At 49.8% G+C, this 56,827-nt stretch carries 59 protein-coding genes, 2 pseudogenes and 1 riboswitch (1 of these 62 cut by a window edge); of the genes and pseudogenes, 48 read left to right on the forward strand and 13 right to left on the reverse strand.

Annotation, left to right across the window (positions count from 1 at the left end; all coding sequences use genetic code 11):
- The 8 genes from ABIC15_RS06785 to ABIC15_RS06820 all read left to right on the forward strand — a co-directional run.
- Positions 1-438, forward strand: the 3' portion of a protein-coding gene (locus ABIC15_RS06785) for a hypothetical protein (RefSeq protein ID WP_114596152.1). 270 nt of this gene lie to the left of the window's left edge; only the last 438 of its 708 coding nucleotides appear in the window; the start codon falls outside the window, past its left edge; the stop codon is at positions 436-438.
- Positions 439-510: 72 nt separating this feature from the next.
- On the forward strand, positions 511-2,754 hold the full coding sequence (locus ABIC15_RS06790) for an AAA family ATPase (protein WP_354020174.1): 2,244 nt from the start codon (positions 511-513) through the stop codon (positions 2,752-2,754).
- Between the two features lie 12 nt (positions 2,755-2,766).
- The gene (locus tag ABIC15_RS06795) at positions 2,767-3,201 is read left to right on the forward strand and encodes an acyl-CoA thioesterase (protein ID WP_012370047.1); all 435 of its coding nucleotides are present in this window, start codon (positions 2,767-2,769) and stop codon (positions 3,199-3,201) included.
- A 95-nt stretch (positions 3,202-3,296) separates the two neighbouring features.
- Positions 3,297-4,352 carry a M15 family metallopeptidase gene (locus ABIC15_RS06800; protein WP_354020175.1) on the forward strand — a complete coding sequence of 352 codons (1,056 nt, stop codon included), beginning with the start codon at positions 3,297-3,299 and terminating at the stop codon, positions 4,350-4,352.
- A gap of 17 nt (positions 4,353-4,369) precedes the next feature.
- Entirely contained in the window at positions 4,370-4,990 is a 621-nt protein-coding gene (gene plsY, locus ABIC15_RS06805) for a glycerol-3-phosphate 1-O-acyltransferase PlsY (protein WP_012370049.1), read from the forward strand.
- Positions 4,991-5,192: 202 nt separating this feature from the next.
- Positions 5,193-5,957, forward strand: coding sequence for a DeoR/GlpR family DNA-binding transcription regulator (locus ABIC15_RS06810; RefSeq protein WP_012370050.1), 765 nt, complete (start codon positions 5,193-5,195; stop codon positions 5,955-5,957).
- A gap of 25 nt (positions 5,958-5,982) precedes the next feature.
- A complete protein-coding gene (locus ABIC15_RS06815; protein WP_214765156.1) occupies positions 5,983-6,648 on the forward strand; it encodes a copper homeostasis protein CutC in 666 nt (221 codons plus the stop codon).
- 387 nt (positions 6,649-7,035) lie between these two features.
- On the forward strand, positions 7,036-7,674 hold the full coding sequence (locus ABIC15_RS06820) for a DUF975 family protein (RefSeq protein WP_214765123.1): 639 nt from the start codon (positions 7,036-7,038) through the stop codon (positions 7,672-7,674).
- Positions 7,675-7,729: 55 nt separating this feature from the next.
- Here the strand turns inward: ABIC15_RS06820 and ABIC15_RS06825 are convergent, their stop codons facing one another.
- Both ABIC15_RS06825 and ABIC15_RS06830 read right to left on the reverse strand, forming a co-directional pair.
- Entirely contained in the window at positions 7,730-8,611 is an 882-nt protein-coding gene (locus ABIC15_RS06825) for an NAD(P)-dependent oxidoreductase (protein ID WP_354020178.1), read from the reverse strand.
- Complete coding sequence (locus ABIC15_RS06830) at positions 8,608-10,356, reverse strand: ABC transporter ATP-binding protein (protein WP_214848450.1); 1,749 nt, start codon at positions 10,354-10,356, stop codon at positions 8,608-8,610. Before ABIC15_RS06830 ends, ABIC15_RS06825 begins: the two co-directional genes overlap by 4 nt.
- Positions 10,357-10,487: 131 nt before the next feature.
- Here ABIC15_RS06830 and ABIC15_RS06835 point away from each other — a divergent pair, with 131 nt between their 5' ends.
- From ABIC15_RS06835 to ABIC15_RS06850, 4 genes are all read left to right on the forward strand, one after another.
- Positions 10,488-10,928: a YaiI/YqxD family protein gene (locus ABIC15_RS06835; RefSeq protein ID WP_114596142.1), complete on the forward strand. Its 441-nt coding sequence runs from the start codon at positions 10,488-10,490 to the stop codon at positions 10,926-10,928.
- Between the two features lie 78 nt (positions 10,929-11,006).
- The gene (locus ABIC15_RS06840; protein WP_233494555.1) at positions 11,007-12,650 is read left to right on the forward strand and encodes a sensor histidine kinase; all 1,644 of its coding nucleotides are present in this window, start codon (positions 11,007-11,009) and stop codon (positions 12,648-12,650) included.
- A gap of 21 nt (positions 12,651-12,671) precedes the next feature.
- Positions 12,672-14,426 carry a putative bifunctional diguanylate cyclase/phosphodiesterase gene (locus ABIC15_RS06845; RefSeq protein ID WP_353048706.1) on the forward strand — a complete coding sequence of 585 codons (1,755 nt, stop codon included), beginning with the start codon at positions 12,672-12,674 and terminating at the stop codon, positions 14,424-14,426.
- Between the two features lie 53 nt (positions 14,427-14,479).
- Positions 14,480-14,776 carry a hypothetical protein gene (locus ABIC15_RS06850; RefSeq protein WP_114596141.1) on the forward strand — a complete coding sequence of 99 codons (297 nt, stop codon included), beginning with the start codon at positions 14,480-14,482 and terminating at the stop codon, positions 14,774-14,776.
- A 323-nt stretch (positions 14,777-15,099) separates the two neighbouring features.
- On the opposite strand, the gene ABIC15_RS06855 is transcribed toward ABIC15_RS06850, so the two are convergent.
- Together ABIC15_RS06855 and ABIC15_RS06860 are read right to left on the reverse strand one after the other, a co-directional pair.
- A complete protein-coding gene (locus ABIC15_RS06855) occupies positions 15,100-16,074 on the reverse strand; it encodes a DUF4003 family protein (RefSeq protein WP_214765117.1) in 975 nt (324 codons plus the stop codon).
- Positions 16,075-16,130: 56 nt separating this feature from the next.
- The gene (locus tag ABIC15_RS06860; protein ID WP_214765115.1) at positions 16,131-16,652 is read right to left on the reverse strand and encodes a DUF1836 domain-containing protein; all 522 of its coding nucleotides are present in this window, start codon (positions 16,650-16,652) and stop codon (positions 16,131-16,133) included.
- Between the two features lie 114 nt (positions 16,653-16,766).
- Here ABIC15_RS06860 and trhA point away from each other — a divergent pair, with 114 nt between their 5' ends.
- The 4 genes from trhA to ABIC15_RS06880 all read left to right on the forward strand — a co-directional run bounded on the left by trhA (position 16,767) and on the right by ABIC15_RS06880 (position 20,305).
- Positions 16,767-17,414 carry a PAQR family membrane homeostasis protein TrhA gene (gene trhA / locus ABIC15_RS06865; protein ID WP_214765112.1) on the forward strand — a complete coding sequence of 216 codons (648 nt, stop codon included), beginning with the start codon at positions 16,767-16,769 and terminating at the stop codon, positions 17,412-17,414.
- A gap of 130 nt (positions 17,415-17,544) precedes the next feature.
- On the forward strand, positions 17,545-19,272 hold the full coding sequence (locus ABIC15_RS06870) for a M3 family oligoendopeptidase (RefSeq protein WP_354020181.1): 1,728 nt from the start codon (positions 17,545-17,547) through the stop codon (positions 19,270-19,272).
- 46 nt (positions 19,273-19,318) lie between these two features.
- Positions 19,319-20,017 (forward strand): ribose-5-phosphate isomerase RpiA, encoded by a 699-nt coding sequence (gene rpiA / locus ABIC15_RS06875; RefSeq protein WP_114596136.1) that lies wholly within the window; start codon positions 19,319-19,321, stop codon positions 20,015-20,017.
- A 30-nt stretch (positions 20,018-20,047) separates the two neighbouring features.
- Positions 20,048-20,305, forward strand: a complete 258-nt coding sequence (locus tag ABIC15_RS06880; RefSeq protein WP_114596135.1) for a hypothetical protein — start codon at positions 20,048-20,050, stop codon at positions 20,303-20,305.
- Positions 20,306-20,346: 41 nt separating this feature from the next.
- Here ABIC15_RS06880 and ABIC15_RS06885 read toward each other — a convergent pair whose 3' ends face one another.
- The 3 genes from ABIC15_RS06885 to ABIC15_RS06895 are packed head-to-tail and all read right to left on the reverse strand — an operon-like array spanning position 20,347 to position 22,118.
- Positions 20,347-20,751, reverse strand: a complete 405-nt coding sequence (locus tag ABIC15_RS06885; protein WP_026828679.1) for a DUF350 domain-containing protein — start codon at positions 20,749-20,751, stop codon at positions 20,347-20,349.
- A 12-nt stretch (positions 20,752-20,763) separates the two neighbouring features.
- Positions 20,764-20,940 carry a hypothetical protein gene (locus ABIC15_RS06890; protein ID WP_165871658.1) on the reverse strand — a complete coding sequence of 59 codons (177 nt, stop codon included), beginning with the start codon at positions 20,938-20,940 and terminating at the stop codon, positions 20,764-20,766.
- A 56-nt stretch (positions 20,941-20,996) separates the two neighbouring features.
- Positions 20,997-22,118 (reverse strand): GGDEF domain-containing protein, encoded by a 1,122-nt coding sequence (locus ABIC15_RS06895; RefSeq protein ID WP_214848457.1) that lies wholly within the window; start codon positions 22,116-22,118, stop codon positions 20,997-20,999.
- A gap of 253 nt (positions 22,119-22,371) precedes the next feature.
- Between ABIC15_RS06895 and ABIC15_RS15295 the strand changes: the two are divergent.
- From ABIC15_RS15295 to ABIC15_RS06935, 9 genes and pseudogenes are all read left to right on the forward strand, one after another.
- Positions 22,372-23,017 (forward strand): annotated as a pseudogene (locus tag ABIC15_RS15295) (GntP family permease); the annotation flags it as partial.
- 86 nt (positions 23,018-23,103) lie between these two features.
- Positions 23,104-23,811 (forward strand): annotated as a pseudogene (locus tag ABIC15_RS15300) (GntP family permease); the annotation flags it as partial.
- A gap of 34 nt (positions 23,812-23,845) precedes the next feature.
- Positions 23,846-24,547, forward strand: coding sequence for a CoA transferase subunit A (locus ABIC15_RS06905; RefSeq protein ID WP_214765091.1), 702 nt, complete (start codon positions 23,846-23,848; stop codon positions 24,545-24,547).
- 12 nt (positions 24,548-24,559) lie between these two features.
- Positions 24,560-25,222 carry a 3-oxoacid CoA-transferase subunit B gene (locus ABIC15_RS06910; RefSeq protein ID WP_354020186.1) on the forward strand — a complete coding sequence of 221 codons (663 nt, stop codon included), beginning with the start codon at positions 24,560-24,562 and terminating at the stop codon, positions 25,220-25,222.
- A 5-nt stretch (positions 25,223-25,227) separates the two neighbouring features.
- Positions 25,228-26,004 carry a 3-hydroxybutyrate dehydrogenase gene (locus tag ABIC15_RS06915; protein ID WP_026828674.1) on the forward strand — a complete coding sequence of 259 codons (777 nt, stop codon included), beginning with the start codon at positions 25,228-25,230 and terminating at the stop codon, positions 26,002-26,004.
- A 13-nt stretch (positions 26,005-26,017) separates the two neighbouring features.
- Positions 26,018-27,208 carry an acetyl-CoA C-acetyltransferase gene (locus ABIC15_RS06920; RefSeq protein ID WP_354020188.1) on the forward strand — a complete coding sequence of 397 codons (1,191 nt, stop codon included), beginning with the start codon at positions 26,018-26,020 and terminating at the stop codon, positions 27,206-27,208.
- Between the two features lie 171 nt (positions 27,209-27,379).
- Complete coding sequence (locus ABIC15_RS06925; RefSeq protein ID WP_354020189.1) at positions 27,380-28,126, forward strand: methionine ABC transporter ATP-binding protein; 747 nt, start codon at positions 27,380-27,382, stop codon at positions 28,124-28,126.
- Complete coding sequence (locus ABIC15_RS06930; RefSeq protein ID WP_318930153.1) at positions 28,119-28,781, forward strand: methionine ABC transporter permease; 663 nt, start codon at positions 28,119-28,121, stop codon at positions 28,779-28,781. The genes ABIC15_RS06925 and ABIC15_RS06930 overlap by 8 nt, the downstream gene beginning before the upstream one ends.
- 19 nt (positions 28,782-28,800) lie before the next feature.
- A complete protein-coding gene (locus ABIC15_RS06935) occupies positions 28,801-29,619 on the forward strand; it encodes a MetQ/NlpA family ABC transporter substrate-binding protein (RefSeq protein WP_354020191.1) in 819 nt (272 codons plus the stop codon).
- Positions 29,620-29,714: 95 nt separating this feature from the next.
- Here ABIC15_RS06935 and ABIC15_RS06940 read toward each other — a convergent pair whose 3' ends face one another.
- The gene (locus tag ABIC15_RS06940) at positions 29,715-30,659 is read right to left on the reverse strand and encodes a DUF2268 domain-containing putative Zn-dependent protease (protein ID WP_167315840.1); all 945 of its coding nucleotides are present in this window, start codon (positions 30,657-30,659) and stop codon (positions 29,715-29,717) included.
- Between the two features lie 295 nt (positions 30,660-30,954).
- Between ABIC15_RS06940 and brnQ the strand changes: the two genes are divergently transcribed.
- Both brnQ and ABIC15_RS06950 read left to right on the forward strand, forming a co-directional pair.
- The gene (brnQ, locus tag ABIC15_RS06945; protein WP_354020193.1) at positions 30,955-32,295 is read left to right on the forward strand and encodes a branched-chain amino acid transport system II carrier protein; all 1,341 of its coding nucleotides are present in this window, start codon (positions 30,955-30,957) and stop codon (positions 32,293-32,295) included.
- A gap of 138 nt (positions 32,296-32,433) precedes the next feature.
- Positions 32,434-33,543: a glycerol dehydrogenase gene (locus tag ABIC15_RS06950; RefSeq protein ID WP_012370081.1), complete on the forward strand. Its 1,110-nt coding sequence runs from the start codon at positions 32,434-32,436 to the stop codon at positions 33,541-33,543.
- 83 nt (positions 33,544-33,626) lie between these two features.
- Here ABIC15_RS06950 and ABIC15_RS06955 read toward each other — a convergent pair whose 3' ends face one another.
- The 3 genes from ABIC15_RS06955 to ABIC15_RS06965 form a co-directional block, all read right to left on the reverse strand.
- Entirely contained in the window at positions 33,627-34,556 is a 930-nt protein-coding gene (locus ABIC15_RS06955) for a cation diffusion facilitator family transporter (protein ID WP_012370082.1), read from the reverse strand.
- A gap of 183 nt (positions 34,557-34,739) precedes the next feature.
- Positions 34,740-35,669, reverse strand: coding sequence for a peptidoglycan DD-metalloendopeptidase family protein (locus ABIC15_RS06960; protein ID WP_012370084.1), 930 nt, complete (start codon positions 35,667-35,669; stop codon positions 34,740-34,742).
- 387 nt (positions 35,670-36,056) lie between these two features.
- Entirely contained in the window at positions 36,057-36,791 is a 735-nt protein-coding gene (locus ABIC15_RS06965) for a peptidoglycan DD-metalloendopeptidase family protein (RefSeq protein WP_354020196.1), read from the reverse strand.
- Positions 36,792-37,125: 334 nt separating this feature from the next.
- Between ABIC15_RS06965 and ABIC15_RS06970 the strand changes: the two genes are divergently transcribed.
- The 8 genes from ABIC15_RS06970 to ABIC15_RS07005 all read left to right on the forward strand — a co-directional run bounded on the left by ABIC15_RS06970 (position 37,126) and on the right by ABIC15_RS07005 (position 42,336).
- The gene (locus tag ABIC15_RS06970) at positions 37,126-37,587 is read left to right on the forward strand and encodes an NUDIX hydrolase (protein ID WP_041261554.1); all 462 of its coding nucleotides are present in this window, start codon (positions 37,126-37,128) and stop codon (positions 37,585-37,587) included.
- A 148-nt stretch (positions 37,588-37,735) separates the two neighbouring features.
- Positions 37,736-38,611: an SDR family oxidoreductase gene (locus ABIC15_RS06975; RefSeq protein WP_012370087.1), complete on the forward strand. Its 876-nt coding sequence runs from the start codon at positions 37,736-37,738 to the stop codon at positions 38,609-38,611.
- A gap of 13 nt (positions 38,612-38,624) precedes the next feature.
- Entirely contained in the window at positions 38,625-38,813 is a 189-nt protein-coding gene (locus ABIC15_RS06980) for a hypothetical protein (protein WP_012370088.1), read from the forward strand.
- 133 nt (positions 38,814-38,946) lie between these two features.
- Positions 38,947-39,237, forward strand: a complete 291-nt coding sequence (locus tag ABIC15_RS06985; RefSeq protein WP_012370089.1) for a hypothetical protein — start codon at positions 38,947-38,949, stop codon at positions 39,235-39,237.
- Positions 39,238-39,383: 146 nt separating this feature from the next.
- On the forward strand, positions 39,384-39,764 hold the full coding sequence (locus ABIC15_RS06990) for a GntR family transcriptional regulator (protein ID WP_012370090.1): 381 nt from the start codon (positions 39,384-39,386) through the stop codon (positions 39,762-39,764).
- On the forward strand, positions 39,757-40,437 hold the full coding sequence (locus ABIC15_RS06995; protein ID WP_012370091.1) for an ATP-binding cassette domain-containing protein: 681 nt from the start codon (positions 39,757-39,759) through the stop codon (positions 40,435-40,437). The genes ABIC15_RS06990 and ABIC15_RS06995 overlap by 8 nt, the downstream gene beginning before the upstream one ends.
- Positions 40,434-41,246, forward strand: coding sequence for a hypothetical protein (locus tag ABIC15_RS07000; RefSeq protein WP_012370092.1), 813 nt, complete (start codon positions 40,434-40,436; stop codon positions 41,244-41,246). The genes ABIC15_RS06995 and ABIC15_RS07000 overlap by 4 nt, the downstream gene beginning before the upstream one ends.
- A 10-nt stretch (positions 41,247-41,256) precedes the next feature.
- On the forward strand, positions 41,257-42,336 hold the full coding sequence (locus ABIC15_RS07005; RefSeq protein ID WP_012370093.1) for a hypothetical protein: 1,080 nt from the start codon (positions 41,257-41,259) through the stop codon (positions 42,334-42,336).
- Between the two features lie 75 nt (positions 42,337-42,411).
- On the opposite strand, the gene ABIC15_RS07010 is transcribed toward ABIC15_RS07005, so the two are convergent.
- Positions 42,412-42,909: a C40 family peptidase gene (locus ABIC15_RS07010; RefSeq protein ID WP_012370094.1), complete on the reverse strand. Its 498-nt coding sequence runs from the start codon at positions 42,907-42,909 to the stop codon at positions 42,412-42,414.
- A 186-nt stretch (positions 42,910-43,095) separates the two neighbouring features.
- Complete coding sequence (locus tag ABIC15_RS07015) at positions 43,096-44,286, reverse strand: MFS transporter (protein ID WP_354020200.1); 1,191 nt, start codon at positions 44,284-44,286, stop codon at positions 43,096-43,098.
- Positions 44,287-44,490: 204 nt separating this feature from the next.
- Here ABIC15_RS07015 and ABIC15_RS07020 point away from each other — a divergent pair, with 204 nt between their 5' ends.
- From ABIC15_RS07020 to ABIC15_RS07080, 13 genes are all read left to right on the forward strand, one after another.
- Positions 44,491-44,916 (forward strand): OsmC family protein, encoded by a 426-nt coding sequence (locus ABIC15_RS07020; RefSeq protein WP_012370096.1) that lies wholly within the window; start codon positions 44,491-44,493, stop codon positions 44,914-44,916.
- 5 nt (positions 44,917-44,921) lie between these two features.
- Complete coding sequence (gene nagZ, locus ABIC15_RS07025; RefSeq protein WP_354020331.1) at positions 44,922-46,151, forward strand: beta-N-acetylhexosaminidase; 1,230 nt, start codon at positions 44,922-44,924, stop codon at positions 46,149-46,151.
- Positions 46,152-46,210: 59 nt separating this feature from the next.
- Positions 46,211-46,313, forward strand: a riboswitch (TPP riboswitch).
- Positions 46,314-46,403: 90 nt separating this feature from the next.
- The gene (gene tenI / locus ABIC15_RS07030) at positions 46,404-47,000 is read left to right on the forward strand and encodes a thiazole tautomerase TenI (protein WP_012370098.1); all 597 of its coding nucleotides are present in this window, start codon (positions 46,404-46,406) and stop codon (positions 46,998-47,000) included.
- Positions 46,997-47,989, forward strand: a complete 993-nt coding sequence (locus ABIC15_RS07035) for an NAD(P)/FAD-dependent oxidoreductase (RefSeq protein ID WP_354020202.1) — start codon at positions 46,997-46,999, stop codon at positions 47,987-47,989. Before tenI ends, ABIC15_RS07035 begins: the two co-directional genes overlap by 4 nt.
- Positions 47,986-48,189, forward strand: a complete 204-nt coding sequence (thiS, locus tag ABIC15_RS07040) for a sulfur carrier protein ThiS (RefSeq protein WP_012370100.1) — start codon at positions 47,986-47,988, stop codon at positions 48,187-48,189. Before ABIC15_RS07035 ends, thiS begins: the two co-directional genes overlap by 4 nt.
- Positions 48,190-48,192: 3 nt before the next feature.
- Entirely contained in the window at positions 48,193-48,960 is a 768-nt protein-coding gene (locus ABIC15_RS07045; RefSeq protein WP_354020205.1) for a thiazole synthase, read from the forward strand.
- Entirely contained in the window at positions 48,957-49,985 is a 1,029-nt protein-coding gene (locus ABIC15_RS07050; protein WP_354020206.1) for a thiazole biosynthesis adenylyltransferase ThiF, read from the forward strand. The genes ABIC15_RS07045 and ABIC15_RS07050 overlap by 4 nt, the downstream gene beginning before the upstream one ends.
- 109 nt (positions 49,986-50,094) lie before the next feature.
- Complete coding sequence (locus ABIC15_RS07055; protein ID WP_354020208.1) at positions 50,095-50,484, forward strand: hypothetical protein; 390 nt, start codon at positions 50,095-50,097, stop codon at positions 50,482-50,484.
- Between the two features lie 82 nt (positions 50,485-50,566).
- A complete protein-coding gene (locus ABIC15_RS07060) occupies positions 50,567-50,773 on the forward strand; it encodes a helix-hairpin-helix domain-containing protein (RefSeq protein WP_354020210.1) in 207 nt (68 codons plus the stop codon).
- Positions 50,774-50,921: 148 nt separating this feature from the next.
- Positions 50,922-52,043, forward strand: a complete 1,122-nt coding sequence (locus tag ABIC15_RS07065; protein ID WP_354020212.1) for an exonuclease SbcCD subunit D — start codon at positions 50,922-50,924, stop codon at positions 52,041-52,043.
- On the forward strand, positions 52,025-55,033 hold the full coding sequence (locus tag ABIC15_RS07070) for an AAA family ATPase (protein WP_354020213.1): 3,009 nt from the start codon (positions 52,025-52,027) through the stop codon (positions 55,031-55,033). Before ABIC15_RS07065 ends, ABIC15_RS07070 begins: the two co-directional genes overlap by 19 nt.
- Positions 55,034-55,043: 10 nt before the next feature.
- Positions 55,044-55,835, forward strand: a complete 792-nt coding sequence (locus ABIC15_RS07075; protein WP_354020215.1) for an AAC(3) family N-acetyltransferase — start codon at positions 55,044-55,046, stop codon at positions 55,833-55,835.
- Positions 55,836-55,893: 58 nt separating this feature from the next.
- Positions 55,894-56,631: a Bax inhibitor-1/YccA family protein gene (locus tag ABIC15_RS07080; protein ID WP_012370108.1), complete on the forward strand. Its 738-nt coding sequence runs from the start codon at positions 55,894-55,896 to the stop codon at positions 56,629-56,631.
- Positions 56,632-56,827 lie beyond the last annotated feature (196 nt).

Consider the following 56,827-nt stretch of genomic DNA (forward strand, 5'->3'; position numbering starts at 1 on the left):
ACGATGGCGATTTGGGACGGGAAGATGTTCCGCGAATACGATGCCGACGGAAAATTGTTGAATGAGACGAAAGCGTCGAAGAGTGTCAGCGCACCGCGTCCGTTCTTGTCACGCGGCTTTAACGAACAAATCATCAAGTTCATCGAAAATGGTGACTTTGGTCAAGTCGAAGGCGAAGCCGATATCGCCGGAAATGCGGCTGACGTTTACGTCAAAAAAGAGCCGGCAAGCACAGTCCCGAAAGAATGGATCAAACAGTATCCATCGTTCTTCGATAAGGACGACAATGCGGAAGAAGCGACCTACTATGTCGCGTCCGACCGGTCGAAAGTACTTGGAGCCGAGTCACGTAACAATGGAAAACTTTTTTATTCGGTCAAGATGAAAAAAATCGAGACACTGGATACATTCGATCCAAACTGGTTAAAAGCTAAATGAGGACAGACCGACTGGAGCGTCACACCGTGACGACCACAGTCGGTTTTTTCGAGAAGCGGGAGGAATCAAGACATGGAGACATTCTCAAAAGAGGAGATGTTCAAACAAATTGCAGCTTGGGAAGAGGGGGCGAAAGTCGAAGAGGTCCTCGCCTTACGTTATGCCCAAAGCAGCCGACTATTACAGGAAACGGAAGCGTTAGTCCGGATTTTAGCTTTACTCGTCGAACACCGTTACATCATGACCGGACGAATCGATGCCCTGGCCGAAAGCTGGATGCAGGAAATCCGTCAACACGACCGGCTGCCGGAGCGGCTCGAACAGTTGCTGATCGAACAGCAGCTCCAGAGCAGTTACCAATTGCTCGTCGCCAACACTTTTCCGACGATCCGCGAGACGGACAATGCCAATGCGAAACGGTCAGCGACAAAGGAACTGATCCAACAAGCGGGGCAAATCCTGCACGAGACGGAACAGGTCGTCGAACAGACGGAACGGTTGCGCCGGCTGGATGCTGCGCGCTGGTCGGAATTGTTTGAAGCCGGAAAAGCCTTATTGTTGTCGAGTGCGACGCTTGAGCAGATTGCGACGGAATTTCTCGACAGTCTGCAGGAACGGTTTTATTCGCGTGATGCCTTCCGGGAGATGACGGAACTGAAAGCGACGGCACTGCAAGATTTACGCCGGGTTGTTGCGTTACTTCCGGCAGAAATCAAACAGGTCGAACGGTCGGCGCTCGAGGAACTCGATGCGATGATCGGACTGGAAGACATTAAGTTGCGTGTCCATCAGATGTATCGGTTCTTGAAGTATCAGCAAAAACGGACGTCGGACGGGTACCGCTCGAGCGATCAACCATCCCTCCACATGATCTTCATGGGGAATCCAGGGACCGGTAAAACGACGCTTGCCCGGTTGATGGCGAAAATCTATCACGAACTCGGTCTGCTGGAGCGGCCGGAAGTCGTCGAGACGGACCGCTCGTCGCTCGTCGGAGCGTTTGTCGGTCAAACGGAAGAACAGGTCATGAGTAAAGTCCGGGAAGCGGTCGGAGGTGTCCTGTTCATCGACGAGGCCTACGCCTTAAAACGGGCCGGTCAAAGCGGCAATGATTACGGCCAAGCCGCAATCGATACGCTTGTCGCTGCGATGACGAGCGGCGAATACGCCGGTCGGTTTGCCGTCGTGCTAGCCGGTTATCCGGAAGAAATGCGTGATTTTCTGAAAGCGAATCCCGGTTTGCGGAGCCGTTTCCCGGAATCGAATCATTACCTGCTTGCGGACTATACGGATACGGAACTGCTTGAAATCGGCCGTTCGATTGCGACCGTCAACGATTATGTCCTGACGGAGCAGGCGGAGCGGGCATTGCTGTCCCGGCTCGAACGGGAACGGGTCGACGCGAGTTTCGGGAACGGACGCGCCGTCCGCAATATCGTCCTCGATGCCATCTTCAAAAAAGGGGCGAGTCTCGGGGAAAGTGCCAGTCACGAAGATTTTGCGCTGCTCGAACAAGCAGATTTTGAACTTGTCGCTTCAGACGATAATACGGTCGAAGAACGACTCGAACAGCTTGTCGGATTACAGCCGCTGAAAGCGGAAATTAAACAGATCCAAGCCCTGTTGTCGATGCAGAAGCGCCGCCAGGAGGCAGGCTTTAAAGTCCTGCCGGTCGAACTGCATGCCGTCTTCAGCGGGAACAGCGGAACCGGAAAAACGACGGTCGCAGCTCTCTATGCGGATGTTCTCCGTCAATGCGGTTACTTGAAGCGGGGCCACTTAAAAGTCGTCAGCCGGGCTGATCTCGTGTCCGGATATGTCGGACAAACGGCCCAACAGACGCGGGACGTGATCCGGGATGCGCTCGGCGGCGTCTTGTTCATCGACGAAGCCTATGCGCTGAACGGCGGCGCCAACGACTTTGGCAAGGAAGCGATCGATACGCTGGTCGATGAGATGACGAAACATGCCGATAATCTCGTCGTTGTCCTCGCCGGTTACGAACAGCCGATGCAGGCCTTGCTTGCCAGCAATCCCGGACTGAAGTCGCGTTTTAAACGGGAGTTCCATTTCCCGAACTATGCGAAGGAGGAACTGATTGAGATCATCATCAATTATGCCGCCCAGTACGGGTATCAATTGACGGATGAAGCGAAACAGACGCTTGAGCAGATGATTGAAACGGTTCCGAACGGCAATGCCCGTGCCGCGATTACGATCGTCGAACGGGCCATTGCGAAGCAATCCGTCCGATTAATTGACAAACTTAGCTTAACCGGTTCAGAATGGTCCTATCTTGAAAAAGAGGATTTTTAAGGGGGAAGCTACATGTACACGATTGAAATACCAGTCCGTTACGCTGAAACCGATATGATGGGCATCGTCTATCATTCGAATTATCTCGTTTATTTTGAGATTGCACGGACGGAACTGATCAAGTCACTCGGACTTGATTACAAGGAAATGGAAGAAGCCGGATATGTCTCGCCGGTCACGAATGTGAATCTCGATTACAAACGGTCATTGACGTACGGTGACGTAGCACAGGTGTCCGTCTGGGTTGATCATTATGACGGTCTGCGGACGATTTACGGCTATGAAGTCAAGAATGCCGACGGTCAACTGGCGGTCGCAGGAAAAACGTCGCATGTCGTCGTCAAAAAAGAAAACTTCCGTCCGATCCGTTTACCAAAAGTCTTTCCGAACTGGCACGCGATTTACGAACAAATGCGTACCGAGGATGCTGCACTCATCTCAAATTAAGCCTCCGCCCTCAGCAGGATTTCTTGCGTGAGGGCTTTTCTAATCAGTCGATTAGAGGTAACATAGAATAGCACCAAGGAAGCGGGGAATTAAAAATGAAAAAAATCGTAGCAGTCAGCACATTGGCGCTCCTCCTTGCAGGATGTAACCCTGGGGATCAGGAAGCGCAAGACAACTCAAAAACCGAACAGGCGAATAAAAGCGCAGACGAAAAGGCCACTTCAGATTCTGAAAAAAGTGATGCCGAAGTAGCGAAAGAAAAAGAAGCAAAAGAAGCGGCAGAAGCGAAAAAAGAAGCCGACGCGAAAGCGGAAGCTGAGAAAAAAGCAGAAGAACAGGCAGCGGCCGATCAAAAAGCAGCTGAAGAGAAAGCGGCCGAAGAGAAAGCAGCTGCCGATAAAGCAGCTGAAGAGAAAACGACGGAAGAGAAGTCATCGGACGAATCTTCGACAGAAGACAAATCGGCCGATAAAAAAGACGATGGGAAAACCGATTCCGCTCAGGATCCGGAACCGGCCAAACCGTCGAAACCGGAGTCCGAAACACCGGACGTCGATAAATCGAATACAAAAGCCGATCTGTCACTGGGTGAGTTAGTCGTCGTCAACAAAAAGTACAGCTTGCCGATCGATTACAAACCGTCGGATTTAGTCGTGCCAAATGTCAGCTTCTCGTATTCAGGCGTTCTCGAACAAAGTTACATGCGGGCACCGGCAGCGAAGCAAATGGAAAAAATGTTTGCTGATGCGAAAGCCGATGGTGTGACACTGAACGCTGTCAGCGGATTCCGTTCAGGTTCACGTCAGACGGTTCTCTACAACAACTACGTCGCCCGTGACGGAAAAGCGGCAGCCGATCAATATTCGGCCCGTCCTGGTCACAGTGAGCACCAGACCGGACTTGTGTTCGATATCTCGGCACCAAGTGTCGGGAATGGATTGACGGCAGAACTCGGAGATACAAAAGAAGGAAAATGGATTGCGAACAACGCAGCGAAGTATGGATTCATCGTCCGGTACGACCGTGGGTTCCAGTCGCGGACTGGGTACACGTATGAGCCATGGCACATCCGGTATGTTGGTGTCGGTCCAGCCACACAAATTAAAAATAATGGGCAGACTCTCGAAGAATATATGAAGGTCGGTCACTAATACGTTGGAGGTTGACCATGATTGAAATCATCGGGATTTTAATTTTAGGCTATTTACTCGGCTCGATTCCGTTTGCTCTGCTTGTCGGAAAATGGGGACACGGCATTGATATTCGGCAGCACGGCAGCGGGAATCTCGGGACGACGAACACGTTCCGGGTCCTAGGAAAAAAAGCGGGGATCATCGTCTTGATTGGTGATCTCGGCAAAGGGGCAGTCGCCAGTCTTGTGCCGATTCTGCTTGCTTCCGAACTGCATCCGCTGTTTGCGGGTCTAGCGGCCGTCGTCGGACACATTTATCCGGTCTTTGCCAGGTTCAAAGGCGGAAAGGCCGTCGCGACGTCCGGCGGGATGCTGCTCGTGACGAGCCCGATTCTGTTCCTGGTGCTGTTGATTTCCTTTTTGACGACGTTACGACTGAGCCGGATGGTTTCACTCAGCTCAATCGTCTCAGCAAGCATCGGTATCGTGGCTGCCATCACGATCGGTATCGTCGAGCAGGACTGGATCGTCCCGACGTTCTTTACGATTCTTGCGCTGTTCGTCATCTTTAAACACCGTGAAAATATCAGCCGGATCCGTCAAGGGACGGAATCAAAGATTGGTATGTTTGCGAAAGATAAAAAAGACACCGATTGATTTCAACCGGATGCTGTTGTTCTTCTGTAAAGGAAGGACAGGAGGATCCGTTTTTTTTTGTGAATATCTTGTTAATCTGAAAAATAAACGAATTCAACAACATTTCATAGGAATTACACGTTTTTTTACACCGGATTTACAAGACCTTTACAGACGTTCGCTACACTAGAAGTAGTACTTGTCTGTGAAGGGAGTAGTTCATGTGTCGTTATTAGGAGAGGAACGAAAATCACAAATCATGCAATGGCTCGAAGAAGAAGGAAAAGTCATGACGAAGGATTTGATTGACCGTCTGGATGTCTCCGGGGAGACTGTCCGGCGTTATCTCGAGGAACTCGAGCGGGAACGACAACTGAAGCGGGTTTACGGGGGAGCAATCTACCAAGGCGGCAAACAAGAATCGCCGATTTCAAGACGGACCGATCAATTGTCCCGTCGGCTGGCGCGTTATGCGAAAGGTTGGCTGGCGGACTACTCCTGCATCTTTTTAGGCAAAGGGGAGCCGGTCGAACATCTGTTACCGTACTTGAGCGGCAGCGCAACGATTGTCACGAACTCGTTGTCGATTGCCAGTCATCTCGAACAGTGCCGGGAAACGGGACCGTTCCACGGCGAAATACGATTACTCGGCGGAACCGTCGATTCATATGGACAGACGGTTGGGGTCGAAGTCTTGCAGGCGCTTGATGCCTATGCGTTTGACGCGTCTTTTTTGACGTTCGACGGAGCCGAGATCGAGCGGGGATTCGTCAGTGATGACATCGAGTCGTCGTTGATTCAAAAAGCCATCATCGGTCGGACAAAGGATGTCTATGCCTTTTTGGCGTGTGACGAATTCGAGGGCAACCGGAAATATAAGGTCGCGGAATTCCGCCGCGCTAAAATCGTTCTCAGTCCCTCGACCTATCCGCCTTCTTGGGAGATGAAGCTGTTTAATGAACGGGTGAATTGGACCGTCGTCTCATGATACACTAGGGCGGGAGGGATGTATCATGTTAGAAATCATTGCAGCAACAGTAGAAGAAGCAACAGCCGCCGAGCGGGCGGGAGCCGACCGGCTGGAACTCGTCTCGGCCTTATCAGAAGGCGGATTGACGCCGAGTTACGGATTGATCCGGCAGGTCTTGTCTTCGGTCGAGATTCCGGTCCACGTCCTCGTGCGACCGCACAGTAAATCGTTTGTCTATTCGAAAGCCGATCAGGAAACGATCATCACGGACATTGATTTGATTCGGGAACTCGGAGCAGCCGGAATCGTCGTCGGTTCATTGACGGCAGACGGACGTGTTGATGAAGGATTCCTCGGACGGATTATTAAACATAAAGGCGACTTGTCGCTAACGTTCCACAGGGCGATCGACAGCAGTCGGGACATCCTGGAAGCTGCGGAAGTCCTGGCTGATTTTCCGGAAGTCGACCGGATTTTGACGTCCGGGGCACAACCGACGGCACTGGAAGGTCAGGCTGTCATCGCCGAACTAATCGAACAGCACCCTGACCTGATTGTCTTGCCGGGTTCCGGTATCACAGTCGAGCGGGCGGAAGAATTACTTAATGCAACGAACGCAACCGAGTTACATGTCGGATCCGCTGTCCTCGTCGACGGTCAAGTCGATCCGGAGAAGGTCAAAGCGTTAAAACAATTGCTGGCACGTTAATCAAAGTTATTCGTTGGCGTAACAGTTAACCTTATGAGAAAAGAGGGCAGATTTGAATCTGTTCCTCTTTTTTTATTTTGGAGAAACCACTTCATTCACGAGACTCCTACAGGAAAAAGCGCAATTTCCATTGCGCTGTCAGAGACAAACAAGACCCGCTTCCCTGGCCATAAGAGCAGGGAAACTGGCTTGTGTCTCGCCTGAGGAAAGCGAGTGAAGAAAAAGTGGTTTCGGTTGCGTCGCTTTTTAAAGAAGAGAATGAAATCCAATTATTACAGCTGTCCAAAAATCGTCACATCTTCAGCCTTGTGAGGGGATGATTGCTATTTTTTCAAAGCAGACTACGGTACACTAAAACAGGAATGTTGAAAGATAAAGGAGTTCATTATGACAAATTTACAGTACAAACAGGCAGCACTTGCGACGTTAAAAGGGAAGTGGCTGACAGCGCTCAGCATCTCGATCATCTATTTCGTCATCTTTGCGCTGGCTGCCAGCCGGATGTCGTTTGACCAGGATAATCTCGACAGTATGTTACGGTTCGTCGCCTTGAACATCGTCGTGACGATTGTGCTGTCACCCGTCACGCTTGGACGGACAATTGCCTACTTACGATTCGTCCGCGGAGAATCAGCCGGTATCGGGACGTTATTTGAAGGGTTTGCGTCGATCCGTTTCTACCTGAAGACGATGGCAGCCTATACACTGGTAACGTTACTCGTTTACATCGGTTCTTTTTTGATCCTCCCGGCAATCTACTTTTATCTGATGTACCGATTGGTGCCGTTTTTATTGGTCGACCGACCGGATCTGTCGTTTATCCAGGTCCTTGGTGAAAGCCGCCGGATGATGCATGGACATAAATGGCGCCTTGCGAAACTTTATCTCAGTTTCATCCTTTGGGGGATTCTTGCGCTGCTCAGTACCGTCGGAGTTGTTTTGCTGACACCGTATTTTGATACGACAATCGCGCACTTCTATGAACAATTAAAAAAAGAACAGCAGACAGCAACGCGTTCAGCATAAAAAAACGAGTCTGACTTCTCCCTGTGCGGAAGTCAGACTCGTTTTTGTCGTACTTTTAATGCGACGGTGTTTTCTCTTTTAACAACAGGTAGAGAGCCTGTGTACCGGATTCGGCATGACCGGATGCTGCCAGCTCGTCGTATAAATCTTTGACGAGTGCAAGTCCCGGTGTCGCAATCCCCATTTCCTCGGCCCGTTCGAGTGCCAGGTTCATGTCTTTGATGAAATGTTTGACGAAGAAGCCCGGCGAATAGTTTTCCGCGATGACACGCGGAATCAGGTTTTCAAGAGACCAGCTGCCGGCAGAGCCGCTTTTGATCGTCTCGACGAACTGTGTCGGATCGATTTCCGATTTCGTGACGAACAGCAACATCTCGGCTGTCCCGATCATCGATCCGGCAATCGCAATCTGATTGGCGAGTTTGGCCGATTGTCCTTGTCCCGGACCTCCGAAGCGGGCGATGGATTTCCCCATCGCATCAAATATCGGTTTGACCGTATTGAATGCGTCTTCGTCACCGCCTGCGAGAATCGCAAGCGTCCCGTTTTTCGCTCCGAGATCGCCGCCCGTGACCGGTGCATCAAGAGCAGTGATGCCGTTTTGAGCAGCCTGCTCGGCAATCCGGATCGCGAGCGCCGGACTCGATGTCGTCATGTCGATGACGATTGTCCCCGGTTGAGCGGAGGCTAAAATCCCGTCGTCCGCCAAGTAAATCTGTTCGACGTCTTGCGGATAGCCGACGATCGAGATGACGACGTCGGCATCCGAGACAGCTTCCTGAATCGTATCGACGATGATGGCCCCGTCCTGTTCGAGCGGCAAGCCTTTTTCTTTCGTCCGGTTGTAGCCTTTGACGGAAAAACCGGCTTTTAACAAGTTGCGGACCATGCCTTGTCCCATGACGCCGAGTCCGATGAAACCAATTGTTTTTGTCATGTATTACTCCCCCTGGTCGTTTCGGTTTGACCGATGAATTGTTGCGTTACGAGTTTATTGTACAAAACATTTGTCTCAACGAGGGTATCATGTGTCCCGATGCCGGAAACACGTCCCTGTTCGAGGACGACGATTTGATCGGCGTGACGGACCGTCGCTAAGCGATGGGCAATGACGAATGTCGTCCGTCCTTCCATCAGGCGTTCGAGCGCTTCCTGGACGACCCGTTCCGATTCCGAGTCAAGGCTCGAAGTTGCTTCGTCGAGCAATAACAATTCCGGATCCCGCAGGAGGGCGCGGGCAATCGCAATCCGTTGCCGTTGACCGCCGGACAGTTTAACACCGCGTTCGCCGATTTCCGTGTCATATCCGAGCGTAAATGAAGAAATGAATTCATCGGCATTCGCCATCTCGGCGGCGTCGCGGATTTGTTGTTCCGTGACATCTTGCGTCAAGCCGTATAACAGATTGTCGCGGATTGTTCCCGACAAGACGGGTGAGTCCTGGGCGACATAACCGATCGCATTACGCCAGCTGGCCAGTTCAAACTGATCAATTGCATGCGGACCGAGCTCGATTTGACCGTTCGTCGGCAGATAAAAGCGTTCGAGCAGAGCGAACAAGGTCGATTTACCGGAGCCGCTCGGACCGACGATTGCCGTCGTTTGACCACGCGGCAGGGAGAAGGTGACGTCGTGCAACAGTGTCGTGTCGTCATAGCCGAACGACAAATGATTAAAGTGAACGGCTGCGAACGGACGCTTAACCTGTCGGGTCCCGTCCTGTTCCGGTCGTTCTTCGAGCAGTTCGGAAATCCGTTCCGTTGCCCCGCGTGCTTTTTGTAATTTCGAGACGAACTCGGTCATCGTCACGAGTGGTGTCATGATTTGAAACAGGTATAACGAAAAGGCGACGAGTTCACCCGCCGTAATCTGATTCGTCGAGACGCGGTAAGCACCGAAACTGATGATGACGATTAACATCGAGGTCAGGGCGACGTTGAAAACGGGCAGTAAGATGGCCTGAATCTTCCCTTCTTTGACGCCAAAGCCAAACAGATGTTCAATCCGGGTTTTTCCGCGTTCCATTTCATAGGTTTCTGTCGCCTGTGATTTGACCAAGCGGACTTCGCCGAGCATTTCTGCAAAAAATCCCGATAAGCCGGCGAGCTCTTTTTGCGTCTCCCGTGAAATCTGATGCAGTTTCCGAACGAGCGGAATGATGATCAATAATGTCAACGGGACGGCGATGACCATGACTAGCGTCATTTGCCAGTCGAGGAAAAATAAAATCGTAATCGCACCGACAATCGAGACGATTGAGGTCAACAGACGAACGAGTTGCTCCGATAATAATTGTTGTAAGGTCGTCGCATCGTTGTTGAGACGTGAGACGAGTTCGCCTGACTTCGTTTCGTCATAGAACGGAATGGGTAAAGCTAGCAAGTGTTTCCACAACATCGTCCGCAAGTTGGCGACGATCCGTTGCCCGGCGACTTGCAGCCAGTAGATGGAAAAAGCATTGCTGATCATCTGGACGATGAAGACCGTGATGAAGAGGGCGACCAAGCCCGGTGTGACCTGATCGATGGAGAAGTTGTCGATCAGGGATTTCAAAAACCAGGGAATCATCAAAGCAGCGAGTGCCTGAATGATTGAAACCGTCACGGCAGCTGACAGCAGTCCGACCGGTGGTTCGCTTTTCTTCAGTAAGGATAAAAATGAGGTAAATGTTGCAGGTTTCAATTCGGCACATCCTTTCCTTTCTATTGTCGGTTCTATGGCAGTTACGGTCAACTTCGAGTGCTGGACTTGACAGTGATTCCGGTCGTCACGGACACTTAATGAAAGCGAAGTAACAGAAGGAGTGACGTGACATGAAAATATGGATCGATGCAGACGGCTGTCCGGTCGTCGATTTGACGATTCGATTGAGCAAAGGATACGAGGTTTTTTTAGTCTGTGATACAGCACATCAGTTTAACCGGGAAGGGGCGACGACGATTACGATTGGTCAAGGAGCGGACGCCGTCGACTTTGCCATCGTCAACCGGATGGCGCCGGGAGACATCGTCGTAACCCAGGATTACGGTCTGGCTGCCCTCGCCCTCGCACGCAATGGACGAGCCGTTGATCAGAATGGTCGGATTTTTACAAACGAAAACATAGATTTTCTTCTACATACACGACATGTCGGTCAAGAAATCCGGCGGGCAGGTGGACGGACGAAGGGACCCAAAAAACGGACGCGGCAGGAAGATGTTGCATTCGAACAGGCATTTAAACGTTTATTAGCGGAAACGACCGCGCGTTCTTAAGTCAAATACGAGACGAAAAATTAAAATCTCGTGTTATAATTTTAAACATGAATGCATGAATCGGAAGGAGGAAGCCCATTGAAAAAAATCGTACGATATCGTCCGGAAAAGAAGACGAGACCGTATCGTCTGAAGACCAGTCCATTTCCCGTCAAGACGTTACAGACGACCGACCGTCAACGGATCGGTCAACTGACACAGGACTTGGCGGAAGTGGAACATAAATTGAAACACCGCAACGAAATCATGGAAGCATTGGCAACCCAAAGCGTCGAGTCAGCGTGTGAGACATTACTCGTTAAGTTGCTGAAACTCATCAATCTTGAGGCGGGGGCCATCCTGTTATATCGCCGTGAACAATTGAGTCACCTTGTGACGCAAGGGGTGGAAGACATTGAATTGATCGAAAAAGATTTGGATCAATATTCTGTGTTACGCCGTGCTTTTGTCATGCGAAAATCGGTTCAGCTCCCTGTAGCAGAGATGATGTATGAATCGGCGATTCCTGTCCAGTCACCAAGCAATGGCGGTGTCGTCGGTGTCATCTATCTCAAACATCCATTCGAGCAGTTCAACTTGGAACAGGTCGGGGATATTTTGGATTTGTCACGCAAACTCGGAATGACGCTGGAACGTCACCTGTTGTTCCATCAAATGGAGCATGAAAAAATCAAAACGTACCAATTACTCGATTCGATTCGGGAAGCGGTCTTATATATCGAAAGCAGCGGGGAACAGATTTATGCCAATCAGGCATTGTTGAACATGTTCCCGCCAAAGCTCGTCAGTCAATCTCAAGGCTTCCGCCATGCGTACGAACGGGCGACTTCCTTATTCGAACACGTCGATCAGCCCGATGCGCTGCATGACTATATCGGTCAATTAATGAACGGGGAGATTCCCGGAGAGACGATTGAACTATCGGCTTTTCGTGGGAATCTGTTGCTGAGTGCCTATGCCGAACGAATCGCCATCGCCAATGTCGAGTGGGGAATGATGCTCGTCTTGCGGGATGTCACGAAAGAAAAAGAACTGGATTTGAAACAGTCGGAGTTCGTCTCGATTGTTTCGCATGAATTAAGAACACCGCTCTCGTCGATTATGGGCTTTACGGAACTGTTGATGCGTCGTTCACTCGATGGTCCGCGTCAAAAAAAATACCTCGAGACGATCCATTCCGAGACCGTTCGTCTGGCAGAGCTGATTGATGATATTTTAGAAATCCAAAAAGGTGAGGATGTCTCACAAGGCATCGTCAAAAAACGGTTGGACCTTAAACGATTGGTATATGAGATGCGACCGATGTTCGAGCTTGCGAGCAGTAAACACCGGATTCGGGTCCTGTTTGAAGCGGGCGATTATCAGATGACGGCGAGCGAAGAGAAGATGAAACAGCTCTTCACGAACTTGATCATGAATGCTATCAAATATTCACCGGACGGAGGAACGATTCAAGTCCGGGGTCACATGAAGGGATCACAGATGGTCTTGACGATTGAAGATGAAGGAATCGGAATTCCGGAAAAAGCACTCCCGTTTGTATTTGATAAATTTTACCGGGCTGATAACTCGGACACGCGGAAAATTGGCGGAACCGGTCTTGGTTTAGCGATTTGCCGGATGATTGTCATGGATCACGGCGGGTCGATTGCCGTGCAGTCAGAAGAAGGAAAAGGCAGTACGTTTACGCTTCAATTTTCGACTGAAATGACAGAGGACTAACGAAGAAAGGAGGGACGGACCGTGGATAACTCGCAGATGCGATATGAAGCCTTACACCCGCTTGTCGAAGATATCTTAAATCAATTGAGTGAAAAAATCGGCGTCAATACACTGTTTTTCGCATTAAATGACTCAAACAGTAACTTTATCGTCAAGGCGATCAATCAGGGAAAGGAACTGATTGAAGAGGGAACGACACACATCTTCCAACATGTCCTCTGTAAACTCGTCATCGATGAAACAGACGGTAAGATTCAAATCAATGAATTATTGGCGAATCCGATGACAAGTCATCATCCGGTCACCCAAACACTGGGAAACGGCAGTTTTCTTGGTGTCGCGATTAAAAATGCCAACAACGAAAAAATCGGGACGTTGTGTGCTTTTGATGATCAACCGTACGAATTCAGTAAAAGCGAATTAGAGATGATTGAAAATTACGCGAACATCATCAGTAAATCAATCAGCGTCGAGACCTATGTGATCAAAGATGCATTGACAGATGTCTATAACGAACGATACATGAACCGATTGATTTCGAGTGTCTTGAGCCAGCCGACCTTTTTGATGGTCCTCAATCTCGATAACTTTCATGCGATCAATGCGAAGTACGGATACCGGATTGGAAATCAGGTGCTTCAGGAAATTGCGTCACGCTTAAAATATGTCTCGATTCCGGAACACGTCGTCGGACGGATGGAGGGGAACGAGTTCATTGTTCTTGCCCCTCTGGAACAAGCGGATTTTACGGATCAAGGCCGGACATTCGCTGAATCCATCATTCAGGCGATTGAGGAGCCGATTAAAAATCTTGCGGACGAACCGATTCGTTTGACGGCTTCGTCAGGTGTCAGTCTGTTAACGGGCGACCACATGAACCGCCAGACACAGGTCTATGCAGCAGAAGCCCTGATGCAACAGGTCAAACTGGACGGAAAAGCGGGTATTTCATTTGTCGATCAGCAACGCGAGGTCGAACAACATCCGTTTAACCGTGTATTGGAACAGGAATTGGAGCAAGCGTTAGAGCGCGGGCAGTTCGAATTGTATTACCAACGGATTTTTAACGCCAAACTGGGCCAGACGGTTGCCGTCGAAGCACTGCTTCGCTGGAATCATCCGGTACTCGGATTCGTCAGCCCGGCCGATTTCATTCCGATTGCGGAACGGACAGGGAAGTTTAGTCAAATCGGTCACTTTACGATTGCCCAGGCGATCTCGGACAGTCTCCGGCTGGAGACAGAATTGGGGCGTCCCGTGATAATTTCGATTAATCTCTCCGCCAGTCAATTCAAATCGGATGCGATGCTTGCCGATCTGTTAGAGTTCGCAAACGGTGCGTCGTTCAAGAAAGAGCGGATTGTGCTTGAAATCCGGGAAGAAGTTTTGCAAATCGGGAAACGGAAAGTCATCGAACGTCTGGAAATGTTACGCCGGGCAGGTTATCGTCTGAGTGTCGATCATTTCGGGAGTCATTATGCTTCACTCAATTCCTTACTCCGTTTACCGGTCCAATCGGTTAAGCTGGATCCGATCTTTACACGGCGTCTCGTTCAAAACCAGCTCGAACAGTCGATGGTCCAGTCCGTGTATTCGTTGACACAGGCACTTGGAATTTCGCTTGTCATTCAGGAAGTCGAAACAAGTGCTCAGTTCCAGCACATCGTTGCGGTGGGAAATCCACTGTATGTACAAGGACATTATCTGCATCATCCGCAACCAATCACGAACTTGATTGCCGATTTTGCAAAGATCACGCATACCCAGGATGTTTAACCGTCTCTCGTAAGGGAATACTTTAATCATCATGATTCAAGGGGGATGTTACTATGTCAGAGCAACACGAAAAAGAAACGGATCCGATTACATCGGGCAATCGTATGACGAACGACGATATCGCAGGTCGTGATCAATCCGATACAGCAGCACAAAATGAGTCGGATTCAAAATCCGAGCACCACGAAAAAGAGCCGCAGTCCGACAATCAAGACAAGAAGTCAGCGGATTCGGAATCAACAGATCAACCGGATTCTGAACCATCATCTGACGAAGCACCTGATTTGTCTCACGAAGCTGATGAAGACGGCGATGTGACACCGTCTGATGCAGACGATCAACAAAAATAATCGGGCACTTGTGCCGGCTTTTATACAAATGGGTCTGACTTAAAAGTCACTCTCTACAAAGATCAGGGTGGCGGAATGATAATCTGCCACCCTGATCTCGTAAAAAAAGAATCACTCGCTTCACGCAAGTCCTACAGGAAAAAGCGCATTTTTGCGCTGTCAGAGACAAACAAGACCAGATTTCCTGCCTAAATGAGGCAGGGAAACTGGATTGTGTCTCGCCTGAGGAAAGGGCGTGAAAGAACGAGTGATTCTTTTTTGAGTCCGCCCCATTTTGTTTTTTTAGAAAATCTTATACGGAAACAGGCAGTGGATGAGCGAGTTCAATCGCCACCGCCGCCGCCACCATCGCCACCGTCAAATCCGCCGTCCGCCATTCCGCCGTCTGTCGCATGGGACGTATCCGTCAAGTCGACCGGGAACAGGAAAACGGGGATGAAATCAGTCGAATTCGTCCAGTCAGCCGGGCTGTACGGAGTAAACAATTGGTGCAACGTCGGATGATCCGCAAGATAGAGCCGGACCGCCGTCAGGAAAATTAAATCCTTCCGGTATTTGAAGTGGGGGTTTTGCCGCAAACGGTCTGATATCTGTTCAAGTGCCGCGCGATGTACTTCCGGTTGACCGAGTAGCGCAAGCAACGCATGAAACGACAGTGGAATCCCGTGTTTGCGGTAAGCGTTCCGGGACTGGACGAGCTGATTAAGATAAAGGTGGTGGTCCTCGTCCGGTAATAAGGCAAATAAGAGTGCCGTGACATACGTTTGCTGAGACCGCCCGAATCGCTTTTTCAACATGTCATACAGCGCTTCGATCTGATCATGGATTGTTGATAACTCGCCCCGGTGTAAACTGTTTAAAAACAGAAACGAGATCAGCAGGGGCGAGACGATGAACCGGTGTGAGGTTTTGCAAAGGCGGTATAACGAGACGGTCCGCTCAAGTTGGACATCCGTCGGCTGTAAACGGCTGATCAATAAAGCGGTCGAATAAGCATTGAGCGGATGGACGAGCCGGTGTGTTGCAAAAAAACTATAAATCGACATCATCGGGGCAATCCGTTCAGCCGGTTCTGCATCATAAGCCTGAATTTTTGAAGCAAGCAACAACGCTTGTGTCTGATGGGAGCGGAGATGCTCTTCCAAAAACCGAGCCGTCTTCTCCAACTCCGGAAAAGGTGCGGGATGTCGGCCGACGACAGCATCAAAAGCAAGTTCGATTAAAACACCATCCTGGTAAGTGACGAAATAATGTCCTGTTTCATCTAAACGTTGTAAAAAACGTTGTTCGAGTTCCATCTCCTGCACCTCATCCTTTTTTCCCTATTTTACCATGACACATAAAAGAAAGACGGTTACTTTTCTAATCGGTCAATCAATCGTTCAGCTGCCCGGCGGTACAAGTTGCTCATATGGGCGAGCGATAAAATCAGTTGTAACTGTTCGAGATGATCCAAGTCATCCGTCGGAGGCTGCTGCTCCTCGAACAAGGTCTGATTGACCGCTGTCGCATCGAGATACGTTTGATAAAAGTCTTCCAAATCAATTGTTTGTTCCGTAACACCGGTATTCAAGTCCGTCAAAATCGTTTTGATGTCATTGATTGAAAACGTTCCTTTCAGTTGATAAATCAGGCTGATCAGGATCAAATGATTTTTTGTATACTTTTTGTTTGTGACCGGGAAAAACAGTTTTTTCTTGGCATAATTGTTAATCATCGTTTTCGTTAAGATGGTTTCGCCTTCCGTCCGCGTCGTCTCCTGAAAGGTCCGTTCGAACAACTGGATGACCTGATCCATGTAGAGGTCGATGTTCGGGATATCCGTTAATTCCAACTGGCGGTCGAACGATGGTGTCGGTTGATCTGGCTGTGTCATGAAAATACCTCCAAAAAAAATAGTGCGGAATGGCTTCCTATTTCTCTAGTGTATGATAGAATGTTCATATAACGCCATGTAGTATTAAAAACTACATAACAACGGAGGGAAATTATGAAAACGTATATGAGAGAACCCATCAATGGTCTGACACATCTGGGTGGAGCTGTTTTGGCTTTCGTCGGACTGCTCGCACTGGTCATCAAAGCAGCACTGGAGCGGGGAGCCGGACTAGCGATTGTCGCGGCAATTATCTTTGGTGTCAGCATGATTGCCTTATATGCTGTCTCGGCGACGTATCATATGGTACTGGCCAGTGACCGGGCGATTGCGACGTGGAGACGTCTCGATCATTCGATGATTTATCTGCTGATTGCCGGGTCCTACGCCCCGTTTTGCCTGATCAGTCTGAACGGACCGACCGGTTGGGTCCTGTTCAGCATCGTCATGCTGATTGCTGTCTTTGGGATCACCTTTAAGCTCGTCTGGTTCAACAGTCCGCGCTGGTTGTCGACGACGCTTTACATCGGAATGGGATGGATCATGGTCTTTGCGATCACACCGCTCGCAGCAGTCCTGTCGCCGGTCGGAATCGGTCTATTGTTCCTCGGTGGAATTTTCTACACGATCGGCGGTATCATCTATGGATTAAAGCCGCGTGCTCTTTCGTTCAAGCACCTCGGTTTTCACGAGATTTTCCATGTGTTCGTCCTGCTCGGCAGCTTGGCACATTTCCTCTGTGTCTACTTCTTTGTCATTTAATGAGTGTAACCAAACATCCTTTCTTTAGCGGAAGGATGTTTTTTGTTAGCAAAGTATTTCATTGGCAGGTTTCCCGGGAAGGGAAGCCGAAGGAAACGAAAGGACAGGATTAATTAAAGGAGGAAAAGTGATGTCGATTACGCAATCCCGCTGGCAGCTTGAAAAACTGTATTCGACTGAGGACGTGAAACAGACGATTGACAGGTTACGACAGGAACTGGATCAGCTTCAAACCGGCCAACCTCCGGTGTCTTTTTATTTGCCGCATCTTGAGCGAATCAAAAGCCACGTTGAAGAACTGAGTGATTTTGTGTATTGCCTGTACGCGGAAGATGTTTCGCGTCATGAAGTGGGAAGGCTGCTTGAGCAGACCGAGACGCTGCAAGCAAGTCTCCGGACAAGTGAAACGGTCTTTGAGGAACGGTTATCGAAGCTGTCTGAAGCAGAGTGGACAATTCTCCAATCTGAAACGCCGTCTTATTATCTGACAGAACGCCGTGCCATCATGGAACGGCGTCTATCGGCTGAGCAGGAACAAATGATTCAAGCACTGGCAATCGACGGTTTTTCCGGATGGGAACAGTTGTATGAACAGCGTTTGACCGGTTTACGGATTCCGCTTGATGAAGAAAAGGTCACAATCGGACACGCCCTGCATCAGGTTTTTCATGGGGCAACACGCAATTACCGGCAAGCGGCAGCGACAGCTTTCGCAAAGACGTGTGCTGCTGAACGAGAAGACTTTGCGATGATTTTGAACCGGATAGCCGGTTTTCGATTGCAAGTTTACACAAAACGCGGATGGGAGGATCCGTTAACGGAACTGTGTGAACAAAACCGGATGCAACGGACGACAATTGAAGCGATGCTTGCAGCGATAGATCAAAATCGTTCGCTGTTCCAGTCCTATTACGAACGGAAATTGCGTCTGGCACATGTCACGGAACCGGCATGGCATGATTTAGAGGCGAATACCTTTACCTCGCACGATCATGTTTCCTATGACGAGGCGCAATCGATCATTCTGCATCAATTTGACCGGTTGCATCCGCGATTAGCAGTCTTTACGAAAGAAGTATTTGAAAAAGGCTGGATTGATGCGGAAAACCGGCCGTCTAAAGCAGAAGGCGGCTTCTGTGCCTCGTTCCCGGTCGCTAAAGAAAGCCGGATCTTCATGACGTACCGCGAAGCGTATCCGGATGTCGTCACGCTTGCTCATGAACTGGGTCATGCTTATCATAATTCGCGGTTGCACGAGTTACCGTTTCTTGATCAGATAAAAGGAACGAGCAGTGCAGAGACGGCTTCGACATTCATGGAAAACCTGGTCCTTGACGCCGTCATCGAACAATCGGCGGGCGAAGAGAAACTGGCTATGCTGGAAATTAAAATCAGCGAAGGATTAAAATACGTCGCAACCATTCCGAACATGTTCCGGTTTGAACAACGTTTTTATTCGGAGCGACGGCAGGGGCCGGTTTCAAGCGACCGGATTACTGAACTGATGCGGGAGGAGGATGCCCGCTTTTACGGCGGTGTACTGGCGGAACCGGATCCATATAAATGGATTTTTGTCGGTCATTTCTATGATACGGAAAAGCCGTTCTACAATATTCCCTACACGGTCGGTTACTTGCTGAGCAATCACTTGTATACGGCGGTCAAGCAATCAAATGAGGCGTTCACCGGACAATTCGAACCGTTGTTACGCGCATCGGGACAGGCGACAATCGAAGAGCTGATTGAGCAGTATATAGACGGCGAACCGGGCTCAATCAGTTTTTGGCAACAGGCACTTGAACCGCTCCTGTCGGCGATTGAAATGTACTTACAAGAGACGGCCAGACTCGTCGATTGAAGTCGGAAGCAATCGGGAATAGATAACTAACGAAGGAGGGGTGCCGATGTATGAACAGGAGAAAACGATGCTGGCGGAAGCTGCCGTCAAGTATGTCAAGAACGGAATGGTGCTGGGTCTTGGGACAGGCTCGACGACGCGGAGTTTTATCGAGGTCTTAGGCAAATGGATCGAAGCCGGTGGACAGGTGCAAGGGGTAGCGACGTCAGATGAGACAGTGGAACAAGCCAACCGGTTGAACATTCCGCTTCTGTCACTTGAAGAAGCGACCCGGATTGATCTGATCATTGACGGAATCGATCAAATCGATCAGCAGTTCCGCGTTCTGAAGGGTGGCGGTGGTGCCTTGTTTCGGGAAAAAGTCGTCGCGCTGATGAGCCGGGAAGTGCTCTACTTAGCGGACGCCTCGAAGTTCGTCCATCACCTGACCGGCCCCTTACCGGTCGAAATCGATGCGTTTGCGAGACCGTATGTCGAACGTTTTTTGCAGGACAAACATGTCGACGCGGTATTGCGGGAACAGGACGGGAAACCGTTTGTGACGGACGGCGGACATCTGATTTTGGATGTCGACCTCAAGCAGGTCCAAGACGTCCATCATTTTGCCAAAGAACTGAAAAATTTGACCGGCGTGATTGAAACCGGTTATTTTGAGCGGCAACCGGACCATGTCCTGACAGTTGAACAAGGACAAGTCAAACGGCTGGCACATCCTGATTTACGCGATGGAGGCGGACTTGTCTAGTTCGTGTTTTAAAAGAAAGAAGGGAAAGCGATGCGGTTACGAAAACGGTATGTGTTCGGAGCAAGTATGCTGGCTGGAGCCGGTCTTCTCTTGTTGAAAAACAAGGACAAACGAACTTCGGATCCGTTAAAAGAGTATTTGACGCACTTGGATCAGGACTCAAGTCCAGATGCCGATAAAGATCCGGATGAAGTCGGATTGACAAAACTCGATTCGATTTACCGGGCGGAGTGGCAGGCGAACGGTTATCCGCGTTCGCGAAAAGAACTGGAAGATTTGGAAAAATGAAAAGCGCCGACAATCCAAGAGCGGATTGTTGGCGCTTTTTTTTAGTATGTAAGAGATCCGGCGATGATCAGACCAATCGAAATCGACAGAAACAGTAATAATAAACCGACAGCTTCATTATTGGCATCGATTTCTTTTGTCATACTGATTCGCGGGATGATCAAGTCTGCCAAATAGAACAGGACGATTTGGAAGACGATGGCGAGTGCACCCCATAAGACCATATCGAGGATGCTGACTGAGTTCGTGATACTGGAGTAGAGGACGATCGCAAGACCAAGGATGCGTCCGCCGAATGCATAAACGGCTGCTTTTTTTCCTTGACGGATCAGCTCCATCTCTTTTGATTTGGTCGTCACTTCAAACAGGACGACGCCGATGGCAAGTAAAAGTGTAGCCACTCCGATATACGCAAGTGTTGAGACGAACAGTTCACTGAAGCCCATCTTAATTCCTCCTTAGGAATGATTGGATTTGTTTCGTTCTTTTCGTTGTTGCCAGGCAACGTACCCTTCGAGCATCGCTCCGACTAAAATCCCGGCGGAGACATACAGGTAAAAATTATCTCCGATGAAGCCGAAGAGCAGTCCGAGCAGCAGACCGATGATAATGTAAGGTCCTTTTGTTAATTTCATGATGAATCACCTTCCTCATCATCAAACGTAGCCGATTTTTCCGGATTCGTCCATCCCTAATCGACAGGATGAGTCACAGCGACTTCGAGTTCACGTGTAAAAAGTGTCACCCGGTTGCGCCCATTTTGTTTGGAATGATAAAGTGCGACGTCCGCATCCGTCACAAGTTGCTGAATCTGTGATGTTGATTTCGGGAAATGTGCGACTCCGAACGAAGCTGTCAACGGCAGTTGCGTCCCATTCGACAATTGAAACGGAGACGTCGCAATCCGTTCCCGCAACTGTTCCGCCAACGCCAGAACTTTTACATCCGTCAACTGTTCGACGAGAACGGAAAACTCCTCGCCGCCATTGCGGGAGATGAACCCGGCATCCGTCACTCCGTCCCGCAAACGGGAGGCGAATTGACGCAGGACCTCGTCGCCGGCTTCATGACCGAACGTATCATTAACATGTTTGAAGTGATCGATATCAACCGTTATCAAGGCCACTTCATGTTGCTGTAAAATCGTTTGTTGCTTTAAATCGTCAAAATGGTCCGTAAAAGCACGGAAATTATGTAAGCCGGTCAAAAAATCACGTTGCGCCGTTTGTTGCCATGTTCGCATCGACTGCTTTGTCAAGCGGATATCACGAGTGATGACGAGCGCAAGCCAACTGCTGATGAATGAAGCAGGGAGGACGACGCTAAGTATGTCCATGATGAGTTTAGAATCAGCTAAGACATATATCAAGACGATCCCGTGCAGGACAGTCGCGTACACCGTGACAAGCGTAAAGGTTCGCTTGGAATAGATCGGCAACCACTTGACGAGCAGCGACGTCCCGACAGCAATCAAGGTGATGAACAGTGCCGCGGCATAAGCTGAACTGTTCAGGCTGATGCTGAAGCGGTAGAGGATGATGACGATCGTCACGATCGCCGTCGGTAACGGACCGGCAAAATAAGCGGCAACGATGACAGGAATGTGCCGCAGATCGACTAAAACACCGGGAACGGGCTCAATCGTCAGTTGCATCAGCATCCAGGATAAAAGACTCAAACTGATTCCGTACAAAATGCGGACCGAGCGTTTGGAGTCGACGGTAATCGGATGAGGTGACAGTTTTCCAAGGAGATAAAAACCGCTCATCAATAAAGTCAGGTTATGGAGAAGATCATAAAGAATGGTTTTCAAATTCAGGCACCTTGCTTTCGTATAACAAATCATTCTACCGTTAGAATACGCTATTGACATCAAATAGTCCTTCATCTGCCGAAAAGATTTTCGAAAAAGACATCAAAAAGAAAATGTGTCTATAATGTGAAGTTATAGAACCTATAAGCTGTACTTATAGGTTTAAGGTTTTTGATTGACCATTCATGTATTCAATTGTTAAATGATGAAGAAGCAATTGAAAGCGCTTACTAAAATTTAAAGGGGATTCACCATGGAACTGATTATCATTCTTCTTGCCTTATCTTTATTAATGTTCGTAGCGTACCGTGGTTTTTCAGTCATCTTATTTGCTCCGATCTGTGCTTTGTTCGCCGTCTTACTGACGAACCCGGATTGGGTCTTACCGTTCTTCTCGAACATCTTCATGGAAAAAATGGTCGGCTTCATTAAAGCCTACTTCCCGGTCTTCTTACTCGGAGCCATTTTCGGGAAAGTCGTCGAAATGTCAGGAATCGCTGAATCGATCGCGAAGTCGATCATTCGGATGATCGGAGCGAAACGGGCGATTCTCGCCATCGTGTTGCTCGGCGCGATCTTGACGTATAGCGGTGTCAGCCTGTTCGTCGTCGTCTTCGCCGTCTATCCGTTCGCAGCAAACCTGTTCCGCGAAGCGAATATCCCGAAACGATTGATTCCGGGAACGATTGCCCTCGGTGCATTTACGTTTACGATGGACGCCTTGCCGGGGACACCGCAAATCCAGAACGTCATTCCGACGACATTCTTTAAAACAGATATCTATGCGGCACCAATCATGGGATCAATCGGCGGCTTGATCATCCTGACGGTCGGGATGTTCTATCTTGAATCCCGTAAACGGAAAGCCCATCAAGAAGGGGAAGGCTACGCCGGCTTTGAAGCGACGGCAGCGAGCAGTGCGCCGCAGATGGAATTGAAAAATGAACCGGAACTGACGCTCGAGACGGCACAACAACCGGTTTACCGCCAAGTCCTGGCCTTTGTGCCGTTGATTTTAGTCGCTGTCATGAACAAATACTTTACGCTCGCAATTCCGGCATGGTATCCGGAAGGATTTGATTTCGCAGCAATTGGTCTCGAAGCGTTCGGGAAAATCGAGACGCCGGCCGTCCTTGCCATCTGGTCCGTCCAAATGGCCTTGATCATCGGAATCATTTCCGCGATGCTGTATGACTTCAAAAAAGTCCGGACGAATTTCCAGGCCGGACTGAACCTCAGCATCGGCGGTGCCTTACTCGCCGTCATGAATACGGGTGCCGAGTACGGATTCGGCGGCGTCATCGCCGCCTTACCGGGCTTCAAGACGGTCTCGAACGGGATTTCATCGACGTTCACCGATCCGCTCGTCAACGGCGCGGTCACGACGACGGCCCTTGCCGGGGTGACCGGTTCTGCGTCCGGCGGAATGGGCATCGCGCTCAGTGCGATGTCGGATAAATATACACAAGCGATTACGTCTGGCGGCGTCCTACCGGAAGTCATGCACCGGGTCATCTCGATGGCGTCCGGCGGCATGGATACGTTACCGCATAACGGAGCCGTCATCACGTTGCTTGCCGTCACCGGCTTGACGCACCGTCAGTCGTACCGTGACATCTTTATGATTACGGTTTTAAAGACAGTGACGGTCTTCCTGATGATCGGACTGTACAATTTGACAGGTCTGTATTAAGTGAGTGGGTTAAAAAAAAAGGGGGAAATGAACGATGCAACAGGGGAAAATCTACGATTCATTTACAGAAGCGACAGCTGATATTTTTGACGGGGCGACACTCGTCGTCGGCGGATTCGGTTTATGCGGGATTCCGGAAAAATCGATTGCGGCTCTGCAGGAACAAGGGGTCAAGGATTTAACGGTCGTCAGCAACAACTGTGGTGTCGATGACTTCGGGCTCGGTATCTTATTGCAATCACGCCAGATTAAAAAAATGGTCTCGTCGTACGTCGGAGAAAACAAGACGTTTGAGCAACAGTACTTAAGCCGTGAGATTGAAGTCGATCTCGTACCGCAGGGGACACTGGCCGAACGAATCCGGGCCGGTGGAGCGGGAATCCCCGGCTTTTACACGCCGACCGGTGTCGGAACACCGATCGCGGAAGGCAAGGAACAAAAAGAGTTCGACGGGAAAACCTATCTGCTCGAAGAAGGAATCATCGGAGACTTTGCGCTCGTCAAAGCCTGGAAAGCGGACAAGCTCGGTAATCTCGTCTTCCGGAAGACATCACGGAACTTTAATCCGCTTGTCGCGACAGCCGGGAAAGTGACGATTGTCGAAGTCGAGGAACTGGTCGAAGTAGGTGAACTCGATCCGAACGAGATCCATACACCGGCCGTTTACGTCCAGCGGATCATCGTCGGGACGGACTACGAAAAACGCATCGAACGCCGGACAGTCCGGGAAGCATAAGGGGGAGATATTATGGCAACGTCTAGAGAAATCATTATCAATCGCGCGCTGCAGGAAATCGAGGACGGCATGTACGTCAATCTCGGCATCGGGATTCCGACACTGATCGCCAATGCGATTCCGGATGATATGCATGTCATGCTGCAATCGGAAAACGGGTTGCTCGGGATTGGACCGTATCCGCTCGAGCATGAAGTCGACGCTGACGAAATCAATGCCGGCAAAGAGACGGTCACGGCACAAAAAGGCGCGTCCTACTTCGATAGTGCCGAATCGTTTGCGATGATCCGCGGCGGTCACATTGATCTCGCGATTCTTGGCGGGATGGAAGTCGCCGAAAACGGGGATCTCGCGAACTGGATGATTCCCGGCAAGATGGTCAAGGGAATGGGCGGGGCAATGGATCTCGTCAACGGCGCGAAACGGGTCGTCATCATCATGGAACACGTCAATAAATACGGCGAGTCGAAGGTCAAGACACGTTGTACGTTACCGTTGACCGGGAGTCAAGTCGTCAACCGGTTGATTACGGATAAAGCGGTCTTTGATTTCACGGAAGCCGGGATGGTCTTGATCGAGACGCTCGACGGAATGACAGTCGAAGACATCCGCAACGTGACGGAAGCGAACTTTACGGTCAGTCCGGAACTTGAACGCATCAGCATAGGGGAGTGAGTCAGATGGTCAACGGAGATATCGTCCTCGTGACGGGAGCAGGAAGCGGGATCGGGCTTGAAATTTCAAAAGCCTTCGCTGAAGCAGGTGCGAAGGTCGTCATTACGGACGTCAACACGGAAGCAGCCGAAACAGCAGCGAAGTCGTTACAGGAAGCGGGACATGATGTCATCGGACTGACGCTGAACGTGACGGATGAAGCACAGGTTCAGTCGGTTTTTGCCGAGACGATCAAGCGGTACGGCCGACTTGATGTCCTGATCAACAATGCCGGTTTACAGCACGTCTCACCCATCGAAGACTTCCCGACAGAGAAGTTCGAACTGATGATCAAAATCATGCTGACGGCTCCGTTCATTGCGATTAAACATGCGTTTCCACTCATGAAGGAACAAGGATACGGCCGGATCATCAACATGGCATCGATTAACGGCTTGATCGGCTTTGCTGGAAAAGCGGCCTACAATTCCGCGAAACACGGACTTCTCGGCTTAACGAAAGTGGCGGCACTGGAAGGGGCGGAACACGGGATCACGGTCAATGCCTTATGTCCGGGCTACGTCGACACGCCGCTCGTCCGCAATCAGATGGCGGATCTTGCGAAGACACGCCAGGTCGAACTGGAAAAGGTTCTCGAAGACGTGATCTATCCGCTCGTTCCGCAAAAGCGGTTGCTCGCGGTCGAGGAAATCGCTGACTATGCCTTATTCCTCGCCAGTCGAAAAGCGAAAGGCATCACGGGACAGGCCAATGTCTTAGACGGCGGATATACGATTCAATAAGGGGGAAGTCAGGATGAGTGAACAAGTGGTAATCGTCAGTGCGACACGTACGGCAATCGGCAGTTTTAACGGCAGTTTAAAGGATGTTCCGGCAACAAAACTTGGCGCAACGGTCATCGAAGCGGCACTCGCACAGGCGAATGTCGCACCAGCGCTCGTCGAGGAAGTCATCATGGGCAACGTCCTGCAGGCGGGACTCGGACAAAATCCGGCACGGCAGGCCAGTCTCCTCGCCGGTCTCCCGGAATCGCTCCCGGCGATGACGATCAATAAAGTCTGTGGTTCCGGCTTAAAGGCGATTCACCTCGCGTTTCAAGCAATCAAGTCCGGCGAGGCGGAAATCATCGTCGCCGGCGGGATGGAAAACATGAGTCAGGCACCGTACGTGTTAAGCGGAGCCCGGACCGGCTTACGGATGGGCGACCAGCCGCTTGTCGATACGATCATTAAAGACGGTTTAGAGTGTGCTTTTAACGATTATCATATGGGCATTACGGCAGAAAACCTGGCCGAGCAGTACACGATTTCCCGCGAAGCACAGGATCAGTTTGCAGCAGCCAGTCAACAAAAAGCAAGTCAAGCCATCGAAGCGGATCGTTTCCAAGCGGAAATCACACCGGTCGAAATTCCACAGCGCAAAGGTGATCCGGTTGTCTTCGCCGAAGATGAGTTCCCGCGTGCCGGAACGACAGCGGAATCACTCGCACGTTTGCGTCCGGCTTTCAAGAAAGACGGTACGGTCACAGCCGGCAATGCATCCGGGATTAATGACGGAGCGGCAGCAGTCGTCGTCATGTCGGCCCGAAAGGCAAAAGAACTTGGGCTGACCCCGCTCGTCGAGATCGTTGCCAACGGAACATCCGGCGTCGACCCGAGTATCATGGGGATCGGTCCCGTCAAAGCGGTCGGACAAGCGTTGCAAAAAGCCGGTCTGAGCCTGGACGCGATCGACGTCATCGAGGCGAACGAAGCGTTTGCGGCGCAATCACTTGCCGTGGATGCGGAACTCCAATTTGATCCGGTGAAGTTGAACCGAAACGGCGGGGCGATTGCCCTCGGTCACCCGATCGGCGCCAGCGGAACCCGGATCATGGTGACGTTGATTCACGAGATGTTGCGGACCGGCGAAAGCCATGGTCTGGCGACACTCTGCATCGGCGGCGGTCAAGGAATTGCGACGATCGTCAAGAAGTACGAAGAGTAATTAAAATCGCTTCATCAAAATCTGGACTTCGGTTCAGATTTTTTGTTATTAAAATGGTTTACTTAATTAATGAAATGACGCGGGAAAGAGCGGGAAAGAAAAGAAGCAAACGACATGACAAAAAGAGACAGCTTGCGGTAAAATGAAACACGTTGTAAGGGAGGGTGTCAGATGATTTCATTACAGAATGTCAGTAAAGCTTTTTCCGGACAACCGGTCATCCAGTCCGTCGCCCTCTCGATTGAACAGGGCGAGATTCATGGCATCATCGGTGCGAGCGGTGCCGGGAAATCGACGTTACTCCGGCTGATGAATCTGCTCGAACGACCGGATACCGGTCGAATCGAATTTGACGGGATGGATTTAACGAATCTGTCGAACCGACAGCTGCGGCAGACCCGTCAAAATATCGGCATGATTTTTCAGGACTTTAATCTCGTCGGAAACAAGACGGTCGAACAAAACATCGCCGTTTCGCTTGAACTGTCCGGTGTCAAAAAGCGCGAGCGGACAAACCGGATTGAGGAGTGTCTCCGATTTGTCGGACTGGAGTCCTTTGCCCGAAAGTATCCGTCCGAACTGAGTGGAGGACAAAAGCAGCGTGTCGCGATTGCCCGGGCGCTTGCGAACCGCCCGCGCGTTTTGCTGTGTGATGAGCCGACGTCTTCACTTGATCCGAGTACGACTTCGGAAATCTTACGTGTCCTGCAGAACATCAATCAGGCACTCGGCGTGACGATCGTCCTCGTCAGCCATGAGATGCAGGTGATTCAAAGCATCTGCAACCGGGTCACGGTTATGGCGGACGGCCGGATTGAAGCGACCGTAGCGACTGAACCGGCGGGGATCACGGAAATTACAAGTGATGCCGGCTGGTTCCTGACCCAGTTGACAGAGCGGAGGGATCCACATGCCTGACATCGTGCTCGAATATGCGGCGGAAATCAGACTGGCGATCGGACAAACGTTCGTGATGGTCGGAATCTCGATTCTCGCGGCTCTTCTTCTCGGTTTACCGCTCGGAACCTGGCTTTATCTGTCACGTAAAGGACAGTTGCTGTCGAACCAGTTCGTCTTTTCGATTCTGAATTTATTCGTCAATACAATCCGGTCGTTTCCGTTTTTATTGCTCGTCGTTTTCCTGATTCCGTTTACGCGGTTCATTATCGGGACGGCGATCGGAACAGCGGCGGCGACGGTTCCGTTGGCGGTCATTGCCGTTGCCCATTACTCACGGCTCGTCGAACAATCGTTGCTTGAAGTGCCAAAAGGTGTCATCGAGGCGGCCGTTTCGATGGGCGCCTCGACGCGAGAAGTCGTCCTGAAGTTTTTATTCGTTGAAGCCCGGTCTGGTCTTGTCCTAGGACTGACGACATCGATCGTCAGCTTCATTTCCTATTCGACGATCATGGGGGTTGTCGGGGGCGGGGGGATCGGCGACTTTGCCGTCCGGTACGGCTATCAACAATTTCAGACGGAATTAATGCTCTATATGATTTTAATCATGGTCGTCCTGGTCCAACTGATTCAATTTACCGGAACGACCGCAGCACGCTTGCTCGATAAACGTTAAATGAAAGTAGGAATTCAAGATGAAAAAAATCATGGCAGTACTCAGTGTTGTTGTATTGGCATTAGCCGGATGCGGCAACGCCGATAAGAAGGACGAACAGGAATCGGTGTCAAAAACCGAGACATTAAAAGTCGCGTCACTGATCAAACCGATGACGGAAATTCTCGACCTCGTTAAACCGGAACTGAAAAAAGAAGGCGTCAATTTGGAAGTCGTTGTCCTCAGTGACAACGTGCAGCCGAACAGTGCCCTCGCAGCGAAGGAAGTCGATGCGAACTTCTTCCAGCACGTACCGTACATGGAAGAATTCAACCGCAACAACAAGGCTGATTTAGTGCCGATCAAACCAATCTACTTTGCCAACTACGGTCTTTATTCGAAAGACTATAAAAAGATGGACCAGTTGCCGAAAGGTGCCGTCATTGCCATCGCAAACGATGTCTCAAACATCGACCGGTCACTCGCTCTGCTCGCTCAGCATGATGCGATTCAGTTGAAAAAGAAAACCGGTCCGTACTACACGATGAAAGACATCACGGAAAACAAACGTAACTTTAAGTTCAAGGAAGTCGATTTGCTGATGCTCGCCCGTCTGTATGAGGATGCGGATGCGGTCATCATGACGCCGGCCTATGCTTCACCGCTCGGCCTGACTCCGAAGAAAGATGCCCTTGTCACGGAAGGCGTCGAAAATGACTTCGCCATCACACTCGTTGCCCGGAAGGACAATCAGGATTCGGAAGCGATTCAAAAGCTGGCGAAAGCGATGACAAGTCCGAAAGTCAAAAAGTTCCTCGAAGACAACTATGATGAAACGGCAATTCCTGCCTTTAAATGAGTGTTCGGCTTAAAAAATCAAAACCACGGTTCGCCTGTCTGTTTCAGAGACACGCGATTCGTGGTTTTTTAGTCGTTCTATCATCAGAAATCCGCTCAACGGATCGTCAACTTCTTCGCATAACCGGTTTTCTCCAAAATATCAGTTGTCGGCATCTCGGTCCATTTGGCGACGGGAAGATCTGGATTTTTCTGAAGGAAGTCCGTCATGATCATATAGCCGAGCGTATATTGGGCAAGTGGCGGGATGTCTTTGTCATAGTTGCCGTATCGTAAATCGTATGCATCGACGTTATGGTTGTTGATCTGTGTCAACAGATTTTCGAGCGTATGATCGAGTAACGGTTCTGTCGCTTCCGATTTCCCTTTTGGATAAACCTGTGCAGCAAACATGTCGGCTTCACCTTCTAACATGATGCCATTGAACATCGAGTCGTGCGTGTTGCTTTTAAAAGCAACGGTATGGTGGTACTCATGGGCGACAGCATTGGCAAGTGTATCTGTTGAAAAACCTTTAGCCAGGTAGAGCGTGAACATATCAGTTCCTGAGGCAAAACCGGTGACTCCGCCATGGCGCTTTATCTCGGCCGGATTATGGACATTGTAAGGTGCGACAAAGACCGTCAGCTTATCGGTTCGAGGCAATGCATCAATCGAAGTCTGAAGACTTTTTTTAATCTGTTGCTGAATGGCATCCTGATGTTTTTTCAAGTAGACAATCGTTTTGTTCAGCTCTTCTGCATTGTCGGTCGGAATATCTAAAATCCGCCGGTCTGTATATGTATCTGTCAGTTTTTCTTTTTCGATCCATTTGTGTTTCGTAGCCAACACATGTTTCTCGAACAGGGCCCCATTCTCGGTCGGCTCTTTTAATGTCGCATCGACATACGACTGATAGGCATCGTACAGCGGAATGATTTGAATCGTCTGATGATCTTGTTTGAAGGTCAATTTCTGCGGTTCGGCCTTTTCAGCTTCCGGCGCATCGGTACAGCCTGCAAGCAGACTGGTCAAGGTAGCGGCAAGTAAAAGTCGTTTCATCCAGGTTCCTCCTTTGTCTAAAAAACCATAATTATCCATACGTAAAGTAATTGGTAAAAGTTTCATGATTTCCTCCTAGTCAGATGAACTTATGTTACCGATTACAAAAGAACAGCCCCAAAATGGCAATATTTCGCTATTGAAGGATACGAGAACGTTTTCAGCTAAATTTTCAGAATATTCACCAGATAAACTCCTAGCATGAGGTCACAAACCTATGTTATCCTTTCGGACGAAGTACCTGATTTTGCTCGAGTCAACGAATCAGGTCGTAATTTAATAGTGGAGGTTTCTTATGTCTAAAACAGTTCCAACATCCTTTATCGTCGTCATCGGTATGATGCTGTTTGCCTTGTTTTTCGGGGCCGGAAATTTGATTTTTCCACCGATGCTCGGACAAATGGCAGGTGAGAACGTCTGGATTGCCAACGCCGGATTCCTGGTCACAGGCGTCGGGTTGCCGTTGCTGGCCATCTTGGCATTTGCTTATTCCGGTGAACCGGACTTACGGGCGATGGCGTCACGGGTCCATCCGATCTTTGGTCTTGTCTTTGCGATCATCTTGTACTTGGCAATCGGTCCGTTTTTTGCGATTCCGCGTGCCGGAACCGTTTCGTACGAGATTGGTATCAAACCTTTCTTCGGAGAAGGGGCATCGTCGACACCATTACTGATTTTTTCGATTCTGTTTTATACGGTCGCGTGTCTGTTATCATTGAATCCGACAAAAATCGTCGATGTCGTCGGCAAAATCCTGACACCGATTAAGATCACGTTTATCGGCTTATTGATTCTCGTTGCCGTGGTTAAACCGATCGGAAGTTTTCAGAATCCTTTGACGACATATCAGCACAATGCCTTTTTTAACGGCTTCCAGGAAGGCTATTTGACGCTTGATGCCCTCGGAGCGTTTGTGTTCGGAATCATCATCATTTCGGCGATTAAAGACCAAGGGGTCACGTCGAAAAAACAATTGCTCGTCATTTGTTCGAAAGCCGCTTTGATTGCGGCGAGTTTACTTGCCATCACGTATTCAGCGCTTGCCTTCATGGGCGCATCGAGCATCTCAAAAATCGGTCCATTGACGAACGGAGCGGAAATTCTGTCGGCGGTGTCCGATTATTACTTCGGCTCATACGGTTCGATTTTACTTGGATTGATGATCACGGTCGCGTGTCTGACGACGAGTGTCGGACTGATTACTGCCTGTGCGTCGTTCTTCTCACTGTTGTTGCCGCGGATTTCGTATGTCAAATGGACGATTGGTCTGTCGATCTTCAGTGCACTTGTCGCCAATATCGGACTGACACAGTTGATCGCAATCTCCAAACCGGTTCTGTTGACACTGTATCCGTTAGCGATCTGTCTGATCTTCCTAACGTTCTTACATAACGTCTTTAAAGGAAAACCGGCTGTCTATCAAGGGGCGATGTGGATGACGTTTGCCGTCAGTCTGTTTGACGGACTGAAGGTGGCGAAAGCACCGGTCGAACCGGTCTTGCGTGTCTTTGAAAACGTGTTGCCGTTCTTTTCCGTCGGACTCGGTTGGGTCGTTCCGGCGATTATCGGGGCTGTCCTCGGCGGATTGTTCGGTCGGAAAAAAGCATACCGGACGGAACAGTCACGGGTTGCTTAAATTCAGTTGGTCTGGAAAGAAGCCGTTTCGATTTCGAATCGAAACGGTTTTTTGCGTTTAACGAACAGACCAAAAAGGAATGGCTTAAAATGTAAGCCATTGTTGATACTGTCGTTGAAGAAAGAAAGGATGTTGAACATGTCAGAACGTGTTTTCATTAGTCCGGCGAAGTATGTCCAAGGGAAAAATGTCATTGATCGGCTCGGTACATATGTGAGTCCGATTGGAGACGTGGCCCTAGTGATCGCCGATGATGTCGTTTGGAAAATCGTCGAGGAACGTGTCCATGCTTCATTTTCAGCAGAAGGAATCAAAATTGAAAAAGCAGATTTCAGCGGTGAAGCCTCAAAACATGAAGTCGAACGGATTGCCGCACAAGCCAAGGATGCCGGCGTGAAATTCGTCATGGGGGTCGGGGGCGGGAAGACGCTTGATACGGCAAAAGCCGTTTCGGACGAGTTCCATCTGCCGGTCGTCATCGTACCGACGATCGCTTCGACCGATGCGCCGACAAGTGCACTGTCCGTCATCTATTCGGATGAGGGAATCTTTGAGAGTTACCGTTTTTATAACAAAAATCCGGATCTTGTCTTGGTCGATACAAAATTGATTTCTGAAGCGCCGGCCCGTTTCTTTGCTTCGGGGATTGCCGATGCACTGGCGACATGGGTCGAGGTCCGGAGTGTCATTGCCTTTGGAGGCACGACGATGGCCGGTGGACGGCCGACGATTGCGGCGGAAGCGATTGCGAAACGCTGTGAAGAAGTGTTGTTCGAGCACGGACGTCTCGCCTATGAGTCGGTTCAAGCAAAGGTCGTCACACCGGCGCTTGAAGCTGTCGTTGAAGCCAATACGTTGTTGAGTGGTCTTGGGTTTGAAAGCGGTGGACTGGCGGCAGCACATGCCATCCATAACGGATTCACGGCGCTTGAAGGAGACATTCACCATTTGACACACGGGGAAAAAGTCGCGTTCGGGACGCTCGTCCAGTTGGCGCTCGAAGAACACCCGCAGGAAGAAATCGAACGGTACATTTCGTTCTATATGGATCTTGGACTGCCGGTCACACTGGAAGACGTCAAACTAAAAGATGCTTCACGCGAAGACATCTTAAAGGTCGGTCACGCAGCGACGGCAGAAGGGGAGACAATTCACAGCGGCTTTGATGTAACGGCGGATGAAGTGGCGGATGCCATCATTGCCGCTGACCGCTATTCAAAAGCTTATCAGGCGAAATTGAAGAACTGACGAAACGTTATACCAATGATAAGCAAAAAGGCGATTCTCCCGATTGAAGGGAAATCGCCTTTTTAGTGTAAGAATGGTTCTTATTAATGGACATGCTTCTGTTCCCCATGACAGTACAGCTGATTCTCATGGTCATGCTGAGCGGTCTCAACCTGAATCGTGGCATGAGTAATGCCGACATGTTTTAAGTCGTGGTCCAGTTGTTCCCGGATCGACTCCGATTCACGGACCGTCATGTCGTCTTTGACGACGACGTGGCAGGATAACGCGTTGTAACCGCTCGTAATCGACCAGATATGAAGGTCGTGCAGACCAAGAATCGCTTCGTTCGTTTGAATGGTCGAGACGACCTGTTCGACATCAACGTCGCTTGGTGTACCTTCCATCAAGACGTGGACCGCGGCCTTCGTTACGTAATAGCCGCTGCGCAGAACGAGGATTGCAACGATGATACTGGCGAGCGGATCCGCAATTCCCCAGCCGAAGAACAGGATCAACAGGGCGGCAATGATGGCTCCGATGGATCCGAGCATGTCACTTAAGACATGCAGGTAGGCACCACGCATGTTCAGATTATCTTCGTGCCCGCCGCCGCGCGTCATGATCCAGGCAACGAGTAAGTTCACTAGAAGTCCGAGTGTACTGATGATTAACATCCCGGTCGTTGCGACAGCCGGAGGATCAACAAACCGCTGCACGGCTTCGACAAAAATATAAAGCGAAATGCCGATCAAGGCGACACCGTTAAAAATCGCCGCGAGAATTTCAAAACGTTTTGAGCCGAACGTCTTGTTTGCATCCGGCTTCTGGTTTGAGAAGTGAAAGGCTGCGAGTGCAATTGCAAGTGAAATCGAGTCGCTCAGCATATGCCCGGCGTCCGATAACAAAGCCAGACTGTTCGTCCAAAATCCGCCGATTACCTCGACGATCATAAACAGCGTGATGATGGTGAACGAGAGAAGCAATACTTTTTTATTGTCGGTGTGATGATGATGATCATGATTATGTGCCATAAAGATACCTCCTGATACATTCAAATATCTATTTGAATTATAGAATGCGAAACGTCTGTGGTCAATCGACGTATGTTTCATTTTCCACTGAGAGAAGAGAATGAAACGCGATCATTGGACGATATACGGTTGGATGAGACATAAAACAGTCCCTCATTTCAAAAGAAATGAGGGACTGTGTCGTTATAGATAGTTCAACGGATTGACGCTGCTTGCCGCCGATGTCGCACTGTAGACGTATGTTCCGCGATGCAGTTCAAAATGAAGATGCGTTCCGAACGCATTTCCTGTTTGACCGACCGTACCGAGAAGCTGTCCTTTTGAGACCGATTGTCCGACTGAGACCGATCGGCTGTTCATGTGGGCATAGAGACTCGTGAAGGAAGCGCCGTCAATCGAATGCTTGACCATGACATAATTGCCGTACGCACCTTTTAATTGAGAAGTGATGACTTTCCCGGCTGCCGTTGCATAAACCGGTGTGCCTTTCGGGGCACCGTAATCGATTCCGTTATGGAACGTATAGCCGTAGACACCGCTTGCTTGACCATATCCTTGCGTGATCGGTCCACTGGTCGGCGTGATGAAATCGTTTGAGGCTTTGGTTGCCCCACCCGAATTGGTTAAGCTCGTGACCGTATATTTTTTAACATAATCGGCATGGACAAATCGTTTGTTGCCATTATATAAGAATTTAATCCAGTCTCCCGTCCGACCGAGGTAACGGAAGGTTTGTCCGCTGTTGACGATCCCGACCTGAGAACTGCTTGTGGACGAACTGCTTCTGACGCGGAGATTATCGACCATGATTTTGATTTTATATGATGTCGTGACAGAATATTTTTTGACATATGTAGAAGAGACGTAGACTTTACGTGATCCGTACAGAATTTTTGTCCAATTTCCGGTCCGGCCTAAGTATTTGTATGTATCGCCTTTATCAAGACCTGTGATGATACCGTATGTCGTCGCGGGACCGGTGCGGGCACGCAATCCATCGTTCATGACTTTGACCTTATAAAACGTTGCCGCATCAGCTTTTGGAACGGCATATGTCGAGAAACCGGCGACGGCGATAGCGGATACCGTCAGCGTAGTAAATAATTTTTTCAAATCAGTAAATCCTCCTTTGAATCTGTCGGACTGAATCCGTATGTGGGTGGAGCAATATGTAAGGTTGTTCTATGATTTCTTAGATGAGTGTACCATTAGTAAAAATGTTTAAATATTACAATATTATTTCTATAATGTTTCGATATTTTATATTATAGAGAGCATAAAATCTATTTTACCTTAATTTAGGAATTTTAATTTTTATTGATTTTTCTGTAAAACCTAGATTTTTATTGATTAGACAACGATTTTTAAAAAGTGTCAGGAAATCAGAACAATCATTATGTTATGATGAATTTTCCAATAATTAGAATGAATTTATTTCAGAGGACTTATTTTCAAAAAGGTTTAAAAAAACGGACAACCGAAAACGGCTGTCCGAAATGATTATAAGACGCTGAGCGGATTGATCGTGTTGACGGCTGAAGTTCCGCTGTAAATGTAACCGCCGCTGTGCAGTTCGAAGTGAAGGTGTGAACCGGTTGAGTTTCCGGTGCTGCCGACATTTCCGATTTTTGAGCCTTTTGCGACTGATTGACCGGTGTAGACGGAACGTTTGCTGAGATGAGCATAAACACTTGTGTAGGTTGAACCGTTCACTTTATGTTTCATCATGACATAGTTGCCGTAGGCGCCTTGATAGCCTGATTTAATGACTCTGCCGGAAGCAGTCGCACGGACCGTTTTCCCTGCGGCTGCTGCGATATCGATGCCGTTATGGAACGTATATCCGTAGCGGCCGCTCGCTTTTCCGTATCCTTGTGAGATGCGTCCGCTTGTCGGACGGAGGAAACCTGTTGAATGGGAAGCTTTTTTGGCTGTTGCCTTTTTCCCGATGCTGTATCGTTTTACATAACTGGAATAGACGTACCGTTTTTTACCGCCATACGAAATTTTTGTCCACTTGCCTTTTTTACCATAGTATTTGAAGGTCTTCCCGGCATTGACTCCGCCGACGATTTTATACTTTGTGGAAGGACCGGTCCGGACACGTAATCCATCGGCCATGACTTTGACTTTGTAAGAAGAAGAGCTTGCAGCCTCGACCTTACCTGTACCCGTGCTAGCGAATCCTGAAACGACGAGTGCGCTCATCGTGACGGTTGTTAAAATACGTTTCATGTAGTAGTTCCTCCTGATGTGAAAACAATTGACGGTCGATGAGTTGTGACAGATTGCATCTGTCTATAAGTTGTAGGCTGTATATGAATACTGCGTCGAAGTAGTGAATTTGATAAACCGAGTATAGCATCGAGTGTTTTGAAAATAATATTTCAGTTTGATTGCTTAAATATAGGTAATTAATATGTATTGTAATATATTGATAGGAATGATTCTGAAATACCGTCATACCAGGTAAAATTTTATTACAGGGTATGAGTTTTATGACATAATCCGGAATATGTGAAAATGTGATAAAGTATGGGTCGATAGCGAATTGGAGGAGAAGATGAAGATGGATATCAAGTTTACAGTAGGGCAACAACGCTTTAACCACCGGGCAGCGGCAGTCATTATCAAAGACGGACATCTGTTGATTCACCGGAATGTCCGGGATGAGTTTTGGGCATTGCCGGGCGGAAGGATTCAATTGATGGAGAACGGGGAGGCGGCAATCGTCCGGGAAATCAAAGAAGAACTCGGATTAAAGGCCGAGGTCACACGCTTTTTATCCGTTCATGAAAACTTTTTTACATATGAAGACGTGTCTTTTCATGAAGTCGGCTTTTATTATGAAGTAACTATTTTGGGTGATATGGCGGTCACGACCGAAGAATTTTTTGGAGTGGAAGGCGAAGAATTGATTTATCGATATGTTCCAATCGAACAATTAGAGACAGTGAAGCTGTATCCTGAAAAATTGATGAAAATGATTCAGTGTGGTGAATGGTCGCCATTATTTTCAAATGAAGAATGACTATGTTACTTTTCTTCTTTTCATATAGAAGAAACGAACTAAAAAAACGATAATTTTTATCGTTTTTTTTTCGTTAGACGTTTATTGATATATGGCAAGGGAATGTTAATGAAGGTAGTCATTAAATAGTGAAAAGGGGTTGGGTCATATGCGTGAAGAAGAATTGGAGCAGATGCATCAACAAGCACGGGGACAAACACAGGATCAGCAACCGGGAATCGAAGCGGAAATGCATCCTGAACCGGTGTACGACGACCCGGAATACGTCGGATCAGGTAAGTTGAAAGGCAAAGTGGCGTTGGTGACAGGGGGAGACAGCGGTATTGGGCGTGCCGTCGCGATCGCCTATGCCAAAGAGGGCGCTAACGTCGCCATCGTGTACTTAAATGAGGGACGGGATGCAGAAAAAACGAAACAATTGATTGAAGGGTATGGTGTCAAGGCACTGGCGCTTGCGAAAGATGTCAGTCAACCGGAGAACGCCCAACCGATCATTGATCAGGTCATTCAAGAGTTTGGTCAATTGAATATCCTGGTCAACAATGCCGGAAAACAGTTTCCGCAAGACGATTTCTTGGCGATCACACCGGATCAGTTAAAAGAGACGTTCGAAACGAATCTCTTTTCAATGTTCTATCTGACGCAGGCTGCGTTACCGCATTTGAACAAGGAAGATTCGATCATCAATACATCGTCCGTCACGGCGTATCGCGGGGCACCATCACTGATCGATTACTCGGCAACCAAAGGGGCAATCACGACGTTGACGCGTTCGCTGGCGTCAAACTTGATTGAAAAAGGGATTCGCGTCAATGCCGTTGCACCCGGTCCGATTTGGACGCCGCTCATCCCGGCAACGTTCACAAAAGAAAAGGTGGAAGCACACGGGGAAGACACACCGATGAAACGACGCGGCCAACCGTCGGAAAACGCACCGGCGTATGTCTACCTGGCGTCACGCGACTCCAGTTACGTCACCGGTCAAACGATTCATATCAACGGCGGCGATTACATTACATCATAAGGAGGAACTCATCATGAAGAAAAATCCGAATGAAGTGCCGGAACACGAACCGGATCAACAACCGGACGAGATTCCGACAACACCACCGTCCGAAGTGCCGGAGACACCGCAGGAAGATCCAATCCGTCAACCGGAGCCGGACACGTTCCCGGAACCAACGGAAATTCCGGATACACCGCAAGAAGATCCGAACCCTTACTAAACCGATGCAACTGATTCCGGAGATAGTCCGGAATCAGTTTTTTTTGTCAGAAAAGTAAAAATATGCATTTTAATGGGAACCCTTACATAAAATCATTCGTATAAAAAATTATACAAAAAAGGGGGAAGAACACATGGAATTTCTGTTAGCATTTCTCTCACTAGGGGCAGGGTTTTGGTTTTTTTACAGTTATTTACTCGGATTTCGCAACAAAAACATCACGATGACGTTTGACGATCGGTTCTATGCACTCGAAGATCACGTCAAAGCGATTGAACAAAAATTAAAACAGGATGGAAAACTGGTCGAATATTTAGGGAACCGTCGCTTTTTGGTTAATGGAAAACGGTATCTGTTCGTCGAGCGGACGGTACCAATGTCGGGGATTCCGGTTCAACAGACGATTTTGGAATATCAAAAGTAATGGAACTCAAGATGTTGTCTCTATTTTAGAGACAGCATCTTTTTTTTGGAAAGTAATTGACAGCCAACTGTATTACCCGTATGATACAGAAAGAAAGTGTATTACTGTTTTAATACAATGAACGGAAGAAGGAGGTCAAGGACCTGATGCAATTTGACCAAAGAAGCCCGGTGTATCTTCAAGTCGTCCGTTGGTTCAAGGAACAAATCGCAACGGAAGAACTGAAGTGCGGACAGGAAATCCCATCGCGCCGGGAAATCGCCGCGCAGCTGGGAATCAATCCAAATACAGCGCAGAAAGCCTATAAAGAGATGGAGGAACAAAATTTGATCACGACAGAACGAAACGTCCCGAGTAAGATCACGATGGATCAGGAAATCGTCAAAAAAGTCCGGACGGAGATGCTCGATGAAGCCGTCGCCCAGTTCATCGAGGCCGTCCAAGCGATTCAGATTCCGCTTGGCGAAGTCGTCACGAAAGTCGAAACCGTCTATCAATCAACGGAACGGAGGAAGGTCGATGCTTGAAGTCCATGGCTTGAAAAAACGATACGGTCGGAAAAAACCGATTCTTGAAGGGGTCTCCTTTTCGGTGCGTCCGGACAGCATCACCTGTCTGATCGGTTTAAACGGCGAAGGAAAATCAACGATCTTAAAAGCCATCATGGGACTCGTCCCGGTCGATGCCGGAACCGTCCTCGTCGACGGCGAGGTCTCACGCGATAAAATTGCCTTCGTTCCGGACCTGCAGACGATGCCCGGCTATATGACGATCGGGGATGCGCTTCTTTACATGAACGACTATTATCCGGACTGGAATCCGAAAGTCGCCGAAGAACTGATGGGGTTGTTCAAGTTACTGACGACTGACAAAATTTTGGAACTGTCAAAAGGGAATCAGGCGAAGTTCAGTTTGGTGCTTGGTTTTGCACTGGACCGTCCGTACCTGTTGCTCGACGAACCGTTTGCCGGAATTGATTTATTTACGAAAGAACAGATTGCCTGGATCTTTTCGAGTCATTACATGGAAGGACGCGGCATCCTGATGACGACACATGAAATCATCGAAATCGAACACCTGATTGACCGGGTTGTCTTTTTGCAGGACGGTCGGATCATCGATGAACACGATACGGAAGAGATGCGTGAAGTATACGGAAAATCGGTCCAGGACCGGATGCGGGAGGTTTATCAGCGATGAAACAGTACCTGATGTTAACGAACGAAGAGTTAAAACGAAGCTGGAAAATGATTATATCTATCATCCTCGCGATGGCGGGTATTGAAATCCTGACCGTCGTCGGACGGGTCATCTATCATGAACGTCAGGTGCAGGAGTATATGAGTTACGCCAAAGTAAGCGAATCCGATGCTATCCGCACGATTGAAAAGTTATCGTTTGAACAAGCTAGCTCGTATTTCAGCTATATTATCTTGATCGGAGTAGCTCTTGTGTTGCTGTATGCCGTCCAGATTTGGTACCGGGACTGGCTTGGAGAGTCCAAGTACATATACCGTTTACTGTTGTTACCGGGCAACCGGGCAAAAATCTTTTTTGCTAAATTTACCTCGCTGGCTCTTGTCATCATTAGCTTCATTGGTTTGCAGTGGGTAGTCATTCAGCTCAGTTTTGTCATATTCAACTGGATGATTAAGGATGACTACCGTGCAACTTCTACTCTTGGATTGTCGCGGACTTTAAAACAGTTATATACGATGAATCTTGTAGATGTACTCGTCATTGTAACGCTCGCCCTGTTTACCGTCAGCTTTTTGTTTATGCTCATACTGCTGGAGCGGTCGTATCGGAAAACAAAAGGACTATTGTTCATCGTCCTTGAAGTCATTGCTATTGTCGTGATCATGATGGGCGGTATGTACATCATTGAAACGCTCGATATCTTTTTATCACAGGAAATATCAGCAATCATGATAGCGATTTTTGTTCTCTATTTTATTTATACGATTTGGAAAAGCCTGCGCTTGTTAAAATGGAAAATTTCGGTCTGAGGAGGACGTCATGCGAAAATTTAAATTTGTAGTTATTCTGGCAGTCGTCAGTGTTTTGACGCTCGGCATTTATACCGTCTTTATTCAATCGATCGAGGAATCGGATTTTACCGTGGAGACGATCAAAGGGAATCCGAAACAACCGGAAGTCCGGTCCATTCAAGCGGAACTATACGATAACGGTTTAAAAGATGTGGATTATAACGTTGAATTAGACGGTCATGTTCAAAAAAAGACCAATAATTTTATCAGCGATCTGTTTGAGAATCCGTCTGAGGAAAAGCGGGCTCCGGCTGACTTTCGGCGCTTCATCCGTTCTGATTACGTCACTATGCTGAAACAGGACGGCATTTCATATGCGATGGGTGCGCCGGACAATACTAAGTGGGAACTTCAGTATTGGGAAGAAGGCAAGCAGCGCGTCGTTAAAAAAATCTTTCCGGCACCTGCTGAAGCTCGGAAATTAGGGGAAACTCAAATCACGCCGTATAAGAAAATCGGGGACAGTTTATATGTCACGATCTACGATCTGCAAACGGAAGTCGGCACGCAGTTATACAAAATCGATTTAAAAGGCGATAGCATTCAAAAAATTAATTTATCTGTTTCTTCTCAAGATGAAATCTCGCTCTTAGGAATTCATAATGAAGTGATTGTCTATTACGTGATGGAAAATATTAATGGAACAGATGTAAGTAAAGAAAAATTATACATGAGCAACGGAAAAACAACAAAGCGCTTAAAAGGCTTAAAATCATTCAGCAACGGGCAAACGGAACTCAGTGCAGATGGCTCGAAGCTGATTGTACTTGAACGTGAAATGAACGATTTCAACTGGACTTTGTATGACATAAAAACAAAGCAAGTAGAAAAACATTCAATGGATATCCCGTTAGTGACGGATGAGTTTGGATTGGGTGAGTATACTACGCTTAAGGATGGTTTGATTTATACGGCGAATCGGTTGAATGATGGGATTTACAATGTTCGAGTCATCGATCCATTATCCGACCGCATTTTGTATGAAGGAAACATTAAAGACAAACTGAAGCGCGAAGAGACATCCCTAAACGGGCTGGTCTTGAAATAATAATGATACTTTTGACATTACAGCAAAAAACGCAATCTGAAACTCTCAAGGAGTTCCGGATTGCGTTTTTCAATCTTATTGATACGATTTGATGATGATATCCTGTTTCGCATAGTAACTCCACGTCAGGTCCTGCGATTCGACCTTTTTCGTTGTCACGGCAACGAATTTATTTTTACCGGTATAGATTCCGACGAAGTTCGGCGCTTTCGCCTTTTTCGCCTGAACGAATAACAAGTCGCCCGGCATCGCTTTTTTGAGTGTGACGGTTTTAAGAGGCATCGCAGCTTGTTTTGCAATCGTCCGTTCGAGTTTCAGATCACTTTTTTGATACACGTATTGCGTGAAGCCGGATGCATCAAATCCTTTTGTTGTCGTGCCACCTTCTTTATACGGAGTCCCAATCAATGATGTCGCGAGTTTTGCAATCGCGGCTTTCTTTTTCGCGAGTGCTTTTTCCGATAATGGTTTTGGTGTCTCGGCTTTAGTCGGTGTTGCAGCAAATGTCGCGATCGGACTGACCGTCGCTGTCAATAAGAGGGCAGTTAATGGAAGGGCATAATACGATTTCATAATAAAATCTCCTTTTACATAAGTGGGATGAAAAACTATCTTTACCGTATCATGCCGATTGGAAAATAAAGCAACAAATCAGATACGTTCACCTAACAGTCTTGTAAGGTTCGGTCTGAGTCTCCGGTACAAAAAGACGCCTGTTCCAAGCGCCTCACGAGAGGACACTCTGGAAACAGGCGTTTTTTAAGAACGTTGATCGAGCCGGTGACTGACGGCTGTCAACGCGGCGGCGAGTAAGGCGACGGCACCGCCGACAAGGGCGATGTTCATCATCGGACCATTCGCATAGACGAGCCCGCCGAGTGCGGAACCGAAGGCAATCCCGACGTTACTTGCGACCGGCATCAGCGAAGCAGCAAGCCCTTTCGCTTCCGGATTAAACTTTTCTGCCAGGTCGATCAGATAAATTTGCGTCGACGTCGTCAATAAAATCGACATCAAGGACATCAAGGCAATGTTGATCAGGCCAAGCGATACCGACGCTGTCGTCACGTAGAGAGCAGCGAGGACGATCGCCTGAACGATGAAGACGAACCGGAGACGGCCGATCGGATTCCGACTGGCGATTTTACCGGCCAAGATGTTACTGAAGATCGAGACGACACCGTAAGCGAGTAAAATCGGACTGATCCAGGCTGACGGCAATTTCAGTTCCAACTCAAGCACGGGCACGAGATACGTATAGACGACGTATGTCGCACCGAATCCGAATGAGGGAATGAAAAAGGCGATCATGATCCGTGGATTGGCGAGTAAACTGAGCTGTTCGCGGATTGAACCGGACGATTCCGATTGCTGGACCGGAACGACTTTCAAGACAGCAAGCAGAGCGACGACACCAAGACTGCTCGTCAGCCAAAACGTGGCAGAGTAACCGGCATGTTGTCCGATGAATGTACCGATCGGCACACCGAGGACGTTTGCCATCGTGAATCCACCGAAGATGAAGGAGACAGCGACGCCGCGTTTCGCGATCGGCACACTGTCGCTTGCGACGACCATTGCCAGTGAAATCAGGACACCCGTCAGAACAGCCGTCACGATTCTTGACAACAGCAACAGTTCATAATTCGGTGCGATCCCGCTGCAGATATTCAGGATGATCCAGACGAAAATCAGACTGAGCATTAACTTCCGCCGTTCAAGGTGTCCGGTCAAGGACATCGTAATCGGTGTTCCGATGGCGAAGGCAATCGCAAAGGCGGAGACGAGCGTGCCGGCTTTCGCAATCGTGATGTTCAGACCGTCCGCAATTTCAGATAAAATACCGACGATGACGAATTCGCTTGTTCCAAGGACAAAAGTCAACATGGATAACGTCGCGATTAACAGCCAGTCGGCTTGACTCAAACGAGTCGATGATGATGATGACATAAATAATTCCCCACTTCTGGCGCCTGTGCGCAAAAAAACTATCGTGTATCAGAATAGCATGATTTAACAAGGGCGGAAACCGAATTTGCCTGACCCGGAAAAAGAAGCATTATTGTGAATAGACAGTCAATTTCACTTGTCATGCATTCGGGTATACTAACAGAGTAGGAAACATCACTTAAATTAGAAAAGGACGTGATCTTGATGCAAGCAACAGTCATTTGGAATCAAAAGATGGGCTTCAGCGGGGAGACCGAATCCGGACATCACCTAGCGATGGATGCAGCGCCGGAAAACGGCGGGGACAATCAGGCACCCCGGCCGACAGAACTCCTGCTTCACGCCGTCGCCGGTTGTACCGGCATCGACATTGTCTCGATTTTAGAAAAGATGCGCTTGACGCTGACGTCATTTGAGATGGATATTGAAGGAGAACGGGCGGATGATCATCCCCGGCGTTTCACGACGATCTCGATTCATTACCGGCTCGAAGGTGATTTACCGGACGATAAAGTCCGCCGGGCGATTGCCTTATCAAAAGACAAATACTGCTCGGTCTCACAATCGCTGAACGCAGAAATTGAAGTCTATTACTCGATCAACGGCGTCCGGAACGAGGAACCGATTTGAAACGGATGGTTCCTGTTCTGTTGGCAAGTGTCCTCCTCGCCGGTTGTGCTGACGAGCCGGTACAACCGGTCGAACCGCAACCGAAGCCGGCGAAGAAAACAAAGCCGCCGCAGCCGGATCGACCTTCTGCTGCTGAGCGGGCAGAGAAACAACTTAAAGAAACCGTCTCGAACATGTCGACGGCGGAAAAAGTCGATCAGTTGCTGTATATCGGTGTGACGGGAACAGCTTTGACACAAGCCGACCGAACGCTGTTGCAGGATCATGCACTCGGTGGTGTGCTGTTACTCGGCGGCAACATCACGTCGACCGATCAACTGAAAACCTTTACGGCAGCGATTGCTGAAGCCCAACCGGCTGATGCAAAAGCGTTTCTCGGCTTTGACGAAGAGGGCGGACGCGTCAGTCGGGTCCCGGACGCACAGCTCAAATTATCACCGAGTCTGTCGTTCGGTCAAAAAAATGATCCGGCATTGATGAAGGAAGTCGGACAGACACTTGGTTCGATTTCCCGTTTTTACGGCTTTAATATGGACTTCGCCCCGGTTCTTGACGTGAACAGTAATCCGGCGAATCCGATCATCGGCGACCGGGCCCTCAGTGCGGATCCGCAACAGGTCGCACGGCTGGGTGTGCCGTTGATGCAGGGAATGAAAAAAGAAGACATCGTTCCGGTCGTCAAACATTTTCCGGGACACGGTGACACGACGGTCGATTCCCATGTCGGTCTGCCGCGGGTCGATGCGACAAAAGCGGAACTCGAACAGACGGAACTGGTCCCGTTCAAGCGGGCGATTGAAGAGGGGGCCGAGATGGTCATGGTCGCGCACATCCTGTTCCCGGCCCTCGACAAAAACCGTCCGTCTTCATTGTCAAAACCGGTCATGACCGGCGTCTTGCGGGATGAACTGAAGTTTGACGGAGTCATCATCACGGATGATCTCGTCATGGGAGCGATTACGGAACAGTACGGTCTTGCCCAGGCCGCAAGTCTTGCGCTTGAAAACGGTGCCGACATGGCGATGTTCTCGGCTCCGGGTACGTATACGTCCGTCCACAAGGAAATCATGGCACGGATCAAACAAGATAAATTGTCGAGAGCCGATCTCGATCAGAAGGTCATCCGGGTTTTACGCTTAAAACAAACGTATGACTTGTCGCAAACGAAACGTGTCGACGAATACCAACGCTTGATCGAGCAGGTCAAAGCGGTCGAAGCGGACATGCGACATTAATCAAGGGTAGAACAAATCGGACTACCCGTGGTAAACTACAGGCGTACCACACAAATCAATATCTACACTAGGGGAGTCTCGCAGCAGACTGAGACGGAAGTATCCGGACCCTTTGAACCTGATCTAGTTCGTACTAGCGGAGGGAAGTGGATTCCGATCATTCATAAAGGATGCGACGACTGTCGCCCTTTTTTGTAGGACCACTCCATCAGTTCATGGGGTGGTCCTTTTTCGTGTGGAAAGGGGGAAATGATGACGCAGTTACATCTGTTGACAACCGGTCAACAGGGCTGGGAAACGCTGGAACATACATTACCGGAACTCGCGATGCGTGTCGACCGGATTCATCTGCGGGAACCGCTTTGGTCCGCACGGGAGTTGGTGACCTGTATTGAGTTTTTAATGAAATGCGGGGTGCCGGCGGAACGATTAATCGTCCATGACCGTCTTGACGTCGCTCTCGTCACCGGCATCGGGATTCAACTGACGACACGCAGTATTCCGGTCGATCGTGTCCGGAGCCGTTTTCCGGAACTGCGGATCGGTCAATCGGTCCATTCGCTGACGGAAGCGGCAGCAGCAGAACAAGCCGGTGCGGATTACGTGATGTACGGTCACATTTTTGAAACCGGATCAAAACCCGGTGTACCGCCGCGGGGACTGCATGCCTTAAAACAGATTGTCGAGCAGGTCTCGATTCCGGTCATTGCGATCGGCGGCATCAAACCGGGCAACGTTCAGGAGGTCATTGCGACCGGTTGTTCGGGCGTTGCCGTCTTGTCGGGGATTCTCGGGCAAGCGAATTCGCTTAAAGCAGCTGACCGGTTCCGGGAGGTGATGCAACGATGACACGACCAGATGTCTTAATCATCGGGACCGGCATGATCGGTTTGACGCTCGGCTATGAGTTGCTTAAACGCGGACAAACTGTCCGTTTACTTGACCAGTCGACAGCCGGACAAGGGGCGACACGGGCAGCGGCAGGGATGCTTGCGACAGACGAAGAACTGCCGGAACCGTTACACGAACTGGCGGCGCTGAGCCGGACGTTGTATCCGGAGCTGGTCCGGCAATTGATGGACGAGACCGGTCTCGGGAGCGGTTATCTGGAACAGCCGTTTTGCCTGCATCGAGGAAATCAATTCTTGACGTTCGAACAAGTCGGACAAATCGATTCCCGATTAGTGACGCAGGCTTTACGGAGCGCGATCGAACGACGGGGCGGAGTCATTGAAGAAGACACATCTGTTTCGCAGCTCGTTCGGGACAAACAGCGGATCATCGGCGCCGAGACGAACCGGGGTCTGCGGACAGGCAGACAAATCATTGTCGCCAGTGGTCGTGGATCGGAAGCCGTGTTACGTTCGATCGGCATCACAATCGATACATGTCCGGTCAAGGGGGAATGCCTGTCCGTGCGCCTCATGACCGGATGGCTCGACCGGACACTGTTTAATGAACAGGTGTACCTCGTTCCGAAAGCAGACGGACGAATCATCATCGGAGCGACGGAACGGTCCGGGGATGAATCGACGACCGTCAGTCTCGACAGTATTCGTTTGTTAGTGAATCAAGCCATCAGGCTCTATCCGCCGCTTGCGGAAGCTGTGTTTGTCGAAGCGTGGGCCGGCGTCCGACCGCAAACCGGTGACGGTCTGCCGTATCTTGGACCGGTGGACGGCATCGAAGGATTATTCGTCGCAACCGGTCATCACCGGCATGGCATCTTACTGGCACCGGCGACGGCGACTGTGCTGGCAGATTGCATCATGGGGCAAAAACCGAAAGTGATGTTGGGTGCTTTTAGTCACCAGCGACAGGGGGAGAAAACGAAGTGAACATTCGTTTAAATGGAAAAGACTACGCATTGATCGAAGAAACGACGACGTTACACGACTTATTGCAACATCTGGCGATTGACGGAAAAATCGTCATCATCGAGCAGAACCGGCAGATCATCGATCGGTCCCGTTATCCGGACACGACCGTCCAACCCGGTGATGTCGTTGAAATCGTTCATTTTGTAGGAGGAGGATGAATCATGTTAGAAATCGGTGGAAAAACATTTGCTTCACGCTTGTTACTCGGAACGGGAAAATATCCGGATGCAACGACGCAACAACAGGCGGTCGAAGCATCCGGGACGAACATTCTGACGTTTTCAGTCCGACGGCTCGACGTCTTTGCTAAAGGACAGACCGACCCGCTCGCGGCACTTGATTTAAACCGCTACGATTTGTTGCCGAACACGGCGGGTGCAAAGACGGCGGAGGAAGCCGTTCGCCTTGCCCGACTTGCCCGCGCATCCGGGATGTGCGATATGGTCAAAGTTGAAGTGATCGGGTGCGACAAGACGTTATTGCCGGACCCGGTTGAAACGTTGCGGGCGTCAGAGGAACTGATCAAGGACGGTTTCATCGTCTTACCGTATACTTCCGACGATTTATTGCTGGCGCGCCGGCTCGAAGAACTCGGTTGTCATGCGATCATGCCGGCCGCATCACCGATCGGTTCCGGTCAGGGGATTCTGAATCCGCTTGCGCTCAGTTTTATCATCGAACAACTGACGGTCCCGGTCATCGTCGACGCCGGCATCGGTTCACCGGCAGACGTGGCTTACGCAATGGAACTCGGAGCGGATGCTGTCCTGTTGAATTCAGCCGTCGCCCACGCCGGAGATCCCGTTAAGATGGCACAGGCGATGAAACTGGCGGTCGAAGCGGGGCGCCTCGGTTTTGAAGCGGGACGGATCGAGAAAAAACGGTATGCGACGGCAAGCAGTCCGATGACCGGGATCAGCCGACCGTGACGGATCGGTACAGCCGGCAAGTCCGATTTCGTCCGATCGGACAAAAGGGGCAGGATCAAATGGCGGATCGTCACGTCGTCATCATCGGTGCCGGTGCACTCGGGACTGCGAATGCCGAACAGCTTGTCCGGGGAGGGGTCGGACACGTCACGTTGATTGACCGGGATCATGTCGAGTGGAGCAACCTGCAACGGCAACAACTCTATACGGAACAGGACGTGCAGGATCATTTGCCGAAGGCGGTTGCGGCCAAACGCCGGCTCGGCAAAGTCAATTCGGTGGTTTCCGTCACGGCGATCGTCGAAGATGTCACGCCGGAAAATATTGAACGTTTGGTCCGCGGCAGTGATTTAATGATTGATGCGACAGACAACTTCGGTGTCCGGATGCTGATCAATGATGTGGCGGCAAAAAGCGGTATTCCCTGGATTTTTGGTGCCTGCGTCGGCAGTTACGGCATGACTTATACGATTCGCCCCGGCCAGACCCCTTGTTTGCATTGTCTGCTTGAACATCTGCCGAAACAGCAGGAGACATGCGAGACGTCGGGCGTCATCAGTCCCGTCGTCCAGCTTGTCGCGGCGCATCAAGTGACGGAAGCCTTGAAGTATTTGACGGGAGCGGACAACGCCTTACGGCAGACGTTGCTGTCGTTCGACGTCTGGGACAATCATCAGAGTCAAATCAACGTCGGTTCTCTCAGACAATCCGCGTGCCCGTCTTGCGGAGACGATCCGGTCTATCCGTATCTGAATGCACCGATCGTTCAATTCGTGACTTTGTGCGGCCGGGATACGGTTCAAATCCGCGGCGAAGGACCGCGGGATTTAGTCCGGCTTGAACAGGAGCTGACTACACACGGGATCAGCTGTCTCCAGAATCCATATCTGCTGATGTTCAAGGCGGACGATTACCGGATTACGGCTTTTGCCGACGGGCGAATTCTTCTCCATGGCGAAGCAAATCTTCAGCAGGCCAAACAAGTATATGAGAACTATTTCACCGGAATATTCACAAAAAAGTAAAACATTTTTTTCGATACATGTTTTAGATGTTTAAAAAAGAGGTAAATAAGACTTCAGACGTAAGTCGGAGCTTTTTAGTTAAGATTGAATGTGAAGAGGAGTGATTACGATGAAACAAGAATTCGATCAATCGATCCAGTCATTGGATCAGACGAAGCGGACAGACCACGCAGCTGAAGCCGTTCAGCAGGCGAATTGGAATCCAGACCGGTATCGGACGAATCTGAATCCGTTTTATCTGTCACCTTGCAGCGTCGAACGCTGGGAAGACCGTCAACAGGAAGTTGACCGGATTGTCGAAGTCGAGCCTACATCCTCCCCTCTCCAACAGTTATTCGAGCAGAAACAGGAAGAGCATATAACAGCTACTGAACCAGGTTCCGTCAAAAATCCCGCTGGAAAATTTACGACTGGGATTGTCGTCGGAGCAATCATCGGAGGATCTGTATCCATCTTCACGTCGGTCAAACGATTTCGGCAAAAGCGTCACACCCACTGAAGATGACAAATAAGCCGTCCGAAAAACCGCCTCCCAGCTAAACAGGAAGGCGGTTTTTGTCAACTGTCAGGAGGAAGCTATAATGAATTCAGACAAACCCGAGGCGAATCCTTTTGTGGTTCTCGCAAAACCGGCGCAACGGGCCCTGAGTGAACACGGCGTGACATCATTGGAATTGTTAGCGATGTATCAGGAACATGATATTCTGCAGTGGCACGGAATCGGACCGTCCTCGATACCGAAACTGAGACAGTTGCTCGCGGAGCAGGGATTAACCTTTCACACATAACATCTACAGCGACCCAATGATCGACCGGATGAAATCCCTGGTCAATCATTGGGTTTTACTCGTTTTAGAATCACCTACAGCATCGTCAGAACCATTCGACTCATGCTAAAATAAGGATATTATAGAGAAAAAGTGAGCGTGATGAAAAATGAAATGGATTCATACAGCCGACTGGCATTTAGGAAAAATCGTTCACGGGGAATCGATGCTCGATAATCAACGCGCTGTCCTTCAGGAATTTTTACGATTGCTGGACCGGGAACAGCCGGACGCGGTGATTATTGCCGGTGATTTATATGACCGTGCCGTCCCGCCGACGGAAGCGGTTGAACTGCTGGATACGGTCTTAGCCGACATCGTGCTCGAACGGAAGATTCCGGTCGTCGCGATCAGCGGCAATCATGACTCGGCGGAACGGTTGAGCTTCGGCACGACGTTACTGCAACGGGCGGGACTGCACTTAGCCGGTAAATTAACGGACACAATCGAACCGGTAGAAATTAAAGGCGTCCGTTTTTATCCGGTCCCGTTTGCGGATCCGGCGACCGTCCGCTATATCCATCAGGATGAAACAATCCGGACGCATGATGATGCGATGCGGAAAATCATTAGTAAGATGGAGCTCGAAGGACCAAGCGTCCTCGTCGGGCATGTGTTTGTCATCGGTGGGCTGGAGACCGATTCCGAACGGCAGTTGTCGGTCGGGACCGCGGGACAGGTCAGCGCCAGCGCCTTTGCTCCGTTCACCTATACGGCGCTCGGACATTTGCATAATCCACTTGCCATCAAGTCGGAGACGATCCGGTACAGCGGTTCGTTGTTGAAATATTCGTTTTCGGAAGCCAGTCATGTCAAGGGCGTCGATATCCTGACGCTGAATGATGGTGGAACATTTGACCGCCGCTTCGAACCGTTGACGGCGAAACGAGATTTGCGTGAACTGACCGGCAGTCTCGTTGAGCTGACGGATCCGGTCTTCGTCGCGACACAAGCGACGGATGACTATATCAAAATCAATCTGACGGATGCCGAGGCGCTGATTGATCCGATGGGGAAATTAAAGAAGTTGTATCCGAACATTCTTCATCTCGAACGGACCGGGTTCACACGCGAAAGTACACGCGCGGTCCAGGCGTCACGCGATCAGGTTCAGGCGGCGACGCTGACGGATCTGTTTCGGGAGTTTTATGAAGCAGTCCGGGAAAAACAACCGACGGATGCGATGCAGACCGTCTTAGAGGAGGAAGCTGCATGCGTCCAGAACGATTAACCTTACGTGCGTTCGGACCGTTTGCCGACGAACAGACAATTGATTTCCGGGCACTCGGCGGTCGGACGATGTTTGTCATCTCGGGGAATACCGGTGCCGGGAAAACGACGATTTTTGATGCGTTGACGTTTGCTTTATATGGCGAGACGTCAGGCGGCGAACGAGAAATGAGCGATTTGCGCAGTCATTTCGCGAAACCGGAAGACAAAACGGAAGTTGAACTCGAATTTCTGTTAAAAGGCGAGCGTTACCGGATTATCCGGCAACCGAGTCAGCCGCATCCGGTTAATAAAACGGATTACGGACATGAGGCGGAACTGGCCCGGCATGACGGGACGGCTTGGAAGCCGCTTGCGCTAAAAATTCCGGAAATCCGTCAGCAAGTGCAGGAACTGTTGCAACTCGACCACAAACAGTTTTCGCAAATCCTGCTGCTCCCGCAAAATAAGTTCCGCGAACTGTTGATGGCGGAGTCGAAGGACAAACTGCAGATTCTTAAACAATTGTTCAAGACGGAACATTACGGCGAGTTTCAACAGCGTCTTCACCGGAAAGCACTTGATCTTGCAGCGACCATCAAAGAAACGAAAACGAAACAGCTTGCGAAACTCGAAGAATTACCGCTCGACCTCAACTGGTCGGAAGCGACGGAAACGACGATTCGTCACCAGACCGATACATTGCTTGCGACACTCGATGAAAAAATTGAGCAGGCGAAAACGGTGGAGCAGGCGGGACGTCAAACGCTCGAACAATTGACGGAACGGTTGCGTCAGGCGGAACAACTCGAGCAGACATTCACCGAGTACGATCAATTACTGCACCTCGAGCAACAGCTTGCTTTAACGTTGCCGGAAACGATGCGTCAGAAAGAGCAGTACGACGCGGCATCACGAGCGGCGGCGATTCAAGGGGTGTACGAAACGTTTCAGTCGGAGGAACAAACGGTCCGGCAATTAACCGGGACGAAACAAACGGTCGAATCGGAACTGGAACACTTACAACAGCAACTTGACCAGGTCAACCGGACCGTCGAACGATTGACGGTGCAGGAGCCGGAGATGCGTGAAGCGTCACGGCGTCTCGAGCAGATTGCGGACGAGCTGAAACGACTGCAGGACCAGGAACAATTGATTCGGCAACAACAGGATCTGCAACGTGCCGTCGCGCAGTTGAATCCGGACGCGTTACGCGAACAGCGGACCCGGCAACGAAGTGATCGGACCCGGTTGCAGGCGGAAATCGCGAGGCTGTCCGATGATTCGAGTACCCGTCTGTCCTTGCAGGAACGCCGGTTCGTTCTGCAATCGATCGAACAAAAACAGCAGGAATGGCAACGGAATGAAGCCGAGCGACTGCGGCTGATCGAGCATGGAACACGCGTCAAAGCGGAAAAAGAACAGGCAGAACGGACATACACGGCCGGACGGCAACATGAACGCCGTCAACTGGCAGCAGAGCTGGCGGGACATCTGGATGACGGGGAAGCCTGTCCGGTCTGTGGAAGTGCGACGCATCCGCAACTCGCTGTCAAGACGGAACCGCTTGATGTCGAAGCGTTGCACCAGGCCTACTTAACCGCACAATCGGCGCATCAGGAGTTACAGGCGACGTACCGGACAGTCTCGGAACGGAAACGGCAACTCGAACAGGAACTGGCGACACTTGCGGACGGACAGCCGGTTCCAAACGATGTGACCGCGATTCGTACAGAAATCAACGACTTGAAAAATCAAGAGAGCCGCCTGCAACAGCAACAGGAACGGAAACAGCAGCTGGAACAACAGCTCCGGACCATCGAAACGGCATTGGAACAGGCAGACCGGAAAATCGAAGAAGAGACGGACCGGCAGTCGAAACTGCAGCTGGAACTCGCACGCCTCGAAGGGATACTGAACCGAAATCCGGACGCACCGTCCCGTCGCGATCTGGAAACCGAACAGCAGACACTGACAAAACGATTGGCGGAGTTTGAAGCGGCACGGACAGCAAGTCAGAATCAAAAACAACGGCTCGATCAAGACATCGCCGCACGACGCGGACGTCTGCAACACGTCGAAGAAGAATTGACGATTCATATGGCGAAGCGCACGGAAGCGGAAGCGGCTTTAGCACGCAGTCTACAGGAAGAACGGTTTGAGACGGTCGAACAATTCGAGCAGGCGCGGATGTCGCGGCAAGCGATGGAACAGTTGGCGGAACGCCTCGAAGCCGACCGACGGAAACGGCAGGATGTCGAATCGGGTCTTGAGCGGATCCGACAACTGATTCTGCAACAGGACCGTCCGGATCTTGCCGCCCTTCGTCCGGTCGTCAGACAGGCAGAAGCGGAACTGGTGACAGCGACGGATGGCCGGATCGGTGTGGAGAAAGAACGGTTACACATCAAACAACTGGTTGATGCCTGGTCGGGTCTCCAGCAACAAATCGAGGCAGAAGATGCACGGTACGGCATCATCGGCGAACTGGCACGGGTCGGGGTTGGCGAAAACGCCCAGCGGATGACGTTTGAGACATATGTTCAAACCGCCTATTTCGATGAAATCCTGCAAGCGGCGAACCGGCATCTGCACGGGATGACATCTGGGCGGTTCCTGCTCGAACGGAAGACGGAAGCCGGAAAAGGCTTGAAAAAATACGGTCTCGATTTAAATGTCTTTGATGCCTATACGTCGCAAACACGTCACGTCAAGACGCTGTCCGGCGGGGAGAGCTTTAAGGCGTCACTTGCCCTGGCACTCGGCCTGTCGGAAGTCGTGCAGGAAGCGAGCGGCGGTGTGTCGCTTGAAACGATGTTCATCGATGAAGGATTCGGAACACTCGATCCGGAATCGCTCGAGCAGGCAATCGAAACGTTGTTATCGATTCAGGCGAGCGGTCGGATGGTCGGAATCATCAGTCACGTCCAGGAACTGAAATCGCGGGTTGATGCGAAAATTGAAGTGACACAAGGCAAAACAGGATCGACGATTCGCCTTGTCGTCGAGTGAGGGGTGCGAAATGGAAGCAAGACAAATGGTCACGAAATCAAAACTGATCGCCGATTTGAAACAACTTGGTGTGACGCCGGGCATGAAAGTGTTCGTTCACAGCGCGATGAAACAGATTGGCTGGATTCCGGGTGGCGCACAAGCTTTGATTGAAGCGTTACAGGAAGTTGTCACGCCGGACGGTCTGATCATGATGGCGGCACAGAGTACGGATAATTCGGATCCGAAAAACTGGAGTCGTCCTGCCGTGCCGGAAGACTGGTGGGAAACGATCCGTCAGGAAATGCCGGCGTACGATCCGGAGAAGACACCAACCCGGAGTATCGGCAAGGTGCCGGAACTGTTCCGGACGTTCCCAGACGTCAAACGCAGTGCCCACCCGATGTGGTCGGTCACAGCCTGGGGAAAAGACGCGGAAGCCTTCGTTGCGGGTCATACGATTGATAACGGATTCGGTCCCGGCTCCCCGCTTGAGAAGTTCATCGAAGCGGACGGGCAGATTCTGCATATCGGGTCGCCGTGGGATTCGACAACTGTTTGGCATTATGCCGAATACGGGATTGACCGCCCGCTCGAAGAATCGGGATGTAAAATGAAACAAGGAGATGAAGAAGTCTTCATTCGTTATCAGCACCGCATCATCGACAGTGATCCGTTTGGACCGATCGGTGAAGGGATGCTCGACGAACCGTTTGTCACGACAGGGAAGGTCGGACAGGCAACGTCGCATCTGGTCTCAGCCAAAGCTTCGATTCCGGTCGTGATGCTGCAACTAAATGCGTTAAATAGCTGGTTAAGCTGAAACTTTTCCGGGAAACAACCGTAATAGTGAATAGAAAAACAGAAGGAGTGAACGCAAGATGGCAACACGTTTTAAAGTGAATCCAGCCTTACGCCGTGGTTTCGAGACGGCGCGTGCCGGCGAACGGCCGATGACGAAGGCAGGGACGATGAGTAAGATTTTCCTCTTACTTGCACTCGTCACGGCAGCAGCGGGGGGAACCTGGTTCTTTTTAGCCGCTAATCCGCAATTTTTAGTGCCGGCCTTGATCGGTGGAGTCGTCCTCGGATTGATTCTTGCGCTGATCATCACGTTTAAACCACGAACGGCACCGGTACTCTCACCGGTTTATGCAATCGTTGAAGGGGTCGCCGTCGGTGCGATTTCACTGATGTTCGAAAGCATGTACCCGGGACTTGTTGGGAAGGCAGTCCTCGCGACATTTGTCGTGTCGTTTGCGATGTGGTTCGTCTATTCGACGGGCATGATTAAAGTGACACAACGTTTCCGCTCAGCAGTTACGGCAGCGATACTGTCGATTCTCGTCTTGTACGCGGTCAACTTGTTGCTCGCGTTGTTTGGTGTCGATCTGCCATTCATGACCGGCAGTTCGCCGCTTGCGATCGGGATTCAGTTCGTCATCGTGATCGTCGCTTCCCTGTCGCTCGTGATGGACTTTGATTTTATCTCGCAACAAGTCCAGGCCCGTGCGCCGAAATCGATGGAGTGGGTGGCCGCTTTCGGATTAATCGTCACGATCATCTGGCTCTACATCGAGTTGCTTGATCTGCTGTATCGTTTGGCAGCACGGGATTAATAACGATTAAAAAGGACATTTCCGTCAGACGGAATGTCCTTTTTGGTACGATTGATTGCTAAAAAACAGGTCTGTCCATGATGACAGCCTTGAAAAGAAAAAATATGACGCAGTTAATTGGATTGTCAAATCTAAGAAAATATTCTATATTTGATAAATAATATGTGCAACTGCACGGAAATTATTACGATCGACA

The sequence above is a fragment of the Exiguobacterium sp. PvP048 genome (assembly GCF_040549175.1).
Taxonomy (GTDB): Bacteria; Bacillota; Bacilli; order Exiguobacteriales; family Exiguobacteriaceae; genus Exiguobacterium_A; species Exiguobacterium_A artemiae.

Coding starts and splice junctions, on each gene's coding strand:
- ABIC15_RS06790 (WP_354020174.1), top strand. CDS start 511: ATGGAGACATTCTCAAAAGAGGAGATGTTCAAACAAATTGCAGCTTGG.
- ABIC15_RS06795 (WP_012370047.1), top strand. CDS start 2,767: ATGTACACGATTGAAATACCAGTCCGTTACGCTGAAACCGATATGATG.
- ABIC15_RS06800 (WP_354020175.1), top strand. CDS start 3,297: ATGAAAAAAATCGTAGCAGTCAGCACATTGGCGCTCCTCCTTGCAGGA.
- plsY (WP_012370049.1), top strand. CDS start 4,370: ATGATTGAAATCATCGGGATTTTAATTTTAGGCTATTTACTCGGCTCG.
- ABIC15_RS06815 (WP_214765156.1), top strand. CDS start 5,983: ATGTTAGAAATCATTGCAGCAACAGTAGAAGAAGCAACAGCCGCCGAG.
- ABIC15_RS06820 (WP_214765123.1), top strand. CDS start 7,036: ATGACAAATTTACAGTACAAACAGGCAGCACTTGCGACGTTAAAAGGG.
- ABIC15_RS06825 (WP_354020178.1), bottom strand. CDS start 8,611: ATGACAAAAACAATTGGTTTCATCGGACTCGGCGTCATGGGACAAGGC.
- ABIC15_RS06835 (WP_114596142.1), top strand. CDS start 10,488: ATGAAAATATGGATCGATGCAGACGGCTGTCCGGTCGTCGATTTGACG.
- ABIC15_RS06850 (WP_114596141.1), top strand. CDS start 14,480: ATGTCAGAGCAACACGAAAAAGAAACGGATCCGATTACATCGGGCAAT.
- ABIC15_RS06855 (WP_214765117.1), bottom strand. CDS start 16,074: ATGGAACTCGAACAACGTTTTTTACAACGTTTAGATGAAACAGGACAT.
- ABIC15_RS06860 (WP_214765115.1), bottom strand. CDS start 16,652: ATGACACAGCCAGATCAACCGACACCATCGTTCGACCGCCAGTTGGAA.
- trhA (WP_214765112.1), top strand. CDS start 16,767: ATGAAAACGTATATGAGAGAACCCATCAATGGTCTGACACATCTGGGT.
- ABIC15_RS06870 (WP_354020181.1), top strand. CDS start 17,545: ATGTCGATTACGCAATCCCGCTGGCAGCTTGAAAAACTGTATTCGACT.
- rpiA (WP_114596136.1), top strand. CDS start 19,319: ATGTATGAACAGGAGAAAACGATGCTGGCGGAAGCTGCCGTCAAGTAT.
- ABIC15_RS06880 (WP_114596135.1), top strand. CDS start 20,048: ATGCGGTTACGAAAACGGTATGTGTTCGGAGCAAGTATGCTGGCTGGA.
- ABIC15_RS06885 (WP_026828679.1), bottom strand. CDS start 20,751: ATGGGCTTCAGTGAACTGTTCGTCTCAACACTTGCGTATATCGGAGTG.
- ABIC15_RS06890 (WP_165871658.1), bottom strand. CDS start 20,940: ATGAAATTAACAAAAGGACCTTACATTATCATCGGTCTGCTGCTCGGA.
- ABIC15_RS06905 (WP_214765091.1), top strand. CDS start 23,846: ATGCAACAGGGGAAAATCTACGATTCATTTACAGAAGCGACAGCTGAT.
- ABIC15_RS06910 (WP_354020186.1), top strand. CDS start 24,560: ATGGCAACGTCTAGAGAAATCATTATCAATCGCGCGCTGCAGGAAATC.
- ABIC15_RS06915 (WP_026828674.1), top strand. CDS start 25,228: ATGGTCAACGGAGATATCGTCCTCGTGACGGGAGCAGGAAGCGGGATC.
- ABIC15_RS06920 (WP_354020188.1), top strand. CDS start 26,018: ATGAGTGAACAAGTGGTAATCGTCAGTGCGACACGTACGGCAATCGGC.
- ABIC15_RS06925 (WP_354020189.1), top strand. CDS start 27,380: ATGATTTCATTACAGAATGTCAGTAAAGCTTTTTCCGGACAACCGGTC.
- ABIC15_RS06930 (WP_318930153.1), top strand. CDS start 28,119: ATGCCTGACATCGTGCTCGAATATGCGGCGGAAATCAGACTGGCGATC.
- ABIC15_RS06935 (WP_354020191.1), top strand. CDS start 28,801: ATGAAAAAAATCATGGCAGTACTCAGTGTTGTTGTATTGGCATTAGCC.
- ABIC15_RS06940 (WP_167315840.1), bottom strand. CDS start 30,659: ATGAAACGACTTTTACTTGCCGCTACCTTGACCAGTCTGCTTGCAGGC.
- brnQ (WP_354020193.1), top strand. CDS start 30,955: ATGTCTAAAACAGTTCCAACATCCTTTATCGTCGTCATCGGTATGATG.
- ABIC15_RS06950 (WP_012370081.1), top strand. CDS start 32,434: ATGTCAGAACGTGTTTTCATTAGTCCGGCGAAGTATGTCCAAGGGAAA.
- ABIC15_RS06955 (WP_012370082.1), bottom strand. CDS start 34,556: ATGGCACATAATCATGATCATCATCATCACACCGACAATAAAAAAGTA.
- ABIC15_RS06965 (WP_354020196.1), bottom strand. CDS start 36,791: ATGAAACGTATTTTAACAACCGTCACGATGAGCGCACTCGTCGTTTCA.
- ABIC15_RS06970 (WP_041261554.1), top strand. CDS start 37,126: ATGGATATCAAGTTTACAGTAGGGCAACAACGCTTTAACCACCGGGCA.
- ABIC15_RS06975 (WP_012370087.1), top strand. CDS start 37,736: ATGCGTGAAGAAGAATTGGAGCAGATGCATCAACAAGCACGGGGACAA.
- ABIC15_RS06980 (WP_012370088.1), top strand. CDS start 38,625: ATGAAGAAAAATCCGAATGAAGTGCCGGAACACGAACCGGATCAACAA.
- ABIC15_RS06985 (WP_012370089.1), top strand. CDS start 38,947: ATGGAATTTCTGTTAGCATTTCTCTCACTAGGGGCAGGGTTTTGGTTT.
- ABIC15_RS06990 (WP_012370090.1), top strand. CDS start 39,384: ATGCAATTTGACCAAAGAAGCCCGGTGTATCTTCAAGTCGTCCGTTGG.
- ABIC15_RS06995 (WP_012370091.1), top strand. CDS start 39,757: ATGCTTGAAGTCCATGGCTTGAAAAAACGATACGGTCGGAAAAAACCG.
- ABIC15_RS07000 (WP_012370092.1), top strand. CDS start 40,434: ATGAAACAGTACCTGATGTTAACGAACGAAGAGTTAAAACGAAGCTGG.
- ABIC15_RS07005 (WP_012370093.1), top strand. CDS start 41,257: ATGCGAAAATTTAAATTTGTAGTTATTCTGGCAGTCGTCAGTGTTTTG.
- ABIC15_RS07010 (WP_012370094.1), bottom strand. CDS start 42,909: ATGAAATCGTATTATGCCCTTCCATTAACTGCCCTCTTATTGACAGCG.
- ABIC15_RS07015 (WP_354020200.1), bottom strand. CDS start 44,286: ATGTCATCATCATCATCGACTCGTTTGAGTCAAGCCGACTGGCTGTTA.
- ABIC15_RS07020 (WP_012370096.1), top strand. CDS start 44,491: ATGCAAGCAACAGTCATTTGGAATCAAAAGATGGGCTTCAGCGGGGAG.
- nagZ (WP_354020331.1), top strand. CDS start 44,922: ATGGTTCCTGTTCTGTTGGCAAGTGTCCTCCTCGCCGGTTGTGCTGAC.
- tenI (WP_012370098.1), top strand. CDS start 46,404: ATGACGCAGTTACATCTGTTGACAACCGGTCAACAGGGCTGGGAAACG.
- ABIC15_RS07035 (WP_354020202.1), top strand. CDS start 46,997: ATGACACGACCAGATGTCTTAATCATCGGGACCGGCATGATCGGTTTG.
- ABIC15_RS07045 (WP_354020205.1), top strand. CDS start 48,193: ATGTTAGAAATCGGTGGAAAAACATTTGCTTCACGCTTGTTACTCGGA.
- ABIC15_RS07055 (WP_354020208.1), top strand. CDS start 50,095: ATGAAACAAGAATTCGATCAATCGATCCAGTCATTGGATCAGACGAAG.
- ABIC15_RS07060 (WP_354020210.1), top strand. CDS start 50,567: ATGAATTCAGACAAACCCGAGGCGAATCCTTTTGTGGTTCTCGCAAAA.
- ABIC15_RS07065 (WP_354020212.1), top strand. CDS start 50,922: ATGAAATGGATTCATACAGCCGACTGGCATTTAGGAAAAATCGTTCAC.
- ABIC15_RS07070 (WP_354020213.1), top strand. CDS start 52,025: ATGCGTCCAGAACGATTAACCTTACGTGCGTTCGGACCGTTTGCCGAC.
- ABIC15_RS07075 (WP_354020215.1), top strand. CDS start 55,044: ATGGAAGCAAGACAAATGGTCACGAAATCAAAACTGATCGCCGATTTG.
- ABIC15_RS07080 (WP_012370108.1), top strand. CDS start 55,894: ATGGCAACACGTTTTAAAGTGAATCCAGCCTTACGCCGTGGTTTCGAG.